The sequence below is a fragment of the Marinobacter daepoensis DSM 16072 genome, from assembly GCF_000421165.1.
Classification (GTDB): domain Bacteria; phylum Pseudomonadota; class Gammaproteobacteria; order Pseudomonadales; family Oleiphilaceae; genus Marinobacter; species Marinobacter daepoensis.
Window position 1 is genome coordinate 114,563 of record NZ_ATWI01000008.1, and the last position, 55,767, is coordinate 170,329.

54 protein-coding genes and 1 tRNA gene (2 of these 55 only partly in view) are annotated in these 55,767 nt (G+C 57.7%); 23 read left to right on the plus strand and 32 right to left on the minus strand.

All coding sequences use genetic code 11. From position 1 onward, the window contains the following. Positions 1–219, plus strand: the 3' portion of a protein-coding gene (locus tag K325_RS0101040; protein ID WP_029652390.1) for a LamG-like jellyroll fold domain-containing protein. It extends 1,632 nt beyond the left edge of the window; the window shows 219 of its 1,851 coding nt (coding positions 1,633–1,851); the start codon falls outside the window, past its left edge; its stop codon occupies positions 217–219. 86 nt (positions 220–305) lie between these two features. Here K325_RS0101040 and K325_RS0101045 read toward each other — a convergent pair whose 3' ends face one another. From K325_RS0101045 to K325_RS0101065, 5 genes are all read right to left on the minus strand, one after another. Further along, positions 306–1,085 (minus strand): hypothetical protein, encoded by a 780-nt coding sequence (locus K325_RS0101045; protein WP_029652391.1) that lies wholly within the window; start codon positions 1,083–1,085, stop codon positions 306–308. Positions 1,086–1,095: 10 nt separating this feature from the next. After that, positions 1,096–5,655, minus strand: a complete 4,560-nt coding sequence (locus K325_RS0101050) for a phosphodiester glycosidase family protein (protein WP_211218124.1) — start codon at positions 5,653–5,655, stop codon at positions 1,096–1,098. A gap of 119 nt (positions 5,656–5,774) precedes the next feature. Then, positions 5,775–6,548: a metallophosphoesterase gene (locus tag K325_RS0101055; protein ID WP_029652393.1), complete on the minus strand. Its 774-nt coding sequence runs from the start codon at positions 6,546–6,548 to the stop codon at positions 5,775–5,777. Positions 6,549–6,673: 125 nt separating this feature from the next. Next, entirely contained in the window at positions 6,674–7,777 is a 1,104-nt protein-coding gene (locus K325_RS0101060; protein ID WP_029652394.1) for a hypothetical protein, read from the minus strand. Between the two features lie 194 nt (positions 7,778–7,971). Further along, positions 7,972–8,487, minus strand: coding sequence for a hypothetical protein (locus tag K325_RS0101065; protein ID WP_029652395.1), 516 nt, complete (start codon positions 8,485–8,487; stop codon positions 7,972–7,974). A gap of 351 nt (positions 8,488–8,838) precedes the next feature. Here K325_RS0101065 and K325_RS0101070 point away from each other — a divergent pair, with 351 nt between their 5' ends. The 4 genes from K325_RS0101070 to K325_RS17950 all read left to right on the plus strand — a co-directional run bounded on the left by K325_RS0101070 (position 8,839) and on the right by K325_RS17950 (position 13,435). Continuing rightward, the gene (locus tag K325_RS0101070) at positions 8,839–9,774 is read left to right on the plus strand and encodes a ketopantoate reductase family protein (protein WP_029652396.1); all 936 of its coding nucleotides are present in this window, start codon (positions 8,839–8,841) and stop codon (positions 9,772–9,774) included. 118 nt (positions 9,775–9,892) lie between these two features. After that, complete coding sequence (locus tag K325_RS0101075; protein ID WP_029652398.1) at positions 9,893–11,359, plus strand: aldehyde dehydrogenase family protein; 1,467 nt, start codon at positions 9,893–9,895, stop codon at positions 11,357–11,359. A 24-nt stretch (positions 11,360–11,383) separates the two neighbouring features. Beyond that, complete coding sequence (locus K325_RS0101080; RefSeq protein WP_029652399.1) at positions 11,384–12,475, plus strand: NAD(P)-dependent alcohol dehydrogenase; 1,092 nt, start codon at positions 11,384–11,386, stop codon at positions 12,473–12,475. 180 nt (positions 12,476–12,655) lie between these two features. Next, entirely contained in the window at positions 12,656–13,435 is a 780-nt protein-coding gene (locus tag K325_RS17950; protein ID WP_051146518.1) for a type 2 periplasmic-binding domain-containing protein, read from the plus strand. A 73-nt stretch (positions 13,436–13,508) separates the two neighbouring features. Here the strand turns inward: K325_RS17950 and K325_RS0101090 are convergent. The 4 genes from K325_RS0101090 to K325_RS0101105 form a co-directional block, all read right to left on the minus strand. After that, a tRNA-Phe gene (locus K325_RS0101090) sits at positions 13,509–13,584 on the minus strand. Between the two features lie 119 nt (positions 13,585–13,703). Then, positions 13,704–13,976: an oxidative damage protection protein gene (locus tag K325_RS0101095; protein WP_029652401.1), complete on the minus strand. Its 273-nt coding sequence runs from the start codon at positions 13,974–13,976 to the stop codon at positions 13,704–13,706. 64 nt (positions 13,977–14,040) lie between these two features. Further along, complete coding sequence (mutY, locus tag K325_RS0101100; RefSeq protein ID WP_029652402.1) at positions 14,041–15,105, minus strand: A/G-specific adenine glycosylase; 1,065 nt, start codon at positions 15,103–15,105, stop codon at positions 14,041–14,043. Beyond that, complete coding sequence (locus tag K325_RS0101105) at positions 15,105–17,327, minus strand: AsmA family protein (RefSeq protein ID WP_029652403.1); 2,223 nt, start codon at positions 17,325–17,327, stop codon at positions 15,105–15,107. Before K325_RS0101105 ends, mutY begins: the two co-directional genes overlap by 1 nt. A gap of 199 nt (positions 17,328–17,526) precedes the next feature. Between K325_RS0101105 and K325_RS0101110 the strand changes: the two genes are divergently transcribed. From K325_RS0101110 to hisF, 5 genes are all read left to right on the plus strand, one after another. Further along, on the plus strand, positions 17,527–17,988 hold the full coding sequence (locus tag K325_RS0101110) for an SRPBCC family protein (protein ID WP_029652404.1): 462 nt from the start codon (positions 17,527–17,529) through the stop codon (positions 17,986–17,988). Positions 17,989–18,092: 104 nt separating this feature from the next. After that, positions 18,093–18,686, plus strand: a complete 594-nt coding sequence (gene hisB, locus K325_RS0101115; RefSeq protein ID WP_029652405.1) for an imidazoleglycerol-phosphate dehydratase HisB — start codon at positions 18,093–18,095, stop codon at positions 18,684–18,686. Positions 18,687–18,713: 27 nt separating this feature from the next. Then, a complete protein-coding gene (gene hisH / locus K325_RS0101120) occupies positions 18,714–19,352 on the plus strand; it encodes an imidazole glycerol phosphate synthase subunit HisH (protein WP_029652406.1) in 639 nt (212 codons plus the stop codon). 77 nt (positions 19,353–19,429) lie between these two features. Further along, on the plus strand, positions 19,430–20,167 hold the full coding sequence (hisA, locus tag K325_RS0101125) for a 1-(5-phosphoribosyl)-5-[(5-phosphoribosylamino)methylideneamino]imidazole-4-carboxamide isomerase (RefSeq protein ID WP_029652407.1): 738 nt from the start codon (positions 19,430–19,432) through the stop codon (positions 20,165–20,167). 9 nt (positions 20,168–20,176) lie between these two features. Beyond that, positions 20,177–20,950 carry an imidazole glycerol phosphate synthase subunit HisF gene (gene hisF / locus K325_RS0101130; protein ID WP_029652408.1) on the plus strand — a complete coding sequence of 258 codons (774 nt, stop codon included), beginning with the start codon at positions 20,177–20,179 and terminating at the stop codon, positions 20,948–20,950. Here the strand turns inward: hisF and K325_RS0101135 are convergent. The 4 genes from K325_RS0101135 to gpmI all read right to left on the minus strand — a co-directional run bounded on the left by K325_RS0101135 (position 20,947) and on the right by gpmI (position 25,958). Continuing rightward, positions 20,947–21,765: a divergent polysaccharide deacetylase family protein gene (locus K325_RS0101135; protein WP_029652409.1), complete on the minus strand. Its 819-nt coding sequence runs from the start codon at positions 21,763–21,765 to the stop codon at positions 20,947–20,949. The two genes, hisF and K325_RS0101135, sit on opposite strands and share 4 nt — an antisense overlap. After that, positions 21,762–23,168: a S41 family peptidase gene (locus K325_RS0101140; RefSeq protein WP_029652410.1), complete on the minus strand. Its 1,407-nt coding sequence runs from the start codon at positions 23,166–23,168 to the stop codon at positions 21,762–21,764. The genes K325_RS0101135 and K325_RS0101140 overlap by 4 nt, the downstream gene beginning before the upstream one ends. 85 nt (positions 23,169–23,253) lie before the next feature. Beyond that, positions 23,254–24,354, minus strand: coding sequence for a murein hydrolase activator EnvC family protein (locus K325_RS0101145; RefSeq protein WP_084694167.1), 1,101 nt, complete (start codon positions 24,352–24,354; stop codon positions 23,254–23,256). A 56-nt stretch (positions 24,355–24,410) separates the two neighbouring features. Then, on the minus strand, positions 24,411–25,958 hold the full coding sequence (gene gpmI / locus K325_RS0101150) for a 2,3-bisphosphoglycerate-independent phosphoglycerate mutase (protein ID WP_029652412.1): 1,548 nt from the start codon (positions 25,956–25,958) through the stop codon (positions 24,411–24,413). Positions 25,959–26,161: 203 nt separating this feature from the next. On the opposite strand from gpmI, the gene K325_RS0101155 reads away from it, so the two are divergent. The 8 genes from K325_RS0101155 to K325_RS0101190 all read left to right on the plus strand — a co-directional run bounded on the left by K325_RS0101155 (position 26,162) and on the right by K325_RS0101190 (position 34,289). Next, positions 26,162–26,578, plus strand: a complete 417-nt coding sequence (locus K325_RS0101155) for a rhodanese-like domain-containing protein (RefSeq protein ID WP_029652413.1) — start codon at positions 26,162–26,164, stop codon at positions 26,576–26,578. A gap of 129 nt (positions 26,579–26,707) precedes the next feature. Continuing rightward, positions 26,708–27,205, plus strand: a complete 498-nt coding sequence (secB, locus tag K325_RS0101160; protein ID WP_029652414.1) for a protein-export chaperone SecB — start codon at positions 26,708–26,710, stop codon at positions 27,203–27,205. 137 nt (positions 27,206–27,342) lie between these two features. Then, entirely contained in the window at positions 27,343–29,325 is a 1,983-nt protein-coding gene (locus K325_RS0101165; RefSeq protein ID WP_029652415.1) for a TonB-dependent receptor plug domain-containing protein, read from the plus strand. A 39-nt stretch (positions 29,326–29,364) separates the two neighbouring features. Next, positions 29,365–30,525: an HmuY family protein gene (locus K325_RS0101170; protein ID WP_051146519.1), complete on the plus strand. Its 1,161-nt coding sequence runs from the start codon at positions 29,365–29,367 to the stop codon at positions 30,523–30,525. Positions 30,526–30,528: 3 nt separating this feature from the next. Next, positions 30,529–31,602, plus strand: coding sequence for a hemin-degrading factor (locus K325_RS0101175; protein ID WP_029652417.1), 1,074 nt, complete (start codon positions 30,529–30,531; stop codon positions 31,600–31,602). Continuing rightward, the gene (locus tag K325_RS0101180) at positions 31,599–32,447 is read left to right on the plus strand and encodes a heme/hemin ABC transporter substrate-binding protein (protein WP_029652418.1); all 849 of its coding nucleotides are present in this window, start codon (positions 31,599–31,601) and stop codon (positions 32,445–32,447) included. Before K325_RS0101175 ends, K325_RS0101180 begins: the two co-directional genes overlap by 4 nt. Beyond that, entirely contained in the window at positions 32,437–33,474 is a 1,038-nt protein-coding gene (locus K325_RS0101185) for a FecCD family ABC transporter permease (RefSeq protein WP_029652419.1), read from the plus strand. Before K325_RS0101180 ends, K325_RS0101185 begins: the two co-directional genes overlap by 11 nt. Further along, entirely contained in the window at positions 33,474–34,289 is an 816-nt protein-coding gene (locus K325_RS0101190) for a heme ABC transporter ATP-binding protein (protein WP_036192820.1), read from the plus strand. The genes K325_RS0101185 and K325_RS0101190 overlap by 1 nt, the downstream gene beginning before the upstream one ends. On the opposite strand, the gene trmL is transcribed toward K325_RS0101190, so the two are convergent. The 5 genes from trmL to K325_RS0101215 all read right to left on the minus strand — a co-directional run bounded on the left by trmL (position 34,247) and on the right by K325_RS0101215 (position 39,308). Continuing rightward, positions 34,247–34,711: a tRNA (uridine(34)/cytosine(34)/5-carboxymethylaminomethyluridine(34)-2'-O)-methyltransferase TrmL gene (gene trmL / locus K325_RS0101195; protein ID WP_029652421.1), complete on the minus strand. Its 465-nt coding sequence runs from the start codon at positions 34,709–34,711 to the stop codon at positions 34,247–34,249. The two genes, K325_RS0101190 and trmL, sit on opposite strands and share 43 nt — an antisense overlap. Next, positions 34,711–35,889 carry an acetyl-CoA C-acetyltransferase gene (locus K325_RS0101200; protein WP_029652422.1) on the minus strand — a complete coding sequence of 393 codons (1,179 nt, stop codon included), beginning with the start codon at positions 35,887–35,889 and terminating at the stop codon, positions 34,711–34,713. Before K325_RS0101200 ends, trmL begins: the two co-directional genes overlap by 1 nt. Positions 35,890–36,012: 123 nt before the next feature. Next, the gene (locus tag K325_RS0101205) at positions 36,013–36,753 is read right to left on the minus strand and encodes a pteridine reductase (protein WP_029652423.1); all 741 of its coding nucleotides are present in this window, start codon (positions 36,751–36,753) and stop codon (positions 36,013–36,015) included. 19 nt (positions 36,754–36,772) lie between these two features. Beyond that, on the minus strand, positions 36,773–37,903 hold the full coding sequence (locus K325_RS0101210) for a tRNA nucleotidyltransferase/poly(A) polymerase-related protein (RefSeq protein ID WP_029652424.1): 1,131 nt from the start codon (positions 37,901–37,903) through the stop codon (positions 36,773–36,775). A gap of 139 nt (positions 37,904–38,042) precedes the next feature. Further along, the gene (locus tag K325_RS0101215; RefSeq protein ID WP_029652425.1) at positions 38,043–39,308 is read right to left on the minus strand and encodes a conjugal transfer protein TraF; all 1,266 of its coding nucleotides are present in this window, start codon (positions 39,306–39,308) and stop codon (positions 38,043–38,045) included. 251 nt (positions 39,309–39,559) lie between these two features. Here K325_RS0101215 and K325_RS0101220 point away from each other — a divergent pair, with 251 nt between their 5' ends. Both K325_RS0101220 and K325_RS0101225 read left to right on the plus strand, forming a co-directional pair. Further along, complete coding sequence (locus K325_RS0101220) at positions 39,560–40,096, plus strand: LPP20 family lipoprotein (protein ID WP_029652426.1); 537 nt, start codon at positions 39,560–39,562, stop codon at positions 40,094–40,096. A 30-nt stretch (positions 40,097–40,126) separates the two neighbouring features. After that, on the plus strand, positions 40,127–41,335 hold the full coding sequence (locus tag K325_RS0101225; protein WP_029652427.1) for a flagellar assembly protein T N-terminal domain-containing protein: 1,209 nt from the start codon (positions 40,127–40,129) through the stop codon (positions 41,333–41,335). Here K325_RS0101225 and K325_RS0101230 read toward each other — a convergent pair whose 3' ends face one another. From K325_RS0101230 to trhP, 8 genes are all read right to left on the minus strand, one after another. Beyond that, the gene (locus tag K325_RS0101230; protein ID WP_029652428.1) at positions 41,336–41,797 is read right to left on the minus strand and encodes a SufE family protein; all 462 of its coding nucleotides are present in this window, start codon (positions 41,795–41,797) and stop codon (positions 41,336–41,338) included. After that, entirely contained in the window at positions 41,794–42,336 is a 543-nt protein-coding gene (gene sufT, locus K325_RS0101235; RefSeq protein ID WP_022990808.1) for a putative Fe-S cluster assembly protein SufT, read from the minus strand. The genes K325_RS0101230 and sufT overlap by 4 nt, the downstream gene beginning before the upstream one ends. Positions 42,337–42,361: 25 nt before the next feature. Beyond that, positions 42,362–42,718: a HesB/IscA family protein gene (locus tag K325_RS0101240; protein ID WP_029652429.1), complete on the minus strand. Its 357-nt coding sequence runs from the start codon at positions 42,716–42,718 to the stop codon at positions 42,362–42,364. A 12-nt stretch (positions 42,719–42,730) separates the two neighbouring features. Beyond that, complete coding sequence (locus K325_RS0101245) at positions 42,731–43,984, minus strand: aminotransferase class V-fold PLP-dependent enzyme (RefSeq protein WP_029652430.1); 1,254 nt, start codon at positions 43,982–43,984, stop codon at positions 42,731–42,733. Positions 43,985–43,989: 5 nt separating this feature from the next. After that, positions 43,990–45,276: a Fe-S cluster assembly protein SufD gene (gene sufD / locus K325_RS0101250; RefSeq protein WP_029652431.1), complete on the minus strand. Its 1,287-nt coding sequence runs from the start codon at positions 45,274–45,276 to the stop codon at positions 43,990–43,992. 15 nt (positions 45,277–45,291) lie between these two features. After that, positions 45,292–46,053 (minus strand): Fe-S cluster assembly ATPase SufC, encoded by a 762-nt coding sequence (sufC, locus tag K325_RS0101255; protein WP_029652432.1) that lies wholly within the window; start codon positions 46,051–46,053, stop codon positions 45,292–45,294. 95 nt (positions 46,054–46,148) lie between these two features. Further along, positions 46,149–47,597: a Fe-S cluster assembly protein SufB gene (gene sufB, locus K325_RS0101260; protein ID WP_029652433.1), complete on the minus strand. Its 1,449-nt coding sequence runs from the start codon at positions 47,595–47,597 to the stop codon at positions 46,149–46,151. Positions 47,598–48,013: 416 nt separating this feature from the next. Beyond that, on the minus strand, positions 48,014–49,336 hold the full coding sequence (gene trhP, locus K325_RS0101265; protein ID WP_029652434.1) for a prephenate-dependent tRNA uridine(34) hydroxylase TrhP: 1,323 nt from the start codon (positions 49,334–49,336) through the stop codon (positions 48,014–48,016). Positions 49,337–49,524: 188 nt separating this feature from the next. Here trhP and K325_RS0101270 point away from each other — a divergent pair, with 188 nt between their 5' ends. Beyond that, positions 49,525–49,881, plus strand: a complete 357-nt coding sequence (locus K325_RS0101270; RefSeq protein ID WP_029652435.1) for a helix-turn-helix transcriptional regulator — start codon at positions 49,525–49,527, stop codon at positions 49,879–49,881. Here K325_RS0101270 and fabB read toward each other — a convergent pair whose 3' ends face one another. Together fabB and fabA are read right to left on the minus strand one after the other, a co-directional pair. Beyond that, on the minus strand, positions 49,882–51,093 hold the full coding sequence (gene fabB / locus K325_RS0101275; protein ID WP_029652436.1) for a beta-ketoacyl-ACP synthase I: 1,212 nt from the start codon (positions 51,091–51,093) through the stop codon (positions 49,882–49,884). It lies immediately after the preceding gene. Between the two features lie 11 nt (positions 51,094–51,104). After that, positions 51,105–51,614, minus strand: coding sequence for a bifunctional 3-hydroxydecanoyl-ACP dehydratase/trans-2-decenoyl-ACP isomerase (fabA, locus tag K325_RS0101280; protein ID WP_029652437.1), 510 nt, complete (start codon positions 51,612–51,614; stop codon positions 51,105–51,107). Between the two features lie 201 nt (positions 51,615–51,815). Between fabA and K325_RS0101285 the strand changes: the two genes are divergently transcribed. Further along, entirely contained in the window at positions 51,816–52,331 is a 516-nt protein-coding gene (locus K325_RS0101285) for an SRPBCC family protein (protein WP_029652438.1), read from the plus strand. A 66-nt stretch (positions 52,332–52,397) separates the two neighbouring features. On the opposite strand, the gene K325_RS0101290 is transcribed toward K325_RS0101285, so the two are convergent. Further along, positions 52,398–53,582 (minus strand): NnrS family protein, encoded by a 1,185-nt coding sequence (locus K325_RS0101290; RefSeq protein ID WP_029652439.1) that lies wholly within the window; start codon positions 53,580–53,582, stop codon positions 52,398–52,400. A 123-nt stretch (positions 53,583–53,705) separates the two neighbouring features. Between K325_RS0101290 and K325_RS0101295 the strand changes: the two genes are divergently transcribed. Further along, entirely contained in the window at positions 53,706–54,077 is a 372-nt protein-coding gene (locus tag K325_RS0101295) for a SirB2 family protein (RefSeq protein ID WP_029652440.1), read from the plus strand. A 1-nt stretch (position 54,078) separates the two neighbouring features. Here the strand turns inward: K325_RS0101295 and K325_RS0101300 are convergent, their stop codons facing one another. The 3 genes from K325_RS0101300 to K325_RS0101310 all read right to left on the minus strand — a co-directional run. After that, entirely contained in the window at positions 54,079–54,900 is an 822-nt protein-coding gene (locus tag K325_RS0101300) for an ion transporter (RefSeq protein WP_029652441.1), read from the minus strand. Positions 54,901–54,977: 77 nt separating this feature from the next. Continuing rightward, positions 54,978–55,436 (minus strand): EVE domain-containing protein, encoded by a 459-nt coding sequence (locus K325_RS0101305; protein ID WP_029652442.1) that lies wholly within the window; start codon positions 55,434–55,436, stop codon positions 54,978–54,980. A gap of 90 nt (positions 55,437–55,526) precedes the next feature. Continuing rightward, positions 55,527–55,767, minus strand: partial view of an MFS transporter gene (locus K325_RS0101310; protein WP_051146520.1) — the final stretch only. 1,112 nt of this gene lie beyond the right edge of the window; the window shows 241 of its 1,353 coding nt (coding positions 1,113–1,353); its start codon lies off the right edge, out of view — the gene reads right to left on this strand; it ends in the stop codon at positions 55,527–55,529.

Consider the following 55,767-nt stretch of genomic DNA (forward strand, 5'->3'; position numbering starts at 1 on the left):
AATGATGGCGAGAAAGTGCAGATGTATGTGGATGGTTCCCTGGTGATGAGAACTGGCGTGGGCGAGCAGCAGGGTTTGCTGGTTGAGCCGGGACAGCCCTGGGCGATTGGGGCCAACAGCTGGGAAGGCATGCCGGGCAATCTGTTTGCCGGGGATATTGCGGAAATCCGGATCAACAACCGGGTGCTGGATCGCACCGAGTGGTTGCTGAATCAATAAACAAAGTGGCTCCGGGGCAGGGATGCTCCGGAGCCGGTAACGGAAGCCGTTGGCCGACCGGATGGTCTGCCAACGGTTTACCAGGGTCAGGGTTGATTGCAGAACAGGTTGGCTTCTTCCTGACGGCTCAGTCTGACCATGTCCACCTCGCCCTTGAGCGGTGTCTGAGCGACGCTGCCCCATCCTGCGCCGACCATGATGCCGGTGGTTCCCCGCGACAACATAGGCTGGCCCATTGCCCGGTCAAAACCGGCAACCGCCTCACAACCCAGTTGTACCTGAAGCTGGTCTCCGTCGCTGGAGATCCACAGTTCCTGCCAGTCGGTCTCGGGCAGGCCGATCACCAGCCGACGGTCCTGATTGGGGAGGTGAAGTACCGCAGTGTCGCCGTTCATCTGTAAATCCAACGCCTGCCCGCGCTGGCTGCCCAGCGAGACAGCGCTGCCGAGCTCTTCAGACTGGCTCCGGGCTCGCACATGCAGCGTGAAGCGTTCGCCAATCACTGTATTGGCGAGGACCGAGTCCGGCCCGGTCGACAGTTGATAAGCGCCGTTGAAGTTCAGAACCTGACCGATTTCCCCGGCTTCGGTACCGATCGGTGCGGTGTCTGGTTCGCCATAGTCGGGTGACTGGGCGTACAGCAGGTTTCCGTAGGCAGAGTAATCGTTGACGCAGAAGCCGTCGCAGGCTTCTTCCTGGTCCATCACCCAGAAACCCAGCACATACCCGTCAACGGGCATGTATTCGACCGGATGTTCCACGGGCACTTCGGTGATGACGTCGACGTAGCGGGTTTTATCGCTGCCACAACCCATCATCAGGCTGGTCAGGCCCAGCAGAGCCAGGGACGTTTTCAGTGAATTCATGGTGATCTCCTTAGCGGCTGGCCCGCGTAGTCAGGTAGGCATCATCAACCACGGTGCCGTCCAGTGTTCGGGTCAGCACGTGCATGCGGTCTCCGATGATCTCCAGCGTGGTGTACGTGTTGACGTTGTCATCGAACAGCACATCGGCCACCAGAGCGATACCGCCGCCGTTGTTGTCGTAGTACTTGGCGGAGTCCGATCCTGCGATCAGGTAGGTTGCTCCCTGCGGGTGTGGCTGGCCTCCGGAAAGCGGCACGCTGCGCGAGTACATGTGATCGTGGCCTGAGAGCACCAGATCAACACCCAGTTCGTCCACCACCGGTGGCAGGTATTCCATGACACGACCGTTGCCCGAGGCAGCGTTCCCGTTGTAGGGCGGCCGGTGGACCATCACAATTTTCCAGGTCTGGTCGGAGGCCTGCATGTCCTGGCGCAGCCAGTTCATCATCTTCGGCCAATCGCTTTCGTCGGTCAGTTCGCTGGTGATCACTGCAATGTGTGTGTTGCCATAATCAAAGCTGTAGATGGCGCCTTCAAATGGTTCTGCCACACCGCTGTCCGTGTCGGCAAACCGGAACATGGAGGCGAATTTCTGGGCACCCTCGTTGTAGACTTCGTGGTTGCCTTCGGTTGGGACAAACAGACGGGACGCCATCATGTCGTCGCCTTCGAGCGCTTCCAGGAACAAACGCAGGTAGCGGTAGTCACTCAGGTCTTCGGTGAAATCTCCCACATGCAGGATCAGGTCTCCGTCGGGTAGCTGCGCCTGCATCTTGCGATACAGTTCGGTTACCAGCCCGCTGCCATTGAACAGGTTGTCGTTGGAGACGGTCTGGGTGTCTCCGAACAGGTGGATATTCACCCGGTCGTCGCCATCGTCTGTGGTGAAGTTATATCCGGGGCTGTCGTTGCCATAGCCGTCGCCAACCACATAGTGGTATTGAGTCCCTGGCTTCAGGTTGTCCAGCGTTGCGTGATGTACGCGCACCACGCCGGCTTCGCTGCCATAGAAGAACGGCATGATTTCCGAGTCACCGTAGCGGGTCTGGTCGAGAGATCCTTCACCAAAGCGAACCTCGGAGGTGTTCACGTCGGTTGAGGTGTACCAGGTCAGATTGAGCTGTGACGCATCTTTGCCGGGCGTCATGTAGACATGGCGCGGGGCCGGGGTAAGGCGTTCGGCCAGCGCCTGAACCTCGGTCATCAGGGATGAGCCCTGGGTGTCGTAGGTGCGGAACAGCAGGTTCTGAGAGTCGCTGCCATACGGCATACTGACCTGCAGGCGGCCTTCTGAATCGGTCTGTCCCAGCACGGTCACATCGCTGACCTGATCGGTACCACTGCTGTATTTGAAGGTTTCCACCGTCACGTTCGGTGCGGCTTTGCCTTGCTGGTCCACCACCAGAAGGTCCAGCTGCTGACCGCTGATTCCCCAGTGAGTCATCAGACGATACCGGCTGCCCACCTCCTTGCGGATAACCGGGTGATGGTAGGTTTCGCCATCCAGGTGCCCGTTAACCACCACCGAAACAAAGGTGTTCTGGATGTAGTCCCGCACCTTGAGTTCAAGGTAGGCAACCACGCCAGTGTCCTGGCTGAAGCCGGAGAAGCGGCCGCTCCACTGCCCATTGGTGGTGACCACATTTGTGGCAGTAAGGTCGGCATCCAGAACCGAAAGCGAAGCTTTCGTGGCGTCGTAATCCAGATTCAGGTCGAGCTGGGAGAAGGACTGCCCGTCGACTGCCCGGATCGGCAGGGTGAACGTACCGCCGGGGTAGAACTGCACGTTGTCACTGTCGATGTACACCCGTGGTGCGCCGGTCTTCACCTCAAACAGGTAGTCACCCGCGGTCACGTTGCCGTTGTTGTCCTGCACGCGGTAATCCACACGATGCCAGCCATCCGCCAGATTGGCGGTCTGGTAGGACAGCCGGTCCACGCCGTTGTTGGTGAGGGAGTAAGACACGTCTTGTCCGTCCAGCGCCAGATATGCGCTGTCAAAGGCCACACCCGAGGCGTCGTTCACTTGCAGTGCAATGGTTGGCGAGGCGTTGGTTATGGTGGCGTCTGCCCCTGGCGTTGCGGTGACACCCGGGCCGCTCAGGTCGGTGTTGTCGCTATAGATCGCCGTGAAGTTATCCAGAATAACGTGCGAATCGATACGCTCAGCGGTTTTCAGAACAAGGAACCGGAACGGCTGGAAAAAGCGCAGGGGCTCTTTGTAGCCGGAGCCGATCTCCGCTTTCATAAAGTGCCAGCCCCGTTCGGGCAGGGAATCGCCACTGTTGTTGTAGTTCAGAACCACGGTTTTTCCGTCGGCATCTTTCAGGGTGCCGCGTACCCACCAGACTTTTCCGGCCAGCTCGTCGGGAATGTAGACGTTTACGCCGAGGTAGCGGGGATAGCCCGGCAGTTCGGTGACCTGGCCCGGGTCGGTAAAGTAGGCGCCAAAGGTGCCCGGTTGAGCGGGATCGGCCTGCCAGCTCAGCTTCATGGAAACATCGCCGTCAAACACCTGGTCAGAGATCGGGTCCAGAGCGACGGATTTGTGTCGGGCACCGCCGGGGGCAAAGGCGCTGTTGTCGCCTTCAAAGTCGGTGACCAGTTCCGGTGCCACACCGATTTTGACGTCGGTGCTGGCGCTGAGCCCGGCGGCGGTTGCGGTCACCCGGCAGCTGCGGCCCTGCACTGGGGCGGCTGACAACAGACCGGTGGCGGGATCAATCGCACAGTCGTCGGTGTTGTCGAGTGTGTAGGTGATAACGTTGCTGGAGTAGTAGATGGATTCGCCCTGGCTCAGAAGCTGAGGGCGAAGCTGCAGGCTGCCAGCGCTGTCGATGGTGTACTGATCGCTGCTGAAACGGATCTCGTCGATGTCATCGGTCACACGTACGCGGGCAACGCCTTTCTGATCACCCACCTCGACCACGACATAGCCCTCGGCGCTGCCCGAACTGGCTTTGAAGGCGCCGGTTCGGGCATCGATCAGGCCAAGGCTGGCATCGCTGACACCGAATTCCGGAACATCACCACCCTGTTCCCAGGACTCAGAATCGTAGCCGACGCCCCGGAAGCGGCGGTAGACCGAGCCTGACATCAGGGTCAGTTCCCGGGGATACACCGCCACCGAGTCTGAGGTGCTTTGCGCTACCTCGCTGTTCAGGACCAGCCCCCATTTGGTGGCCGTTTCCCGCTCACCGCCATCGGATGGCACGTTAACCAAGTGGGTGTAGCGCTCTCCTGGGAGGCGCGCCGCAAGGGTGGATGAACCGCCCCCGTCCAGGTTGATGGCTTTGACCGCTCCGTAGCCGATCATGATCTGGCCGAGCTTGGTCTGGGTGATGCCATCGTAGAGCGAGCCCACCGGTTTATCCACCACCAGGAAAAAGGCGCTGCCATCTGCGCGGATACCAAAGGCTGTCCGGCTGCTGATGGCTACCTCGTCCTGGTTGCTACCGAGTTGTCCGTCCTTGACCAGTAAGCCGCGTCCAAAACCGGCCCCCAGAGCACTTTCAACATTGTCCCAGGCCGGATCGTCGGTCTCGTAACGAATATCGATGTGGCTGCCCACAGTCAGATTGCCATCATCCACGACCAGAGCATGGCCGGCTGGCACAACGTAGTCCGTGCGGTTATCCACCCGTGAAACCACGACACCGGACAGTGGGGGTAACTGCACGCTGTTTTGGCCTTCGCCGCGCTCGACCACGCTGATGCCGTTGGCCTCTGAGTCGATTAGTACGGCTTTCCGGCCCGTCAGATCAATCGTGCCGCGATAGCTTTCCGCGCCGTAAAACTCCAGAGGCGAGGTGCCTCGGCTGAAGGCGCGGTTGGTCTGGGAGGCCTGGTCAAAGTAGTGAATGTTGCCCAGAGGATTCAGAAGCTGACCATTCTGGTACACGTTCAGGGTAAACGCAGGTACCTGTTCCAGAATATCAACAGAACCGTCTTTGTAGACGACGATTGCTTCTTCGCTGCGATCGGAGAAACCGGTGTAGGTGACGCCGTCCTTTTTGATCAGGCCCATGTTCCAGCCCTGGGACATACTGTACGGGTCGGCATTCACGGCCAGGATAACCGGTTGCCCCTGATCAATGGCGTGGTTGGCTGACCCGGTGGTTGTTTCAAACGAGAACTGCCCTTTGGAACGCGTCAGCGGGACCATGGAGAGGCCAGCTCCCGGGGTGAACTCTGCGCTGAAGATCCCTTCGTTGCGGACATGGTTCAGGCGCCCGCTGGTCAGGACCAGATCTGGGGTGATCTCGAAGCGCTGGTAACCGGAAATGTCTGTGGCCATGGTTTCACGGGCGGTCAGCCCCTGAACCTGAGGTGCGGGCTCCGGAAGAAACTGGTCTTCGGCATCCGAAGGCGGCGCGATGATGTTGGCCGTAAATTGCTCTGTGCCGGAAAGGTCATCGACGTAGGGCGTGTCTTTATCAACCGGCACGTTCACTTCCCGGTCGACGTACCGGGTATCAGAATCGTCAATACAACCTGCCAGCAATGCGGTAATTAACGACGGCAAGACCGCCGCGCGCCATCGTATGGCGCGTGGAACAGAAAGTCTCATGGTGTTCTCCCGAACAACTAGGAAGGGAGCGGGGGCAGAATCGCCCCGCTCGGGAGCGATCACGATATCGAGGGGCGGTGTCAGTTTGGTGAAGGAACGGTGACAGGTGTTCCGGGCGCTCAGCAAGCTCCCTGGACTTCAATGACAAGGTCTGGCCTGAAGCTGGGCGATTCGAACTCGTTGGGATAGCCGCCCGGATTTGCGACGATGCGGGTGCCGCTGTATTCAATGTCCACTGCTTCATGGACATGTCCGTGAGCCCACAGGGCAGCTTTGCCCATCAGGCGCGACAGGTCCGAAGCAAAGGCGGGAGAGAGCGCATCGCCGGTATACCGGGGAGGGATGCAGTCGGGCAACGGGGCGTGGTGACTAACGATTACTTTAGGGCCGCTGAAGGGGGCGGCCAGCCCTGCTTCCAGCCAGTGTACGGCTTCGTGATGCAGCTGCTGGCTGGCTTCCGGAGTAAACAGGGTATCTTCTGGTTGTTCAATGATCCTGAAGTCTGGCATGAAAGCGAGGGCTTTTTCATGAGTGGCAGCTGGATCGTGCCCAGCAGATGCTGAATACAGCGCAAAATCGGTCCAGAGGGTGGTGCCAAGAAAACGGATACCGCCGATATCCACATGGGTATTGTCCAGCAGGTGGATGCCAAGCTGCCGAGCTTCCGCCTGAAGCGCTTTTCGTAACTGGGGCATGGAGTGGCCGTAGTACTCATGATTGCCCGGCACATAAATAACCGGCACATCGCGGAATTGTGCGGCCGCCCAGGCTAACCCCTGGCTGCCAGAGTGGATGTCTCCGGCCAGGATGACCACATCGGCCGGCACATCCGGCAGCCCGCGCCCTTCATAGAAATGCTCAAGGTGGAGGTCGGAAAGGATTCTCAGTCGCACAAGTCAGCCCTCAACGTTTTAAATGTTTATTGGAGCCTAGCAGGATAGAGGGCCTCTTTGCAGATAGATAAAAAGCTGCCCGAAGGCAGCTCTTGCATTGCAGTACGTGTGCCGTGAGGCTGATCTTAGCGACGGTCTTTCAGCTTGTAGTTGGCGGGTACCTCAAAGCGGCTTGCCCGCTCAGGCTGAACCTGTGCGCTGGTGACATCGTAGATGTAGGTGAAAACCGGCTTATCTTTGCCGTATCCCATGTAGTCTTTGGCTTTGTCTTCAGCCGCGGTTTGCAGCATGTTCCCGGCCAGTTTGCCAAGGGAACCGACCGGATCGCTCACGTCAAACCCGCCAGAGCCAGACGCGGCCTGTTTCTGTTGCTGACAGGCCTGGTTGTCGGCGAACCATTCCAGCTTAATGGATACCGGGTAACCTTCGAGCTGGCTCAGCCCTTTGAGAACTTCGGAATCAGAGTCCAGTTCCTGTTTTTCAATGTCACCTGAAATCATGGCGACGACTTTATACACGCTGTCTGTGAAGAACTTCGACAGGGGGTTGTTGGCGTCGGCCACGGCCTTCAGGTAGTTGTCCTGAAACTGGCCGTTGATGCCCCATACGTCCTGCATGGCGGGATCGGCCTGGGTCATCCAGAAATCCATCGTCATGACATGTTTGTCTTCATGACCCTGTTCATCCTGTGACACCATTTTCCACTGGGCTACAAACTGGTCGGCCGTAAAACCATTGACGACGCGGTCTTTATCTTTCGGTGTCACCGAAAAGCTGAATTCGGAGGTGGTCATCTGGCAGGCATCGCCGCCCGAGGGATCGTACACTTCCTCTTCTTCACTGGTTTCGCCGTTTTCCAGCTGTTCCCAGATGCTGAGGTCGGTGCAGCCCTTGAGGGGGCATTCGACATAGTTCTTCCGGGTGTGATCGACCTGCCACTGGAGGTTTTTGTCCAGGCGAGCGATATCCGCTTCGTGGGTTTCTCCAAAGATCTGCCGGGAAATCCAGGAATCAAACTCGACGGTATTTTCGATGGTGCGACGGTCGGCCAGGGTATAGGTAACCTGCTCTCCCTGGGAATCCGGAAGGATGTAACCACCAATGATGTACTTGGCTTTGACAACACTTGTGTCTGCCAGCGGCGTATTATCAACCACTTTTGGGGTGGAACACCCCGCCAGCCCCAGAGCCACAACGGCGGCAGACAGCAAGGACAATGAATACTTCACACACAACTCCCTTTATGGATCTTCATTTAAAGCGATGATACTGACGGAAAGCCTGGTCAGCTAAATGGCGAACAGGAACCCTCCCTGAGCTCAGGCGCTGTTACGCGTGCGTAGAATACCGGAGAGAGGTGCTTGAATGGTATGAAATTTGTGTGTCTGCCCGGAGGAAGGGAGCTGCTTATTTGGCGCTAATTTCACGCATCGCCGGGTTTGTCCGCCGGGGCGAGTTCACCGCGTGTCCCGATGGTGAAGATGACTTTCAGTGGTTTGCTCGGGCAGCACAGGGGGTCTTCTCCGGTATAGCTAAACCCGGTCAGGACAAGGCCCTTATCGCCTTCCTGAACGTCTGTGAAAAGGCGTTCACCTTTGCCTCCAACCTGCGTAAAAGAGAGCAGACGGTAAGTCTTGACTGGTGCTATACCTGCAATGCTGTCGTTGACTGCGTACAGGGCGAGGTACTGATTGTTGGTTGCTCCGCCTCCCCAGCCCCCGAGGCTCATGAGCACGGCAACACCGTTGCTGTACCCGGGGCCGCTCAGCGATGAGAGGGGGAGGTAAGAGGCACTGTCGGGATAGAAAACCGCCCGCCCATCACTGAGTAAGCTTCCCAGCATGCCGGCCTCCTCGGCAAGCTCGTCTGGCAGGGGAGCTGGGGTTGCCAGAGCAAAACTGCTCCAGAGCAGGAGCGGAAGGATTATAAGGGGATTCATGAACGCATGGACTCCTGCCAATAGTGATACAGATCGCGGATGTTACCTGCGTGTGAGGACGAGCACATCTTTGCGAGTTTAGCGGTCCTTAGGCAAAGAAACGAGAGGGCGCGCTTCTCACGCGCTCCTATACATAACTCCGAGATATGATCGATGCAGGCGAAGAAATCTGGCGGCTTAATGAAGCCCTGATCACCCTCAGCCGATCTTGGCGTGAGTCGCTCAGGCAAACCTTTCATCTGTCATCGGACGCCCTGTGCCGTTATGCTTCGGTAACTCGTCACAGTGGCTGCGGAGATCGAGTGCCGCTGTGTAACTGTGTCCAGACGAAGTGAGGTTCTATTGGCTACTTTGAATATCCTGATCCTGGGGGCCGGGGGCATTGGAGGTTACTACGCTGCCCGGTTGTCTGAAGCTGGCCACAACGTGGTCCTGACCGCCCGTGGCGAGCATCTGAACGCGCTCAAGGCGGACGGCCTGACCGTCGACTACGAAGGCGAGGTGCGACACCACGCACTTCCAGCCTGTTCTCACGAGGCGTTGTGCCGGGACTACGCACCGGACGATTTTGACCTCGTTGCCGTGACCTTGAAATCTACCGCAACTGAGGCTGTGATGGCGGAACTGGCCAACTGGTTGTGCTCTGGCTCAGTACCGGTTCTGTCGTTGCAGAACGGTGTCGATAATGAACCATTGATTGCTTCGGTTGTGGGTGAGCAGCGAGTGCTGGGCGGGCTTGCGGTTCGCATCGGCGGCCATGTGACAGGCCCCGGGCAAGTCTATGCTGAAGGTGTTGCGCAGATCGTGATGGGCGCCTGGCCGAAGCAGCAGGCTGGCGATCCTCGCGAGTCTCTGCTCAAACAGCTGGATACCGCCTTCAACGAGGCGGGTATTCCCACCACGATGAGCTCTGACATTCGCTACGAACTCTGGCGTAAGCTGGTGATCAACAATGGAGTCAATCCGCTATCAGCACTGACGCGCCTGGATACCCGGAGCCTGACCCATCATCCCGAGTTCGGGCCGTTCGTGTATGCCATGATGGCAGAAACGGTTGAAGCCGCTAGGGCCGACCACGTGAACCTCACCCAGCAGGATCTGGATGAGATGTTTTCCCTCATTCGCAACTTCAACGCCATCAAAACCTCGATGTTGGTGGACCGTGAGAAAGGCCGCCCTCTGGAGCTCGACAGCATCTCGGGTGCCGTGCTTCGCCGTTGCAAAGCACTGGGTGTGGAGGCGCCGGTCACCGCTTTGGTGTCGGCTTTGCTCCGGCACGGTGTGTAGGCACGCGTTGCGGTAACCACGCATAAGGTAGGTTTTACTTTAAAAAGGTAGGAGCCTAACATTGTTGTCAGGCGAAGGTTTGCCGGCCTGCAACATCGTCCGAAAGGAGGAAGCCAAGATGAGCAACCGTTACACCGACTTTCACCTACAGCCTCTTGGTGGGGCGTGGCGCGAAGGGGCGGGAGAGCGTCGCCTGACGGTCACCAACCCATTCACTCAGGAACCGTTGGTTTCGCTGGCACTGGCGACGGAGCAGGATCTTGAGGCCGCGTATTGCGCAGCAGAGCGGGCCCAGAGTGACTGGGCGGAAACTCCGTCATCGGAGCGCTCCGCTTTGTTGCTGCGGGCTGTGTCAGTTTTCGATGCCCGCAAAGAAGAAATTATCGACTGGCTGATTCGGGAGTCGGGCAGCACTCGCCTGAAGGCGAACGTGGAGTGGGGGTCGGCCCGCGCCATAACGCTTGAAGCCGCGAGCATGCCCGGGCGTGCCCACGGCATGACGATGGCATCCGACATCCCCGGCAAAGAGAACCTGATTTATCGCAAACCGCTGGGTGTGGTTGGTGTGATCAGCCCCTGGAACTTTCCCCTTCACCTCTCCCAACGATCCATTGCACCGGCGCTGGCGCTGGGGAATGCGGTGGTGGTCAAGCCTGCCAGCGATACGCCGGTGACTGGTGGTCTGCTACTTGCCAGAATCTTTGAGGAAGCGGGCCTTCCTGCAGGTGTCCTGAGCGTGGTGGTTGGGGCCGGCCGGGATATCGGCGATGCTTTTGTGGAGCATCGGGTGCCCCGGATGATTTCCTTTACCGGGTCCACACAGGTAGGACGTGGTATTGGAAGGATCGCCAGTGGTGGAAGGTTCATCAAAAAGGTCGCTTTGGAACTTGGTGGTAACAGCCCCTTTGTGGTGCTGGACGATGCCGATATTGAGCAAGCGGTAGACGCGGCGGTGATGGGCAAGTTTCTGCATCAGGGACAGATCTGTATGGCCATTAACCGGATCATCGTGGATGACCGGCGGTATGACGACTTTGTGCAAAAGTTTGTCGCCAGGGTTAAAGCACTGCCGGTGGGCGACCCCGATGACATGACCACAGTGATCGGCCCAATCATCAATGCGAGTCAGCGAGAAAGCCTTCAGGCTCGAATCGCGAGAGCGCGGGAGCAGGGCGCGACGGTGTTGCTGGATGGTGACATCCGTGGCCAGCTTGTGCCTCCGCATATTTTTGGAGATGTAGGCCCGGATATGGACATCAGCCGCGAAGAGTTGTTCGGGCCGCTTGTCGGGATTCAGCGGGCCTGCGATGAAGACCATGCGCTGAAGCTGGCTAACGACAGTGAGTATGGCCTTTCCAGCAGCGTATTCACCTCAGACCTGGCCCGTGGCGCCCGCTTTGCCCGTCAGCTTCAGGCAGGGATGACGCACATCAACGACATGCCAGTGAATGATGAAGCCCACGTGCCGTTCGGAGGTGAGAAAAACTCCGGGTTGGGCCGCTTCAATGGTGATTGGGCCATAGAGGAATTCACCACCGTTCAATGGATCAGCGTGCAGCATTCGCCGCGCGACTATCCCTTCTGACTGACCACGTACGAAGGAGTTTTCATGAAGATACAAGCCGCCGTAACACGCAAACAGGGTGATGATTTTCAATGGCAGGACGTGGAGCTGGCGGAGCCAGGGCTGGGTGAGGTTCGTGTCAGAATCGTCGCCACTGGCGTGTGCCATACCGATGCGGTTGCCCGTGATCTGGGAATCGCACCGTTTCCGATTGTGCTTGGGCACGAAGGTGCCGGCGTTGTGGAGGCTCTGGGGGCCGGGGTATCCGGGCTGGCCGAGGGCGATCATGTGGTACTGTCTTTTGCCCATTGTGGCCAGTGTGGTCATTGTCTGACTGGCCACCCAACGGTTTGTGACACTTTTAACGATCTCAACTTTGGTGGTGCCATGGACGATGGCAGTCATCGCTTGCGTCGTGACGACAAGGCATTGGCTACGTTCTTTGGCCAGTCGTCGTTCGCTTCCCATGCGGTGGTGAATGCCCGTAACGCCGTTAAAGTAGACCCGGAGGTGGATCTGGCGCTGCTGGGGCCATTGGGTTGCGGCATTCAAACCGGGGCAGGGACGGTATTGAATCGCCTCAGGCCCGGTTTCGGAAGCAGCCTGGTGGTCTACGGCTGTGGTGCTGTGGGGCTGTCAGCGATCATGGCGGCGAAGATTGCCGGATGTCATCAGGTGATTGCGGTTGATGTTCATGACAGCCGGCTGGCGCTCGCCGCTGAGCTTGGGGCGACTCACACCATCAATGGTCAGAAAGAAGAGACCGTTGCACGAGTTCGCGACATCACAGGCACCGGCAGTGAATACGCGGTGGAAACCACCGGGGTGCCAGCGGTGGTTCGTCAGTCGCTCCAGGCGCTGCGCCCATTGGGAGTGTCTGCCATTGTGGGGGTCACCCCGGAAGTGACACTGGATGTTCATCAGGATCTGATGGCCGAGGGCAAGTCCATGGTTGGTGTTATTGAAGGCGACTCAGTGCCCCGCGTATTTATCCCGCAGTTGGTGTCGTACTACAAGGACGGACGCTTTCCTTTCGACAAACTGGTGAAGTTCTATCCGGCAGATCAGATCAACCAGGCATTTGAAGACTCTAAACAGGGAATCACGGTTAAACCGGTCCTCCGTATCAGCAACTAATTTTCAGGGCACCATGTGTGCCCTGAGCGTTCTCATGAGCCCATCGAAAATCGCTTGTCACAAAATTGTCATGATTTTCTGTGGTTTTTTAAGTACATAAACCCGAACTATTCTGTTATTACACGTGCCAAAGCTGTGAATCAGTATTGTTTTTGATCATCCTAAAGAGTGCTTTGGCTAATGAAGTCTTCGTTGTATGGCCTGCTTGTTGGCGCGCTTCTGTTTGTCTCCGTGAAAAGCTCAGCTCATGTCATAACGGTTCTGGCACCGGAATTACCCGCCAACTCGGAGCGGGACGGAACCGGGAGAGATCTGGAAATCTTTGCCGCGGTAATGGCGCGGTGTGGACGTGAGGTGCGTTTTGAGTTCTCGCCGTTCCTGCGGCACCTGAGAAACTATACCCATGAGCATATGGGGGATGCGGTGATGACGGTCGATCTCTCCCGGAATGCACCGGGGTTTGCGACCATTCCCTATGTGTATTATCAGAACGGTGTGGTCATTCTCGATTCTGCTGATGTGAAACCCTACAGCCTGAGCAGCCTTGAAGGACTGCGTGTGGTCTATTTTTCTGGCGCACCCCGCTTGCTGGGCTTTGATGCGCAGGACCGTGGATTTGCCGGTTCTTTTGAATTTCTGGATGACCGGGTGCATGCCCGGGTATTGTTCTATGGACGAGTAGATGCGGTGCTCACTGATGGCCTGATTTTCTCGGAAATCACCAGAAACCTGAACACCAATGATGCCTTTGGACAGGATCTGGACCCGACTCAGAAAGTGATGTTTATCCCCATGTTCCCGCCATCCCCCTATCGGGCCTTCTTCCGGTCTGAGGCATTGAGAGACGAATTCAACCGCTGCCTTCGGATTCTGGAAGGTGATGGTGAGGTGAAAGCGATCAACGTTAAGTACGTTGATGAGCACCGGGATATGCTTGGGTATGGGTATCTTGGGTATTGAGGCGGGGGGAACCCCTTCGCTGACGCCAGAAACAACAAAGCCAGCTCGAAAGCTGGCTAAGTCGTGAAATTAGTGGTGCCCGGACGCGGAATCGAACCACGGACACGGGGATTTTCAATCCCCTGCTCTACCAACTGAGCTATCCGGGCGTGTTGAGCTATGTGCTTCAACGGGGCGCTATTAAACCGGTTTAGGGTTTGGGAGTCAAGGCCGGTTAGCAAAAATTTTTGGAAGATTTTTTCGGTTGTTCAGGCTTTGATCAAACGGCTCACTTTTCCGGCGGTACGTAGCCCTCGGCTTGGTCGAAGGGTTCGTTGTTGAAGAAGCGGTCCATCTGAGCCTGAAGGTATTTCCGGTTGTTCAGGTCCATCAGGTTCAGGTGCTTTTCATTGATCAGCATGGTTTGCTGGTTCTGCCATTCTTCCCAGGCTTGTTTGGAAACATGCTCGTAAATGTCCTGGCCTTTGGGGCCTGGCATGGGGGGCATGGCAAGGCCCTCCATGTCTTTCTGGTATTTGCGGCAGAATACGGTGCGGCTCATGTTGGCTCCTGTGCTGAAATCGTTCCGCCGGCATGATAACAGACCGTTCGGCTCCTTGGCTTGGTCACAGCAGGGTTGCCTGCTCAGGCTCTGTCAGCAGGGTGCGAATCGGGGCAGGTAATCCCAGAGTGAGGGCTTCGTCCCGGTGCAGCCATCGCTGATGATCTGAGTCGGAGGCTTGGGTGTTGTTGATCACCGGCAGGCGGGCGGGCTGTATGTGCAGATGATAATGGCTGAAAGTATGGCGGAAGCCGCTGATCAGCTCCGGGCTGTGGCAGTTCAGCCCCAGTTCTTTTGTACAGGCTTCCTGCAGCTCATCGGCGCCGTAGCCAGGGTCCAGTTCTGGCAGGCTCCAGAGCCCTCCCCAGATGCCGCTGGGTGGTCTGCGTTCCAGCAGGACGCGACCTTCCTCGTCTTCCAGTATCAGCATCCAGGTGGTTTTTTCCGGTTTTTCCTTTTTGGGCTTGGAACCGGGGTAGAGTGAGGTTTCATTTCGAGCGTAGGCCTGGCACCCGTCACGGACCGGGCAGTGTTCGCAGTCTGGCCTGCTGCGGGTGCAGACTATCGCCCCCAGGTCCATAATGGCCTGAGTGTAGTCTTTCACCCGGGCGTCAGGTGTGTGACTTTCTGCATGTTCCCAAAGCTGGTTCAGCACGGCAGTTTGTCCGGGCCACCCGGGTACGGCATGGTAACGGGCGAGTACACGCTTGACGTTGCCATCCAGGATGGTTGCCCGTTTGCCAAAGGCCTGAGCCACGATAGCCGCTGCCGTGGAGCGGCCAATTCCGGTCAGGGATTCAAGTTGTTGTTGCTCGGCCGGAAACTCGCCGCCATAGGCGTCGACCACTTGCCGGGCCGCTTTGTGAAGGTTGCGGGCCCGGGCATAGTAGCCAAGGCCGGACCAATGGCCGAGTACATCATCCTCGGGGGCCGAGGCCAGGGCATGGACATCGGGAAAACGAGCCATGAATGCTTCAAAATAGGGAATCACCGTGGTGACCTGGGTTTGCTGGAGCATGATCTCCGAAACCCAGACCCGGTAAGCATTCCGGTTGTGGTGCCACGGCAGGTTGTGCCTGCCGTGCTGGTCGTACCAGTGAAGCAGCTTGTCGGCAAAACGGTTCTGCATCAGTTAAACAGCCCCTTCAGGGCGTCTTTCACTTTTCCGCCGGTTTCTTCTCCCAGTTTTTCCTTCAGCTTTTCCTGTACTTTTTCCTCTGCTTTCTCTTTCGCGCGGTCTACTTCTTCTTTGGCTTTTGCTTTCGCGGCATTGGCAGCGATGTCCTTCAGGGTGTCCCTGAAGCGGGAGCCGTCGAATGAGCATAGTCCGGCCGGGTCTTCGGAGAAGTTGCCTCGGCATTCGACGGGAATGACCACGTTTTCCACGTATTCCGTTACCCGGCAGGCTTCATCCCGGTGGATTTCACCAACAATACGCAGGCCCACTTCGTAGTCCAGCTCGGTCTGTTCAAGATCGACGTTGCCGTTGCCTTCCAGCCGCATGCCGGCAAGGGCGGCAACCAGATCGGTGTTGTTCAGGGTGTTGCCGTCAATTTTGAGAGTGCCATGCATGTCGTTGAAGGGGGTGGTGGTGCCCCAGTCGGTGGTGGTCAAGGATTCCTGATTAGCCAGAGCAATGCCCTGGCAGGCCATCCGGGTCAGATTCATCTGGCGGAATTCGCCTTCTGCCAGGTTGAAGCGAATTTCGCCTTTGGCGTTGCTACGCAGAGCGGAGACGCGGTTGCCGTTTGTATCAACCGCAACGTTGAGGTTGGCTCCGCCGGAGAGCATATCCACTTCCGCCAGATCGGTGAGTAGTGGCAGGGTCTGTACATTGGCGACCTCGGAGCGGATTTTCCATTTTGGGTTATCGGTACGTGCGTCGATGCTGGCGTTGGCGCCGAAGCTGCCGCTGTAGAGTTTGCCGCTGAACTCATCTATCTGCAGAAGACCATCCCGGGCCGTTGTGCTGGCCTTGATGTCGTTGATGGTGAGGTTGCTGACGATCAGTTCGCCCAGTCCGAAATCGATATCCAGAAGCAGGGCGCGCAGCGCGTCTAAGGGCAAAAGGTCGGCTTCCGGTTGTTGTGCCGTGTTCCGGGAAGCGGTGTCAGGCTTGGGCTCAGCAGCGGCTTCCCCTTCGGCCTCGGGGGGCAGGTAACGATCGGCATTCAGTTTGTCGCCTTCAAGGTTGAAGACCAGCCCGCCGTTGCCCAGATTATAGCTGCCGCCGCCGGTAAAGAGAGTATCGTCAAGCGTAATGGACAGGTCCGATAGAGCGGCCACACCGGGCTTTCCTCCCAGGTTGGTGGACAGGGCGATGGCGGTCAGTACCGCGGGGTCGCTTGTCTCGATGGCGGCCTGCCCGAGGTTGCTGAGTAGATCTTTCAGTGAAAACTCGGCAATTTCGAGCCGGCCATCCAGCGCAGGCTTGTCGCCAAAGCCTTTAACGTTGAGGTTGGTGCTGAGCTTCAGGTTCGCGAGGCTGGCAGTGAAATCGCTGAGTGACGCGGTTTCGTCTTCCAGGTTGGCAATCAGGGAGCCCGCCAGCTCAGCGGTTACCGACTTGCCGCCAAAGGGCTCGCCAGACAGGTCAAAGACAGCGCTCAGACCGGATACGGCGAAATCATTGAGCGCCTGGTTGGCCTTCAGGCGGGCACTGATGCTGCCATCCACGGCAAACTGGGGCTGGCTGGTTTCTACCCGGAAGCGGATGTCCAGAGGAAACTCTGATCCCAGTGTGATGTTGCTGGCGGTCACTGTGAAGTCTTCCAGTGTTACCGACTGGCCCGTGCTCAGGTCGTTGTAGTGAACGTTGGCGTTGCTGATTTCCACGTTCTCAACGTTGAAATTCAGCGCTTCTCCTCCGGCGGATGGAGCATCTGAGCTGGTGGGCGCCTGTTCGGGTTGCTCTGATGAAGTTGCGGAACGGTCGGAAGTGCTTGCCTGGGGAGCGGGGCTTTGTTCACGCATGATCCTTGCCCAGTTGCCTTCGCCTTCTTCATTGACTTCCAGATGGGCGTCCAGGCCATCCAGCAAAAACGTATTTACCTGCGGTGACATGGCGAGTAGCGACCAGAAGTCGATCTGGGCGATCAGCTGCTCCAGCGCGACAAACCGCTTTCCGTCCAATGTGGCTTCAACTTTGTTCAGTTCAAGCCCCAGAGGGATAAATGACCAGCCGATATCACCCTCAAGAATCAGATCCAGGTTGGTCTGTTTCTCAACGGCCGCTTCAATCTGAGGTTTGTAGTCGTTGGGGTTTATCACCGCAACCGCAATGGCGACAGCGGCCACCGCCAGTAACAGCAGCGTAATAACGGCGTAAATCGCGTAGCGGATAACTTTCATCACTTGGGTTCCTTGTTCCTGTTCGGAGGGCTGGTGGCCAGTGTTTTCAAGCCGGAATAAAGTAAAGGATAACGCAGGGTTAGCAAATTAACAGTGCAGGAATATGACAATGCGTTAGTCTTGGTACAAAATACCCTCCCAATTTACGTGAAGGGGCGGAGCGCCCTGAAGCACTAATAAACATAAGAAGGAGTCGGCAGTGGCCATTACCGTATCGATTGAGCTGAGCCGGGATCTGGAAATTCCGGCAAGCTATGATGAAGTTTTTAATCTGTTGGCAGATGTTCCCGAATCTGCCAGCCACTTCCCGAAAGTCGATAAGCTGGTGGACCTGGGCAACAACGCTTATCGTTGGGAAATGGAAAAAGTGGGCGTCGACAAACATGCCATTCAGTCTGTGTATGCCTGCACCTATCATGCTGACAAAGACGCCGGGAAAATCACCTGGACACCTATAAAAGGCGAAGGTAACGGCGTGGTCAGTGGCTCTTGGGTGTTGGCCGCCAGTGGCGATAACGCCACTGCCGTCAAGTTCCAGACCAGTGCAGAGTTGACGGTTCCCCTGCCGAGTCTTCTCAAGCTCGCCATCAGCCCTGTGATCAAGCACGAATTTAACAGTCTGGTGGATACCTACATGAACAACCTGAAGAAGGTTTTCTGAGCCAGCAGCGCGATTCTTCCGGTTGCGGGACTCCGGCTGACTTAACAGGTATACTCCGCAAAACAACGTTTTCGGTAGCAAGCCAGTTTTTCAACGGAGTCTCCATGGCCGAACGCAAGGCTCGGGTAGAACGCAATACCCTTGAAACCCAGATTACCGTCGAGATCAACCTCGATGGTACCGGTACAGCAAATTTTGATACCGGTGTTCCCTTCCTCGACCACATGATGGACCAGATTGCCCGACATGGTCTGGTGGATCTGGATATCACCTGTAAGGGTGACCTGCACATCGATGACCATCATACGGTCGAAGATATTGGTATCACGCTTGGCCAGGCTTTCAGGCAGGCCGTTGGCGACAAGAAAGGCATTCGCCGCTATGGTCACGCCTACGTGCCGCTGGATGAAGCCCTGTCACGTGTGGTTATCGATCTTTCCGGACGCCCCGGTCTTAGCATGGACGTGCCTTACACTCGTGCCAGTGTTGGCGGGTTCGATGTGGATCTGTTTGAAGAGTTTTTCCATGGCTTCGTCAACCATTCCATGGTGACTCTGCATATCGACAACCTGAAAGGCAAGAACACTCATCACCAGATTGAGACCGTGTTCAAGGCGTTTGGTCGTGCGCTGCGCGTGGCGATTGAAATGGATGAGCGCATGGCAGGCATAACCCCGTCTACCAAAGGCGCTCTGTAACCAGTACCGATAGGACACAGACACACCATGAAGACCGTCGCCATCATCGACTATGGCATGGGTAACCTGCATTCTGCCCGCAAAGCCGTAGAACACGTGGCCCCGGACTGCACCGTGCTGGTTACAGACGATGCTGCCAAAATCCGCGAAGCCGACCGGGTTATTCTGCCTGGGGTTGGTGCCATCCGTGACTGTATGGCCGAAATGCACCGCCTGGGCGTGGTTGAACTCGTTAAAGAGGTCTCCCGGGATCGCCCCTTTCTCGGCATTTGCGTTGGCATGCAGGCCTTGATGGCACGCAGTGAAGAAAACGGCGGTGTTGAAGGCATCGGCCTGTTCCCGTCAGAAGTTCGCTACTTCGGTGACAACCTCACCGAGCATGGCGAGCGCCTGAAAGTGCCTCATATGGGGTGGAATCAGGTTTGGCATGCAGCAGACCATCCACTCTGGCACAACATTCCGGATGGCGACCGTTTTTACTTCGTGCACAGTTACTACGCGGAAGCCGAGGGCAACGCGGATATGGCTGGCCGGACCCATTATGGTGTCGACCTGGCGGCAGCCGTGGCGAGAGATAACATCTTTGCCGTGCAGTTCCACCCGGAAAAGAGTGCCCGGGCGGGCCTGCAGTTGCTGGAAAACTTTACGAACTGGACTGGAAAGTAAGCCGGCAAGCACACCGTAGTGCTCTGGAGCAAGAAGCGCTCAACTTCTTGCCCGGCTTACTGAATAGGAAGAACAAAATGCTGATTATTCCCGCAATCGACCTCAAAGACGGCAAGTGCGTAAGACTTCGCCAGGGCCGCATGGAAGACTCTACCGTATTCGGTGACGACCCCGTCGACATGGCCACCAAGTGGGTGAATGCTGGCGCTCGCCGCCTGCACCTGGTTGACCTCAATGGCGCCTTCGCCGGCGAACCGGTAAACGGTGAAATCGTGAAGGCGATTGCAGTGAAATACCCGAATTTGCCCATCCAGATCGGTGGTGGTATCCGCTCTGCGGAAACCATTGAGGCCTACCTGAAGGCCGGTGTTCAGTGGGTCATCATCGGCACCAAGGCTGTGAAAGAGCCTGAATTCGTCACCGAAATGTGCAAGGAATTCCCGGGCCATATCATCGTTGGCCTGGACGCCAAAGACGGCCGCGTTGCCACCGACGGTTGGGCCGAGGTGTCGGAAGTCATGGCGGTGGATCTGGCCAAACGTTTCGCCAATGATGGCGTGTCCTCCATTGTCTACACCGACATTGCCCGCGACGGCATGATGCAAGGGGTAAACGTGGAAGCCACGGCCAGGCTGGCGGAGGAGGGCGGTATTCCGGTTGTTGCCTCTGGCGGTGTGACCAACATGGACGATCTCAAGCGTCTGGCCACCGTTGCGGACAAGGGCGTGATCGGGGCGATCACCGGCCGTGCCATCTACGAGGGCACGCTCGATATGACCGAGGCACAAGCCTACTGCGACGGCCTGAACAACTGAGGACGAGTCATGGCATTGGCAAAACGCATCATTCCCTGTCTGGACGTTGATAAAGGTCGCGTTGTTAAGGGCGTTAATTTTGTGGATATCCGCGACGCCGGTGACCCGGTTGAGGTGGCTCGTCGCTACAATGAGCAGGGTGCCGATGAAATTACCTTTCTCGACATTACGGCCAGCAGTGAAAGCCGGGATACCACCTACGAAACCGTTGAACGGATGGCCGCGGAAGTGTTTATTCCATTGACGGTGGGTGGCGGTGTGCGCACGGTGGATGATATCCGCAAGCTGTTGAATGCCGGTGCCGATAAAGTCTCAATTAATACCGCGGCGGTATTCAATCCGGAGTTTGTGAAAGAGGCTGCGGAACGCTTCGGGCGTCAGTGCATTGTGGTGGCCATTGATGCCAAGCGTGTCAGCGAAGATGGAGATGCGCCCCGTTGGGAAATCTTCACGCATGGAGGCCGAAAGCCTACCGGCCTGGATGCCATTGAGTGGGCAAAGAAGATGGTCGAGCTGGGTGCGGGTGAACTGTTGTTGACAAGCATGGACCGGGACGGGACCAAGGTCGGGTTTGACCTGGGGCTGACTCGTGCCGTCAGTGATGCGGTCGCCGTACCTGTGATTGCATCCGGCGGGGTAGGTGAGCTTCAGCATCTGGCCGATGGTGTCACTCAGGGTGGGGCAGACGCGGTACTGGCAGCCTCCATCTTCCATTTTGGTCAGCACACCATTCCCGAAGCCAAGGCGTTCATGAAGGCTCAGGGCATCGAAGTCCGCGATTAGTCTCCGCGAGCATAGGCAGGCCGTATGGCCTGCTTTTCCCCTTCTGCAAACATCTCACGATTTTCATTGCGCATCGCCCACAGGCCGCTGACCGTAGCAATGGCGATGCCCTGTTCGTCCAGCATTGGCAAGTGTTTTTCCAGGTAATCCACCGTTACCTTGTGAGGATGGCCGATACCGATTGCGGTGCCTTTTTCCCTGGCCGTCTGAATCAGCAGCTTGAACTGCCGGTCGACAAACTCTTCTGTTTGCTCGTGGTCCAGGAAGACGTCACGTGTCAGGTTTGGGATGTTGTAGGCCTCGGCGACGTTGCTGGCAATGGAGTTGGCTATGGTCCGGCTGTCGACGAAATACACTGGATAGCGATCCAGTTCTTTCATCACCCAGTCCATGGGTTCCAGTTGCTGTGTCAGCAGGCTACCCATGTGGTTGTTAACGCCGCTGACAAACGGAACGGATTGCAGCGCCCGTCGTAACGTCGTTGCGATGGAGAGTTCGTCCATGTCGGGCGTCAGTCCGCCCGGCCCCAGGCCAAAGTTTCGGGTGTTGGCCATTGGCGCATGCAACATGATCTCTTTGGATTGCGTGTGGGCCAGTTTGGCCAGAGGTACCGTATGACGCCGGTAGGGCAGGAATGCCAGGGTCAGAGGCTGATCCAGCCGTGCCAGTCGCTCCCCTTCATGCCGGTTATGGCCCATGTCATCTATGATAATCGCAATGGTTGGCTGCTGGGGCTCCCCGGGGCCAGCCGCGGCACCGGCAAACGGGGTGAGAGCCAGTGTAACCAGAAGCGAGAGCGTCGTGCGCAAGGTCACTGGCTGCTATCCTGGGGCGCGTCGTTGTCGTTCCGGTTGAGGATGTGCAGGCCTTTGAGCAGGTTCAGGGCCGATCTTAGCTGGTAGTCCCGGTCAGCGGCGGAGGCCTGAGCTTTGGCCGCTTCCTCTCTAGCCTCCCGTGCTTCTTTTTCATTCTCACCTTCGAGGTGGCCGCTCAGATCGGCTTCGGTAAAGAATGGACGGCTGTCGAGCTCTGTGAGTTCTGCCGGGCGTACTTCAATATCCGGTTTGATGCCGGTGGCCTGGATGGAGCGGCCATCCGGTGTGAAGTAGCGGGCGGTGGTCATCTTGATGGCATGGGTTTCGTCCAGTGGAATCACCGTTTGAACACTGCCCTTGCCAAATGACTGGGTCCCCATCACGACAGCCCGCTGATGATCCTGAAGAGCGCCCGCAAGAATCTCGGAAGCGGAGGCGGAACCTCCGTTGATCAGGACCACAATCGGGGTGCCCGCCATAACGTCGCCGGGTTTGGCGCTGAAGCGCAGACGTGAGCTTTGGATTCGGCCTTCGGTGTAGACAATCAGGCCTTCATCCAAAAGGGCATCGGCGGTTTCGACGGCCGCTTGCAGGACGCCGCCCGGGTTGTTGCGCAGGTCGATGATCAGGCCATCAAGGTCACGGCCGTGTTTTTCTTCCAGGTTGCTGAGGGCTTTCCTGAACTGGCGCCCGGTCTCGGCCTGGAACTGGGTGATGCGGACGTACCCGTAGCCATTGTCGATCATGCGGGATTTGACGCTGGTGACCTTGATAACGTCCCGGGTGACATCGAGCTCAATCGGGGCGCTTTCGCCTTCCCGCATGATGGTCAGGGTCAGGATGGTGCCGGGCTTGCCGCGCATCAGGTTGACGGCTTCTTCCAGTGACATACCCTTGACCGGTTTTTCATCCAGCTTGATGATCAGGTCGCCGGCCTGAACACCAGCCTTCTGGGCCGGGGTGTCGTCAATCGGAGAGATTACCTTCACAAAGCCGTTTTCCATACCGACTTCGATGCCCAGCCCGCCAAACTCACCGGAGGTACTTTCTTCCAGTTCCTCGTAGTCTTTGGGGGCCAGATACGTGGAGTGGGGATCAAGGTCTGACAACATGCCCTTGATGGCGCTTTCGAGCAGTTGGGTATCGGAAACCTCTTCTACATAGGCATCTTTGATGCGACTGAAGACTTCAGTGAACTTGCGAAGATCATCCAGAGGCAGCTGCTTTTCCGGGTCTGGCAGCTTCAGCTCAACCCGTTCGCCATTCTGGATCGCATTGATGATCTGTTGCGTCTGGGCTTCCTGATCCTGTGCCAGGGCCAGTCCGGGGACGGTGAAACAACAGGTGGCAAGAATCATGGAGCGCAATGGCGAGGTCTTGAGTGTGCTTCTGGCCCGTTTCATTCACATATCCTGTTTGGTTTCCAATAGTTGGACTGGTTCCTGTCTGGGACAGTATGGCGCCCGCAACGGCGTTTGTCAGCCCTGTTTATGGCTTGCCCAGCCAGCTGCGGGGGTTGACGGGTTTGCCGTTGCGGCGAACCTCGAAATACACCGCAGGGTCGTCAGTGCCGCCGGTGCGCCCGGCCAGGGCGATGGTTTCTCCGGGGCGTACCCAATCGCCTGGTTCGGTGAACAGGCTGCTGCTGTGGCCGTAGAGGGTCAGGTAACCGTCGCCGTGATCAATGATAGTGATCAGGCCAAAGCCCCGGAACCAGTTGGCAAAGACGACCCGGCCATAATGCACCGCCTTGATCTCAGCGTCTTCCTCTGTATTCATGAGAATGCCATTGCGGCGGAGCTTCCCATCGGCGTATGTGGCGCCGTAGTTGTTGACGACCCGGCCTTTTGCTGGCCAGGGGAGCTTGTCGCGCCGGGATTTGAACGGGCTGGATTCGTTAGGTGCCGGGATGTTGGCAATGGCCTGCTGCACTTCTTCCAGGAGTTGTTCAAGCCGTTTTCGGTCGGCTTCAAGCGTCTGACGTTCGTTACGTCGGTTCCGGATATCGGCGTTCAGCGCGGCGAGGGTTTTGGTTCGATCACTCCGGCTTTGAGCCAGTTGCTGCTGGCGTTGCTCAAGGTCGGCTTCCGTCTTCGCTAACTCCGTCTGGGTTGCCTGGACAGCCGCTCGCGCTTCTTTCAGCTCCTGCAGGCTGCGCTGGAAGGCTTCCAGCCGAGACACGGTGTCTTTGCTCAGGTATTCGTAATAGGTCAGGGTGCGTGCGATTTCGCCCGGCTCAACTTCGTTAAGCAGCACTTTCAGAGCCGGTGCGTCACCTTCCATCCAGGCGGTCCGGATCTGCTTTTTCAGGTTTTCGCGCTGACGCTCCAGCGTGTTGGCCAGCTCGCGTTCCTGAGTGCGTAACGCTGAGAGGCGTTCCTGCTGCTTGCTGGCTTGTTGTTGAAGGCTTCGGCGTTCGCGGGTCAGGGTGCTGATTTTCCGCTCGGTAGCCGCCAGTTGCTGCTCAAGGGCAGACCGGTCTTTTTCGGCGCCAGCCAGCCAGCGGTCGATGTCCGAGATGCGCTCTTTCAGCGCCTCGATCTGTTCGGGGGTCACGTCCTGCCGGGCCGACAGCGGCGAGGCCCCCAGGATGAGGGCCAGCATCAGCGTTGTCAGTTGCCTGAGCACAATAGTCTTCGTTGCGATCAGTCGAGCCCGACCAGGCTGTGCCCGGTCATTTCTGCCGGTTTCTCTGCGCCCATCAGGGCCAGCAGAGTTGGCGCGATATCACACAGGCTGCCATCATCCCGCAGGTGAACGTTGCGGTGGCCGGTGTACACCAGCGGCACCGGGCCGATGGTGTGAGAAGTGTGAACCTGGCCCGAGTTGGGGTCAGTCATTTGTTCACAGTTGCCGTGGTCGGCTGTGATCAGGGCTTCGCCACCAACCTCATCCAGAGCCTGAACAACGCGTTGTACACACTGGTCCAGGCACTCGGCGGCTTTGATGGCGGCGTCCAGTTTGCCGGTATGGCCAACCATGTCGCCGTTGGCGTAGTTGCACACGATCAGGTCGTACTTGCCGCTCTTGATGGCTTCAACCAGCTTGTCGGTCACTTCCGGAGCGCTCATCTCCGGCTGCAGATCGTAGGTGGCCACCTTCGGAGACGGCACCAGAATCCGGTCTTCGCCTTCAAACGGGGCTTCCAGGCCACCATTGAAAAAGAAGGTGACGTGAGCGTATTTTTCGGTTTCGGCAATACGCAGCTGGGTTTTCCCCAGGTTGGCCATGTATTCGCCAAGGCCGTTGGCCAGTTGCTCGGGCGGATACGCGCAGGTGGTCTTGATATCGGCGGCGTACTCCGTGAGCATGACAAAGTCGGCCAGGGCAGGGTGTTTGCGGCGGTCAAAGCCGTCGAACTCAGGCTCCACGAAGGTGCGTGTCATCTCCCGGGCCCGGTCGGCACGGAAGTTCATGAACAGCACGGTATCGCCATCGTTGATCGTGCCTTCTGGCTGGCCGTCTTTGCGGATATGAGTCGGTTTCACGAACTCGTCATTTTCGCCGCGCTCGTAGGCCTGCTCCAGGGCTGCCACGGGGTCGTCGCAGATGAACTCTGCATCTCCCAGTGTCATTGCATTGTAGGCGGCTTCAACACGATCCCACCGGTTGTCCCGGTCCATGGCAAAGTAGCGGCCAACAATGGTGGCTACCCGGCCAACGCCGAGGCTTTTCATTTTTGCGGCGGCCTTCTCCAGAGAAGGACGAGCGCTGCGAGGCGGCATGTCCCGGCCATCCAGAAACGCGTGGATGAACACATTCCTGGCGCCACGGGCAGCGGCCAGTTCGGCAGCGGCCAGGATGTGATCTTCGTGGCTGTGTACGCCACCGGGGGAGAGCAGGCCCATTAAGTGGACGGCTTTGTCATTGGCAACGGCTTTGTCAATGGCCTGGCACAGAGCCTCGTTTTTCTGGAACTGACCGTCTTCAAGGTCTTTATCGATGCGTGTGAGGCTCTGATACACCACGCGCCCGGCGCCGAGGTTCATATGGCCTACTTCGGAGTTGCCCATCTGCCCCTGGGGCAGGCCGACGAACATGCCTGACGTGTTGATCAGGGTTTTCGGCTGGTTTTTCCAGAGCTGGTCCCAGAAGGGAGTGTCGGCGTTGGAGATGGCATTGTCTTCCGCCGGGTCACGGTGGCCCCAGCCATCAAGGATAATCAGTGCGGTGGGCTTGCGCGTCTCGGTCATCGTGTCGTCCGCCAGGTTGCAAAAAGGAACTGAATTTGAGTGGGGCAGATTGTAACCGTTTTCATTTACTCAGGCCACGCGGCGTTTGCTGAAGCCTGGCCATAACGACGATACACCGGGGCTATCATGGTGGCGGGGGATTGCCTTCTTTGAGTCGGTACGGGTGTGTATAATCCGGCGAAACCAATTGTCAGGGTAGTTTCATGGATCGCTTGTTTGAATTTGTTGTTAACCACTACATCCTTGTATCGCTGTTTGTGGCGTTCCTGCTGGCCATCCTTGTTCTGGAATCCCGTCGTGGCGGAGCCAAGATTTCGGCCCAGGGTGCCGTCACTCTGATCAATAAGGATGAAGCCGTGGTGCTGGATATCCGCGACCGTAAGGAATTTAACGAAGGTCGCATTACCGGTTCGGTGAACATTCCGCTTAACAGCCTCAAGGGCCGGGTGAATGAGCTGAGCAAGCACAAGGATAAGCAGATCATTGTTGTCGATAAAATGGGGCAGCACGCCGCGATGGCCGTCAAGCAACTGAATGCCGAAGGTTATGATAACGTTGTGCGCCTGAACGGTGGCGTTACGGATTGGAAGGCGAGCAATCTGCCATTGGTCAAAAAGTAACGGGGCTTGATCTGAGTAGAGATCTGACGCACTGTTTCACATTACCATCCGGAACCGCACTGTAAACTGTTCCGACAGATGACCCAACAGCGGGCCTGGCCCCTTAATACGGAAACGAAAGGACTGATCATGGCTGAGAATCAGCAAGCCGCAGGTAACGAGAACCAGAACCAACCACAGTTTGCCCTTCAGCGCATTTATGTGAAGGACCTGTCTTTTGAATCTCCCAACTCTCCGCTGGTTTTCCAGGAGCAGTGGAAGCCGCAGGTGAATCTGGACCTGAATACCGCTCACAACAAGATCAGCGACAATCAGTACGAAGTGGTTCTGTCGCTGACGGTAACAGCAAAGGTTGGTGAGAAAGTCGCCTACATTGTTGAGATCCAGCAGGGTGGCGTGTTCCTGATTTCTGGCATCGAAGGGCCACAACTTGGCCAGATGCTGGGCGCCTATTGCCCGACGATTTTGTTCCCATACGCCCGTGAAGCGATTGACGGCATTGTGAACAAAGGCAGCTTCCCGGCCCTGATGCTGGCCCCGGTTAACTTTGATGCCATCTACGCCCAGGCTCTCAAGCGCAAGCAGGAAGAAGCAGCGGGTGAAGCGAAGGAAGAGCAGACCCACTAAGCGTCTGGCGCCCCCTCGGAAAGAAAAACCGGCTTCGGCCGGTTTTTTTGTGCCTGTTTGATTTTTATCAACTGCCTGTTGACGTTACATTTAAACTAAACAATAATCGTTTGCATTAACGTTTTTGGTGTTGGTTTATGATGGATCAGAAGCAGGCACGTTTCGGGTGGCCTTTGGCCGTTGTGTTTTTGGGGGTTGCCGGAGCCGCAGAAGCCGGAGTGGGCTATCTGGATGAGCTGGTTGTTACCGGGACCCGCACGGAGCGCCAGTTGCTCGACACCCCGGTGCGTACGGAAGTCGTCACCGCAGGTGAGCTGAAGGCTACCCATGCTCGAAGCCTGAAGGAAGCATTGGAGCATGTGCCTGGGGTGCAGTTGCGGGAGATTCATGGCAAGCCGGGTTACGAAGTATGGCTTCAGGGGATTGAGGCAGATCGGGTACTGGTGCTGATTGACGGCATGCCAATGACGGCGACCACTGGCTCCGCGATCGACGTCAGTCAGTTGGCGGTGTTGGATGTTGAGCGCATTGAAGTGGTCAAGGGGGCGGTTTCAGCGCAATACGGAAGTTCGGGTATTGGTGGCGTCATCAACGTGATTACCCGGGTCCCGGAGCCCGGGCTTTCCGGTGAGTTGACGGCGGATGCTGGTAGTTATGGCAACCAGAACCCTTCGGGTGACCGTACTGATGCCGCCCGGTACGGGGCCCGTGCCACGGTACAGGGTGGCAATGAGCGGCTGGCTTTGAGGCTGTCCGCATCGCACCAGCACTCCGATGGGGTAGATCCGCAGCCGGAAAGCTGGGCTCAACCGGGAGACGAGTATGATCGTACCGACCTCACGCTGCGGGCCGATTGGCAGGTTGCTGACAAACACCGGCTGAGCGGCACCGTCGCTCACTTCCAGGAAGATTCTGAGTCCCGTTATCGACTGCCGCCCCCGGTGAATGCCAATCAAGGCAAGGAGGAATCGGTAAAGCGCATCCGTTTCTCTCTGGCTGGCACCCATCGTGGAGCCGGCGTTGTTCAGGGAGGCTGGTCTGCCGTTCATGAAACCCTGAATGACGACACATTGAAGTATTCCGCTGGCCGGAGTTTTGATGATCGGCAATCTGAATCGACCCTGGCCCGGTTTTCCGGGCATCTGGGAGCATCGATTGGCGGGGGGCATTTTCTTCAGGGTGGTGTTGATGTCTCGCGGGCAACGCTTAAACAGAGCAAAGACCAGGCTTCGGAGCTGGGAGGGAAGAAGGCCCGCAGAGGGCAAGAGCTCTGGCTTCAGGATACCTGGATGCCCGCGTCGAGACTGGAGCTGGTGCCCGGTGTCAGGTTTCAGAATGACTCCGATTTTGGAACCCACACCGCACCCAAGATTCATGCCCGCTATGACCTGGCCCGGACGGATACCTTGACGGCGTTTCTTCGGGGTGGCGTTGGGGCAGGCTACCGGGTACCCAACCTGAAAGAGCGGCACTATTTGTTTGACCACAGCTCGCTTGGCTACATCGTTAAAGGTTCGGAAGACCTGAAGCCGGAGGAGTCGGTAAGTTATCAGTTCGGTGGGGGCGTGTCCTGGAACCGGCACGCCTGGCTTGAGGCGAATGCGTTCTATAACGACATTGATCAGTTGATCCAGACCTCGGGTACGGGTGTGGTCAGCGATGGTGTGGCGGAATACCAGTACGAAAATATCGCTGAAGCCCGAACCTGGGGTGTTGAAAGCACTGCCGGCTGGGAGCCCTCTGAGCGGTGGCGGTTTACCGCTGGTTATACCTATACACGTACAAAGGATGAGCAGACCGGTGATGCGCTCAATCATCGGCCCAGGCATCAGGCCAACCTGGGGGTTGATGGCCCGCTCATACTGCCCGGTTTGTCCTGGAGTGCCCGGATGCGCTACCAGAGTGATGAGTTCGTGAATGCCGGGCGTGGCACTGAATCGCCGGGTTACACCACCACGGACCTGAAACTCAACTACCAGCTTTCCAGCGACCTGCGACTGTTTGCCGGCGTCGACAATCTCACCGATGTACAGCGTGACTTTTCAAAGGCCAGTGAAGATTTCAGGCCGGTGGGCGGGCGCTTCCTGTACGCCGGGCTGACCGTATCGATTGGCAAATAGCCTCAACCTGAACATTCCATGAACCGTAAGGAGACACCGATGAACCTGTTTGATACCCGGCCCCCGGCTCTTGTGCTGACGGCCATGTTGCTGACGGCCTGTGGCGGTGGCAGTGACAAAGACATCGAGACAGCCGGGGGAGATGCCGGCAACAACGGAGACAATACGGCAGGGGCAGGCGACCAGAGTGGTCTTCAGTCCAAGCGCCTGCCTGCGGCCAATGAAACGGTTTACCTGAACCTGAAAACGGGTGCTCTGGTGGGCGAGAACGACGAATGGCACATTGCTGCCAACCGGTTGAGATTCACGCTGAACGGCGGCGCCTCCGGCAGTGGCATGGTCGGGGGAGTGCTGGCGGTGGCGCAGGATGATTTCTACGACGCGGACGGTGAACCCAGGGTTAGCGTGTTCACCAATGCCACCGTTAATTCGGAAGAAGAGCATTTGAGGGAAGTTTTCTCTGCGCCTGAGAGCTGGCAGCAGGATGCCTTTGCCAGCGCCTTTGGGGCTTCCAGTACCTGGTCGGAGTATGACCGCGCAACCGGTGTGATATCTGAGAAGGCCGATGTGGGTTATCTGGTCCGTTCTGCCGAAGGAGACAGCTACGCCCGAATGCGGGTGGTGGATTTTCATTTCCCTACCCGGGCGGGCTCTGGGATAGAGAGCTTCCGGTTCGAGTTTGAGGTGCAGGCGGCCGGAGCCAGCCAGTTCAGCAACACGCCCGTGGTTTTTGAAGCGCCTGCGGATTACGACGGCATGGATGCCTGTTTTGATTTCGATTCGGCAATGGTTGTCGATTGTGCGGCCAGCGATGCCTGGGATCTTTTGGTGGGGTTCTCGGGACGGGACTGGTATCTCCGGTCCAACAGCGGTGAATCCGGAGCAGGCCGGGGCGGTGCATCAGCCCCGATGACCTGGAGTGAGCTGGATCAGAACGCAGCTGACCCCGGGGTGCCCCGGTTGTATGAGTCTGACGCCACAGGAGGCGTGTTCTCTGAAAACACCTGGTATGCCTACAACCTGAGTGAACAGCACAGAATCTGGCCCAACTTCCGGACTTTCCTGGTGAAATCTGACGTGGGGGTGGCCGACTCGGCAACCTGGGCACTGCAGATTACCGGTTATTACGATGACAACGGCAACAGCGGCCAGCCTTCGGTTCGATGGGTGCCCGTCGAGCTTGAACAACCTCAGGAGTAAACCATGCAGCAGACAGTAGAGGCCGCAAAGGCGGGTGACCAGAACCTGGTGGGGCGCTGGCAGGCGCTTCAGGAGACACAACCACACCTGAGAATCCGGGCAGCGGCGGAGCAGTTGGGTGTGAGTGAAATGGAATTGGTCAGGCTGCGTGGGGGAGAGGCTCTGGTGCCACTGGAAGGCCGGTTTCCTGAGATTCTGAAAGCGCTTGAGCAGGTGGGGCCGGTGATGGTTTTGGCCCGCAACAATGAAGTGGTTCATGAGGTCACCGGCGCTTTTCGGGATTTCACCAGCGGAAAATCTGGTCTGATGGGGCTCGCCGTCGGGGACATTGATATCCGGGTGTTTTTCAAGCACTGGGCCTGGGGTTATCGGGTGCGGGAGCAAGTGCGCTCTGGTTTGAGAGAGAGCCTTCAGTTCTTTGACGGTTACGGAGCGGCGATTCATAAGATCTATCGTGTGGCGGAGACCGATGACGTCGCCTGGGATCAATTGGTAGAGAGGTTCGCGGCCAGCCAGTTGGCGCCATTTAAACCTTGCGGTAAACGGCCAGACCCGGTGAGAGTGGCCGCCGGGTCTGTGGATATCAAGGAACTCCGTGACGGTTGGCAGGAACTCAAAGACGTCCATCACTTTAACGCGTTGCTGAAACGGGCCGGAACAGACAGGCTGACGGCACTCGAGTTGCTCAGAGGGGAGTGGGCCACAGAGTTGCAGCGCACCGACGGTGGTGTTCTGGATACCCTGCTAGCGCTGTTGAGGGACAACCAGTGCCCCGGGATGTTCTTTGTCGGGAACCCAGGCATTGTGCAGATTTACACTGGTCAGGTTTCTAACCTGCGCCGTACCGGACCATGGATGAACGTGTTGGATCCGGGCTTCAACCTGCATGCCAACACGGAGCTGGTCAAGCGTTGGTGGCTCGTACGCCGACCGTCGTCTGATGGCATCATCACATCCGTAGAAGCGTTCAACGCACGCGGCGAGTTGGTGCTGACAGTCTTTGGTGAGCGTAAGCCGGGATTGCCGGAATCCGAATTCTGGCGGGAGCAAGTGGCCACTTTGGAGGCGTTGTCATGATGTTCCGGCTAGGGCCATTCGTATTGGCGGTGTTGCTGCCGGCTCTGGTTCAGGCTGATCCTCTGCGAGTAATCACGGCGGATGGTGCGATTACAGAGATTGTTTATCAGTTAGGAATGGAAGCGCGGCTGGTGGCCGTCGATACCACCAGCGGCTACCCGCCGGCTACCCAATCGCTGCCCAAAATCGGCTACCTGCGAGCGCTGCCCTTCGAGGGGGTGCTGGCAATGAAGCCGGATTTGCTGATTACCTCGGAGCAGGCGGCGCCGAAGAAGAATCTGGACCGTCTTACTCGGGCTGGCGTCATGGTAGAGACCTTGCCGTCGGCCTGGTCTCCGGAAGCGGCATTGGCGCGGATCCGGTCCGTAGGTGATCTTTTGGGAGAGCCGGGGCGTGCAGCATTACTGGTGACGGCGCTTGAAACCGAGATTCGGCGTGTTCAGCGTTCAGCGTCGGCCAGAGAACGTCGCCCGAAAGTGCTGTTTATGCTGGCGGCGGGGGATCACTCGGTGATGCTGGCTGGTGAGGGCACGGCGGCGTCGGCGTTATTGGAGGCCGTGAATGCCGATAATGCAGTGTCGGGTGTGATGGGCTACAAGCCCGCGAACCGGGAGGCCATTCTTGCCTCGCAACCTGACGCCATTGTGATTGCGGAGTCCACACCCGGGCAGTTTGATATTGACTCCTGGCCGGAACTCGCTCGCCTTCAGGCCTGGCAGGCGGGGCATCGATTGGTGGCCGACAGCATGTTGCTGCTGGGTTTCGGCCCAAGGTTGCCCCAGGCCATGGCTGCGGTTAATCGGGTGATGCCTTCAGACGCCCGCGTGGCAGATCATGATTCGTGATGCAACGGGGCGCTTCGGGTACACCCCTTCATTAGTGGTGGTGGTTTCCGCGGCTGCGGTGGTGGCTCTTGTCTCCGTTTCGAGCGGCGCCTATCCCTTGTCAGTAGCTGACATTCTCCGGGTGCTGGCCGGCCGGGACGCCAGCGACCCGGTTGCCTCAATGGTTTTGCTTGATGTCCGCCTGCCAAGGTTTCTGTTGGGGTTTCTGGTGGGGGCCGTGCTTTCCGTTTCCGGGGCTCTGTTGCAGGGGCTGTTCCGGAACCCGCTGGCTGACCCGGGGTTGATTGGTGTTTCTGCGGGCGCCTCCCTTGCGGCTATTGCTGTGATTGTACTTGGTGGTACCTGGCTTGGAGGCTGGCTGGCGCTGTTTGGCGAATGGGCGCTCCCGGTGGCGGCGTTCCTAGGCGGCAGTGCGACCGTGCTGCTTGCCTGGCGCATTGCCCATCGCGCGGGACAATCGGCGGTGGCGACCCTGCTGCTGGCAGGCATCGCCATCAATGCAGTCGCGGGCGCCGCAACCGGGCTACTGACGTTCTATGCCACCGATGATGAGCTGCGATCGCTGACGTTCTGGACCATGGGCAGTCTGGGACATGCCGGGTGGGATGAGTTATTGATTGGTGCGCCGTTTATGGTGTTGGCCATACTGGTTGCTCCCTGGCTGGCTCGACCACTGGATGCTTTCTTACTCGGTGAATCGGTCGTCGGGCACCTTGGTTATCGACCCGACAGGGTCAAAAAAGCGGCGATTCTGGTGGTTGGCCTGGGCGTTGGTGCTGCGGTGGCGGTCAGTGGCCTCATCGGGTTCGTGGGGCTGGTGGTGCCGCATCTCGTTCGCCAGTTGCTGGGAGCCAGTCATCGGGTGGTGTTGCCGTTCAGCGCCTTGGTTGGTGGCACTTTGCTGGTGGCGGCCGATTCGCTGGCCCGGGTTGTGGTTGCGCCTGCTGAGTTGCCAATTGGCCTGATGATGGCGCTGATCGGAGGCCCGTTCTTTTTGGGGCTGTTGATGCGCAGAAAGGTGATGTGATGGTGTTGTCGGTCAGGAATCTCAGTGTGTCGCTGGGTGGTACAACGGTTGTCAGTGACATCAGCCTGTCGGTTGCGGCGGGAGAGGTGCTGATGCTGCTGGGTCCCAATGGTGCCGGCAAGTCTACTCTGCTGAAGGCGGTATCCGGTGAGATTTCGTCAACGGGCCGGATTGTCGTTGGAGGGTGTGAGCTTAATAACTGGGAACCCTCGCAACTGGCCCGACGGCGCGCAGTGATGCCCCAGAGGGTAGAGGTGAACTTTCCACTGACGGTGGAAGAGGTGATTGCGCTGGGAAGGCCGGCCGTGTTTCGGGGCTGTGTTGATCCGGTGGTTCAGAAACTGATGGAGGCGCTGGACATTGCCCAACTCCGTCACCGGCTGGTTCCAGAGTTGTCAGGAGGGGAGCAGCAGCGGTTGCAGTTGGCCCGGGTACTTGGGCAGATTATCGACACGCCAGGGCAGCGAGTGTTGTTGCTGGATGAATGTACGTCGGCCCTTGATCCGGCTCACCAGCAACTGGTGCTGGAGTTTGTTCAGCGGTTGGCGCGAGAGCAGGGCGTAGGGGTGCTTGCTATTGTGCATGATCTGAATCTGGCGGCTCAGTTTGCAGATCGCCTGATCATCATGCGTGAAGGGCGCTGCTTCCATGAAGGTTGTGCCTGCGAGGTGCTGACGCCATCAGTACTCAAAGCCGTGTACGGGTACCGGGCGAGAGTGATTCCACTCCCCGAGGGCTACCCTGTGATTGTGCCTTTGGGGAGTGGTCCGGTTCAGAGAGCGCCGTCGAAACCGAGCTGCCGCCAGGCTTCGTAGACGACAAGAGCCGCGGTATTGGACAGATTCAGGCTACGACTCTCCGGGCGCATCGGGACCCGTAGTTGGCGTTCTTCCGGCAGTCCGTTTCTGACGTCAGCTGGCAGGCCGCGGGTTTCTGGCCCGAACATGAGGTAGTCGCCGTCTCTGAAAGATGCTTCATGATAATGACGGGAACCTTTGGTCGTGAGCCCGAACAGCCGTTCGGGCTGTTCGGAGGCCAGGAAATGCGTGTAATCCGAATGGATTTTTACGGTGGCGTATTCACTGTAGTCCAGCCCGGCCCGTCGCATCTGTTTGTCTTCCAGAGAGAACCCCAGAGGCTCAATCAGATGCAACTGGCAGCCAGTGTTGGCACAAAGCCGGATGATGTTGCCGGTGTTCGGCGGTATCTCCGGCTCGTACAGAACGACGTGCAGCATCAGCGCTCAACGGCCAGGGCAACTCCCATGCCGCCGCCAATGCACAGAGTGGCCAGGCCTTTTTGGGCATCACGGCGGGCCATTTCATGCAACAGGCTGACCAGAATGCGGCAGCCGGAAGCGCCGATCGGGTGCCCCAGGGCGATGGCGCCACCGTTTACATTTACTTTGCTGGTGTCCCAGCCCATATCACGGTTAACGGAAATGGCCTGAGCGGCAAAGGCCTCATTGGCCTCAACCAGGTCCAGATCCTGCGCTGTCCAGCCCGCCCGTTCCAGGCAGCGCTGGCTGGCAGGGATCGGGCCAGTGCCCATGATGGTCGGGTCTACTCCGGCGCTGGCCTGGGCCTTGATGGTGGCCAGTGGTGTCAGACCCAGTTCTTTGGCTTTCTCTGCACTGCAAACCATGACAATGGCGGCGCCATCGTTCAGAGACGACGCGTTGCCTGCGGTGACCGATCCATCTTTCCTGAACGCCGGACGAAGCTTGCCAAGGCTTTCACCTGTTACGCCGTCCCGGGGGCACTCATCTTTGGCGACGATCAGTGGATCGCCTTTACGTTGGGGGATTGCAACCGGAACAATCTGGCCGTCGAAATGGCCGGCTTGCTGAGCCGCAACGGCCTTTTGCTGGGACGCCGCGGCGAAGGCATCCTGCTCGTCCCGGCTGATGCCGTACTTGTCTACGATGTTCTCTGCGGTGATACCCATGTGGTAATCGTTGAACGCGTCCCACAGGCCGTCGTTGACCATGGTGTCGATCATGCTCCAGTTGCCCATACGCTGGCCGTTACGGCTGTTCGGGAGCACGTGAGGAGCCTGGCTCATGCTTTCCTGGCCGCCGGCCAGGATGATATCGGCATCGCCGCACTGGATGGCCTGGGCCGCCATGTGAACGGCTTTGAGGCCCGAGCCACAGACCTTGTTGATCACCAGAGCCGGTACCGTTTCGGGCAGGCCGGCGTTGATCGCAGCCTGGCGGGCCGGATTCTGGCCACAGCCGGCAGTCAGGACCTGACCGAGGATGACTTCGTTGATCTGGTCGCCGGCAACGCCAGTTTCTTCCATTATGGATTTGATGACTGCGGTACCAAGCTCGTCGGCCCGCAGGCTCGACAGGCCCCCGCCGAAACTGCCGATGGCGGTACGTTTTGCGGCAACAATAACAACATCACGCATGGAGACTCTCCGTTATCCTGGGCGCAGTTTCTGGTTGCGCCTGTTTATAAGAATGGCATGCATTGTAGCGGCAAAGCCGTGGCTGGCCAAAGTGACAAAGGTCGGAGTGGTTCTGGGCGCGGGCTACATGTGCAGGCTGCGGCCACCGTCTACTGTCAGAATCTGACCCGTTACGAACGGCGCGTCGCACATCAGATACGCAATGGCGCCGGCAATGTCGTTGGGGTTGCCGGTTCTGGCCAGTGGGGTTTTGTCCAGAATTGCCTGTTGGTACTCCTCATCTGCGCCCGAATCACCGTCTGGCCAGAGAATGGCCCCCGGCGATACTCCATTTACCCTGATGTCGGGTGCGAGATCCTTGGCCCAGGCGCGGGTCAGTGCTGCCAGGCCCGCTTTGCTGGCGCAGTAGAGTGGATGATCTTTCAGCGGTTTCTCGCTGTAGATGTCGATGAGGTTGATCACGCTTCCGGACGAGATTCTGAGCGATGGCAGGCACTGTTGCAGCAGGAAGAACGGTGCTTTGAGGTTGGTGCCCAGGACCTTTTCCCAGTCCTCTTCAGAGGTTTTTTCTGTCGGGTTTGGGTAAAACACGGAGGCATTGTTGACCAGCGCATCAAGACGGCCCCAGTGTGTACAGGCCTGGTGAGCCAGTGTCCGGATCTCCTCCACGCTGGAGAGATCGGCGGGATAGCAGGCGGCGGAGTCCGGCCGCTTCTGGTTGAGTCTGGCCGTCAGATTTTGTGCCTGAGTTTTCCGGCTCCGATAGTGAATAATCACATTCCAGCCCCGGGCGTGCAGTGTTTCGACCGTCTGTGCCCCCAGGCGGTGGGCGGCACCTGTAACCAGTACTACAGGGTTGGGCATCTTACTTTCCTTTTGCGAGTTAACTCATTACCTCGGTAATACGGCGCAGGCGCTCGTTCCGGATTGCCTCACCCAGGGCTTTACCCTGAATGCCTCGCTGCAGGAAAGGCTGAGGGGTGACGTTTTTCGCGTGACGCGCGGCCTTCTCAAGAAAGTGGCTGGTATCGCTTTCTTCATTCCGCTCACTGTTCCCATGATCAAGCGTGCAAGGGAGGGTGTCCAGCAGTGTTTCAAATCGCTCAGGACGGCGCCAGAGGTCTGCCTGGTCCAGCAGTGCCAGGGTTTCTTCCGGAGTGATGTCGCGGGCGGATGCGAGTGAGCGCAGCTTCGCTGTGAACAGACAGACCAGGTGGGCCATTTCACGGCATTCCACCGGGCTTTTCATGGCCTTGGCGCGGTTGACTGCTGCGGGGCCGGGCACTTCCGAAAGCAAGGCGGCAAAGCGCTGGGCTGTAGAGCCATGTTTCAGGTGAATGCACTCAAGCGCCTGCATTCCATTCTGGAAGTTGGTTTCGTCGTTAAGCTCCGGAATCAACACCTTGAGGGCGCCCAAGGCTTTCAGGACCTTGAAGAAAACGGCCGGGGCATGTTCGTGAAGCGCCCTTTGAACTTCCTGCCATACCCGCTCCGGGGTCAGGTCCCGGAGTTCACCTCTGGCCACCATGGCCTGCATCAGGTTCATGGTTTCCTCACTGATCCGGAAACCCAAAGGGGTAAGGCGTGCCGCAAAACGGGCAGTGCGGAGAATGCGTAGCGGATCTTCAGAGAAGGCGTCTGACACGTGCCGGAGTACTCTCTGATCGAGATCAGCCCGGCCGTTAAACGGATCCACCAGTTGGCCATCGTCTGCTTCGGCGATGGCGTTGATGGTGAGATCCCGGCGCTTGAGATCTTCTTCCAGAGTTACGTCCGGGGCACTGTAAACATCGAATCCGTGGTACCCGCGGCCCTGCTTGCGTTCGGTTCGGGCGAGGGCATATTCCTCACCCGTGGCGGGATGCAGGAAAACGGGAAAATCTGCGCCAACCTGTTTGAAGCCTTTTTGTTGCATGGTGTCCGGTGTGGCGCCGACGACCACCCAGTCCCGGTCTTTCACATTCAGGCCGAGCAGCTTGTCGCGGACTGCGCCGCCCACCAGATAGATTTGCATGATGTGGATGTTCCAGAATGGTGTGAATGGATCTTCCGGAATTATCCTGCCCGGGCGGGGAAGAGGCAAATGGAGGAGGGAGCAAGAAAAAGCCCGGCATGCAGACGAGGGCCGGGCTTTGAGTGTGGCTGGCTGACGGTCAGAACGACGTGCCGAGCTCCAGAGCGGCACCGACATCGGCGCTGCTGTAGAGAGCACCAAGATCTACCCGTACACCCACGATGTTCAGACCCAGGCCTGCCGTAAACTGGGTATCTTCTTCGATGCCGTCGTTGTCGTCATTACTTGCAAGATTATGGCGAACGCCAGCACGGAGCTGGGCATAACGCCAGGCATCAAATTCGGCGCCAAGGGCGACCCACTGAGTATCGTCCTCGTAGCCAAAGGCTTCATTCTTGGTCAGATCCACTTCGGCGGTAATAACGTGGTAGTCACTTTTGTGGGCAATACCCGCTGTAACCATCGGGTTCAGTTCGAGGGTGTACTCGTCTTCGCCCAGGTCCGGGCGTGACCGGGCAGAGTCCAGCTCCATCGGAATCAGGTTCTTGACCACAAGGCCGGCATTCCACTGCTTTTCGGCGCCGAAGGCGTAGGCAGCGCCGAGGTCCAGGTTGAAGCCGCTTTTGTCGGTTTCGTATTCGTCGCTGTCGAATTCGTCGTCCTCAAAGCCAGAGACGGTCTCGGTGTACTGGAAGGTGCGAAGCTGAACGTATTTCGGGGTAATGCCCACATGCAGACGGTTGCCGTTATTCAGGTCAAACGAGGTTGCAATGCTGATACCGGCTTCCGCCACGGCTGAGGCAAGTACCCGTCCTCGTGACTGGAGATCCTGGTCGAGATCGGCGTTGACCAGATCGCCAACTGGTGCGCTCTCCAGAGCCGCCAGAAGTGCATCGTCACGTTCGTCAAACTCGCCGCGCACGGTGGCGGTCAGGCTGGCGTCGGTCACGAACCCGATTGAAATTGACCGGGCAGGAACGGCGAATGCAAGCCCAAGACCGGCGTTAACTCTGACGGTGTCCTGATTGAAGTTGTTCAGCCGGTCGCGCAGGTCCCCCGCCAGTTGGCGGGCCTCGTCCGGGTTAGACGTGCGGTCAAGATCATTAAACTGCTCGATGACATCCTGAATGTCATCCACCTGGTCAATCACTTCTTCCTCATCCGCTGCCCGGGCATGAACGGATGGCAGCATCAGTCCGAAATCATCTGCCCAATCGTGTTGCTCGGCGGCCATCATGGCCGGATTGGAGCTGGGGGCAGCGGAAGGGTGGGCTGTTGCCACACCGGTTCCGCCCATGGAGAAGGAGCGCGCTGACATAAATGCCTGTGGGCTAGCCAGTGTGGACGTGGTTGCCACAGCCAGACCGATGGCCAGAGCGAGTTTGTTGAAGCGGTTTGCTTTCATGAGTGATCCTGTCGGGTTCCTGATACATGATTTAATCATCCAGTGACTGAAAGGTTAGTTCAGTTTTTTATGTGACACAGCGCACATGCGGTAACTGTTTGTTCGCGATGTGTAAATAAAGGCAGTTTTTTGCCGCTTCCGCTGGACAGAGATCGGTTGGCGTGGTTGAAAGTACTGGTAGAACATGGGGTTACTGGAAGTGGCGTGATTTTTTCATGAAGGCTGGGAAAGTGTTGTCCGGAGACAAGATAATGACGTTGCGCTGGATCCTCGTTCCTGTTCTCGCCCTTGCAGTGGCGGCCTGTTCTCCCGTGGGCAGTTACCGGAATGCTCAGCCCGAGGCCGAGAGCTTTGAACCCATTACTGTTCGCGTCAGCGGGTTCGGTACCTATGAGGATGCCCAGGCTGACCGGCTCAACCCCCGAAAGCGGCTGCTTGCGCGTCGCGCTTCCCAGTTGGATGCCTACCGGAATCTGGCAGAACGTGTGTACGGTACGGTGATTTATGGCAGTTCGACCGTGAACGACTTTGCCCTTCGCAATGACAGCTTCCGGACCTACGTAGACAGCTACATACGGGGGGCCCGGATGGTGGCGGTGAACGAGCACAGCGACGGTGTGGTGGAAACCGTGATGGAGTTGAAGCTGGAGCCGAGATTCCGGGCGTGTGTCTCAAAGGTGGCAGACGACCAGGTGCAGGATCTCTGTGCTATTCCGATGCCACAACGGAGCGACAGGGTTGGGGATGTTGAAGCTGGCCGCACGGACTCCCTGTATTACCTGGACTAAGACGCAATGACACCGGCAGGTGGTTGAACCATGATGAGATGGCTGTTTCCTTTCCTGATGCTGAGCTTGTGTGCCGGAATTGCTGATGGGGCGGTTCTGGAGGGGGTGGGGCACGCCAGCATCCGGGACCAGAATCTTGACCAGGCGAGAGCCGAGGCGCGGCAGGCTGCAATGCGGGACCTGGCCTTGCAGTATCAGGCCCGTGTGAGCACGCGGGATACGATGGAGAATGGTGAGCTGGTTGGCTCTCATACCGAGCTATCGGCCTTGGCTCAGGTTCGGAATGCCACCATTGTGGATGAGTATCAAAGTGGCAACCTGCTGCGGGTGATTGTTCGTGCAGAGATGTCCGATGCTGGGGGAGAGGCCGGAAGCTGCCAGTCCGCCGAGGCTTCCACATTACGCAAGCGGGTGGCGGTAACGGCGTTCCCTGTTATTCGGCCAGAGCAGGGTGGTGACGGGCTGGACGAGGCGGGGCTGCAGCTGTCGCAAGCGCTGGTGGCCCGTTTGCAGCAGCAAGAGCGGTTGCAGGTGCTGGGGGCAACGTCGTTGCAGCTGTTTTCCAATCTGCCCGATGCCCCAACCTCACGGAAGAACTCCGCCACAAATCAACTGACCAACGTGGTTCAACTGGCCCGGGAGCTGGGTGCCCAGTTTGTGGTGTCGGGTGTGATTCGTGACATCGGGCTGGCAGATCCCGGCGCTTGGGGCAGTTCCATTCTGGATCGGATGCAGCGGAGCATAGGCCTCACGGACACCTCTCGTCGCTTTGAGGCGGAGTTGATGGTGTTTGATGGGTTCAGTGGCTCGCCGGTATTCCGGCAGCGATTCGAAACCTCGGCCGATTGGCGTCCCGATGGCAGTGGGAGCGGTTCTTTTGCCGGTGCCGGGTTTGGAGATTCGGAATGGGGTTCGGCTGTTGAAGGCGTGATGGCGGATATGACTGCTGCGGTCACCAGAGCTCTGGCATGTCAGCCCTTTATGGCCCGGATTACACGGGTGGATGGCCAGCGCGTTACTCTGGCCTCTGGTGCGACGGCGGGACTGCGTCCGGGAGATGAGCTGCATCTATACCGGAGTCAGCGCTATTTTGATTCGCTGGACGGTACGCCGGAGCTCTCCGATACCGGTGTGACCCTGACACTGGATAACGTGCACCCGGATTTCAGTAATGGGCAAATGCCCGAAGAAGGTGGCCTGATCAACGTTCAGCGCGATGACCTGGCCATTATCTGGTAACTATCCGGCGGCTTCGGCTGCCGCAAGATCCCGGATCTTGCCGACCATGGCGCGCAGGCCGTTTCCTCGGGTCGGAGAGATGTGGCGGAACAGATCCAGTTGTTCGAACAGCTCGTCGATGTCGGTGGCTAGCAGGTCTCTCGGTGTCTTGCCGTTCAAGGCAACCAGAATGATGGCGGCCAGCCCACGAACGATCATGGCGTCCGAATCAATCAGCAGGAACAGTTTACCGCTGTCCTCATCGTAGTGAGGGATCAGCCAGACCTGGCTCTGACAGCCATGGACGTAGTTCTTTTCAATCCGCTCATCGTCGGGAAAGGCGGGCAGTTGCTTGCCCAGATCGATGATGTAGGCATAGCGTTCCTCCCAGTCGTCCAGAAACTCAAAAGCGTCCAGAACGTCTGCCAGAGTGGTGTCTTTGCCCAGGGGGTTGTTCAGAAATTGTTCCTTGCTGGCGGTCATAGCATTCCCAGTTCAAGTTTGGCTTCGTCGGTGAGCATATCGTTGTTCCAGGGGGGATCAAAGGTCAGCTCGACGGTTACCTTGTCCACATTGGGCACATGCTCTACCTTACGCTTTACATCGTCCGTAATGACCGGGCCCATGCCACAGCCTGCGGCGGTGAGGGTCATTTTGATGTAAACGTGATTGCCGTCTTCAGTGCCATTTTCAATCCTGCACTCGTAAATCAGCCCCAGGTTAACAACATCGACCGGGATTTCCGGGTCATAGCAATTACGCAGTGCTTCCCATACCTGGTTTTCGTTGATGGTGCCGTCTTCCGGAGTCTCAAAGCTACTTTCCAGCGGTTGCTTGCCAAGGGCATCGGCATCGTGGCCCTCAATGCGCGCGAGGTTGCCGTTAACCGCCACGGTGAAGCTGCCGCCGAGAGACTGTGTGATGGTCACGAAGGTATCTGACGGGATCATGATTTCCGTTCCGGCAGGCACCAGGCGGGCCTCCACTTCGCGTTTGGTCAGGACGACTTCGCGTTCTTGCATGGTTGATCGGTCCTATCTTTGTGCTTTACGCCACCGTGAAGCTTTCACCGCAGCCACATTCGGCCGTAGCGTTAGGATTGCGGAAGCGGAACAGGGAGTTTACACCTTCGGTGACAAAGTCGATTTCGATGCCATTCACCAGGGGCAGGTGTTCCTGCTTGACGTATACATCGACGCCATCAATGGTAAACACGCGGTCATCCTCGGCAGGCGCTTCGACCCACTGGGTTTCGTACTTGAAACCGGAGCAGCCGCTCTTCCTGATGGCCAGGCGAATGCCTTTGGCGTCTGGTTTCTTGTCCAGTTGTTTGCGAACGTGCTTGACCGCAGTGGGGGTCATGGTCACGCTCACATCGTTTGGGGTGAAGACTTCGGCTGTCATGTTTCCACCTCCTCAGGCAAACAGATGCTGGATTTTTTGCAGGCCGGCAAACAGTGTCTCGACCTCATCCAGAGTATTGTAGAACGCAAACGATGCCCGGGCTGTACCGGGTACTCCGTAGAAATCCATCAAGGGCATGGCGCAGTGGTGTCCTGTGCGAATGGCAATACCCTGCTGGTCCAGCAGCGTGCCGAGGTCGCTGGGATGAAGGCCGGAAATCTTGAACGACATCACAGGGACTTTATGACGCGAGGTGCCGATGACCTCCATGCCCGGAACGGTGTCGACCAATTCGTTGGCGCGTTTCAGGAGGGTGTTTTCGGCAGCCTCCATCGCCTTGCGATCCAGGGCGTTGAGATACTCAATGGCGGCGCCAAGCCCGACGGCCTCCGCGATGGCCGGGGTGCCGGCTTCAAACTTGTAGGGCAAGACGTTCCAGGTGGTACGTTCAAACGATACCCGTTCGATCATTTCACCGCCGCCCTGATAGGGGGGCATCTCTTCCAGCAACTCGGCCCGGCCGTAAAGCACACCGATGCCGGTGGGGCCAAACAGCTTATGAGATGAGAAGGCGTAGAAATCGCAGCCCAGAGCCTGCACGTCTGGCTGGAAGTGGGGCACGGCCTGAGCGCCATCAATCAGCGTCAGTACACCCTGTTTCTTTGCCTGTTCAATCAGGGAGGCGATCGGGTTAATGGTGCCCAGCACGTTGGAGACGTGGGTGATGGCGAGAATCCGGGTACGATCATTCAACAGGCTGTTGAACGAGTCCAGGTCCAGATCGCCGTCGGGTGTCACCTGAATGGGGATGACTTTGGCTCCCGTGCGCTCGGCGACCATCTGCCAGGGGACGATGTTGGCGTGGTGCTCCATATGGCTCACCAGTATCTCGTCTCCGGCGTTCAGGCGCGGTGCCAGGCCATTGGCGACCAGATTGATGGCTTCTGTGGTGCCCCGGGTCCATAGGATTTCACGGGTTTCCGGGGCGTTCAGAAACTTCCGGACGGTTTCCCGGGCGCCTTCGAACGCAGCCGTTGCACGGTCTCCCAGCGTGTGGGCACCGCGGTGTACGTTTGAGTGCATTTCCCGATAATAGCGGTCCATGGCATCCAGCACGGCCAGGGGCTTCTGTGCCGAGGCGCCGTTGTCCAGATACACCAGAGGCTTCCCGTTGATCTCTTGATTGAGGATTGGGAAGTCGCGGCGAATGGCGTGTACGTCAAAGGCCAGCGACGGGGTGTTGTTTGCCACGGACAGGTCAGTCATGCCTCTCAGGCCTCCCGAAAGGTTTGCTCAAAAAAATCACTCAACCGCGCCTGGGCGGTTTCACGGACAACGGCGACCGGAATCTGTTCAACCAGTTCGTTGATAAAGGCCATGGTCAGCAACACGTTGGCCTGCCGACGGTCAATGCCTCTGGATACCAGATAGAACACTGACGTTTCGTCCAACTGACCGATGGTCGCTCCGTGGGCGCATTTAACGTCGTCTGCGTAAATCTCCAGTTCGGGCTTGGTGTCAATCTCTGCACCGTTGGACAGCAGCAGGTTCTTGTTGTTCATATCCGCGTTGGATTTCTGGGCGTCCTGATGGATATGAATGCGGCCATTAAAAACGGCATGGGACTGGTCAGCAGCGATGTTGCGATAGGTTTCCTCGCTGTTGCAGTGGGCCGCCACGTGATCAATGGATGTGTGGTTGTCGTAATGCTGTTTACCCTGAGTAACCACAACGCCATTGAGCTTGGTCTCTGCCCCTTCTCCTTCCAGCCGCACCTGCAGGTCGTGTCGGCGCAACGGGCCGCCGAAGCCAACGCAGTGGCTTTCAAACCGGGAGCTGCGTTGTTGGCGGACGCCGGTCGCCCCGATGTGCTGGACGTTCTCGCCTTCCATGTTCAGTCGAACGCTGGTGACATTGGCACCCTCGGCCAGGCTGAACTCGGTCACGGTGCTGATGAGCGCAGAGGCCTGGCCAGTCGAGGTGTATTCTTCCACCAGCGTCAGCTGGCTGTTGGCCCCGGCCTCAACGAAAATTCGCGGGTAGGCCGAGCCGCTGGCATCCGCGCTGGTTTCGTGGATGATGAAAAGTGGCTGGTCAAGCACCGCACCCGCTTTCAGCCGGACAAGCAGGCCATCTTCAAAGCGGGCCCCGTTCAGGCGAGCAAACTGGGCCTGTGCATGGTCCAGAGTGTGGCCCAGTCTTGCGGCCAGGGCGTTGGCCTCATCAGCGTCGAGATCGTTGAAGCTGGTAATCTGAATGCCGTCGAGATCCGGATATTCGCTGGCCTCGGGAATCATCACGCCGTTGAGAAAGACTACTTTGTAACCGGGCACCGCCAGGCTGTTGCCGGTCTTGCCTTCTGCCGGCAGAGAAATGGCCATGTCATCGGCCAGCTTCAGGTACTTGCTGGAGTATTTCCAGTTCTCGGTTTTGCGTGTGGGCAGAGGCATGTCAACCAAAGCGCTCGCCCTTTCTTTTCGCAGCGCCAGCAGCGGTTCCGGCAGCGAATGCCCGGCCGGGTGCAGGAAGGCGCTGGAAAGCATGGGTACAGATTTCATTCCATGGCCTCCTGATCAGTTGCTGGCATCGTCGTCTTTAATGCCGAGCCAGCCGTAACCTTTTTCTTCCAGTTCCAGAGCCAGTTCGCGTCCGCCAGACTTAATGATCCTGCCGCCGGCGAGTACGTGCACGTAGTCTGGAACAATGTGGTTCAGCAGACGCTGGTAATGGGTCACCATCAGAATCGCCCGGTCGTCCGAGCGCAAGGCGTTCACTCCGTCAGAAACCACTTTCAGGGCATCGATGTCCAGGCCAGAGTCGGTTTCGTCCAGGATGGCCAGCTTGGGTTGCAGCATGAGAGCCTGCATGATTTCGTTACGCTTCTTCTCGCCGCCGGAGAAGCCCTCGTTCACACCCCGTTTCAGGAAGGCTGGGTCCAGGTCTACCTGTTTTGAAACTTCCTTCGCCAGCTTCATGAATTCGGCCGCGTTCATCTCCGCTTCGCCTTTATGCTTGCGCATGGCATTAACAGCGGTGCGCAGGAACTGCAGGTTGCTCACGCCGGGAATTTCCACCGGGTACTGGAACGCCAGGAATATGCCGTCGCGGGCGCGCTCTTCGGTTTCCAGTTCCAGCAGATTTTCACCGTTCAGAGTAACTTCACCTTCGGTGACTTCAAATGCATCGTTGCCTGCCAGAACCTGTGACAGGGTACTCTTACCGGAACCGTTCGGGCCCATGATGGCGTGAACTTCCCCGGCCTTGATCTCCAGGTTGATGCCCTTGAGGATTTCTTTGCCCTCAACGGATGCGTGCAGGTTTTTGATACTCAGCATTTGTAGATGTCTCTCTATATCCTGAATTTCGATCTATAAACTCGTACCCTTTTATGCCCCTGAAAACGTTCGGGACAGTGGGCGGGGCATAGCGTTTAACCAACAGACCCTTCAAGGCTGACTTCCAGAAGCTTGCCAGCCTCAACCGCAAACTCCATTGGCAGCTCCTTGAACACCTCTTTACAGAAGCCGTTCACGATCATGGACACGGCCTGCTCCGGGTCAATGCCGCGCTGGCGGCACAGGAACATCTGCTCGTCGCTGACCTTGGACGTGGTGGCCTCATGCTCGACAATGGCAGACTTGTTCTTGCTTTCAATGTACGGGAAGGTATGTGCACCGCAGCGGTCGCCAATCAGTAGCGAATCACACTGGGTAAAGTTACGCGCGCCTTCCGCACCAGGACCGAATTTCACCAGGCCGCGGTAGGCGTTGGAGCTCTTGCCAGCCGAAATCCCCTTGGAGATGATGGTGCTTCGGGTATTTTTGCCCAGGTGGATCATCTTGGTGCCGGTGTCGGCCTGCTGGAAGTTGTGAGTCAGGGCCACAGAATAGAACTCGCCGACGCTGTTTTCACCCCGGAGTACACAGCTTGGGTACTTCCAGGTAACGGCGGAGCCGGTCTCGACCTGAGTCCAGGAGATCTTTGAATTCTTGCCGATGCAGGCGCCGCGCTTGGTCACAAAGTTATAGATGCCGCCTTTGCCTTCTTCATCACCCGGGTACCAGTTCTGCACCGTGGAGTATTTGATCTGAGCGTCGTCCAGCGCCACCAGCTCAACCACCGCCGCGTGTAGTTGGTTCTCGTCACGCATGGGAGCCGTGCAGCCCTCCAGATAGCTCACGTAGCTGCCTTCCTCGGCGATGATCAGGGTACGCTCGAACTGGCCGGTATTGGCGGCATTAATGCGGAAATAAGTCGACAGTTCCATGGGGCAGCGCACGCCCTTGGGAATGTAAACAAAGGTGCCGTCGGAGAAGACGGCGGAGTTCAGGGCTGCGAAGAAGTTGTCGCCCTGGGGCACAACGGTGCCCAGATACTTCTTGACCAGTTCCGGGTAGTCATGCACCGCTTCGGAAATGGAGCAGAAGACAACGCCAGCCTTGGCCAGCGGCTCTTTGAAAGTGGTAGCAACTGACACGGAATCAAATACCGCGTCTACTGCAACACCGGCCAGCTTCTCGCGCTCGTGCAGGGGAATGCCCAGCTTTTCGTAAGTTTTCAGAAGCTCTGGATCGACTTCATCCAGGCTTTGCGGCATATCCTCTTTGCGCTTGGGCGCTGAGTAGTAGGAAATCGAGTTGTAGTCGACTTTCGGGTAGCCAACGTGAGCCCAGTCTGGCTCTTCCATTTCCAACCAGCGACGATAGGCTTTGAGGCGCCATTCCAGCATCCACTCCGGCTCTTTCTTGATGGCGGAAAGGCGGGCAATGACGTCTTCGTTCAGTCCGGGTTCGAACGTGTCGGATTCGATTTCTGTCACGAATCCGTGTTCGTACTCCCGTTTGATCAGCTCTTTCACCTCGTTATCGGTGGTCGCCATGATCGTCGCTCCGTAATTCTCTCATCCAGGGCGTTTGCCCTTTGTGTCACCGGCAGCCCCTGTCGGGCTGGCGGATGGGTGTCATATGTTTGCTGATGTTGCAGCGGTCGCTCTCTCCATGAGTACGCCCTGCAATCGTTTCTTGGATGACGGGGGGCGGATAGGCCGTTTCCCCGTTGCTTCTGGCGAGCGATTATACAATACCATAGTAAAATAGTCAGGTATTAAATCGGTTGTGTGAGGATTATACCTTAATCACGCTCTGGGGCACTAAGGGGCGGGTGTTGTCCTGATAGACTTTGGTTTGTTGGAGCGAGCGGGTGTCGTAGCTTGTCAGGCTTGGTGCGGCCACCCCTTCGACGATTTCGAGTCATCCTCTATATCTGGATCGAGCGGGGCTGGCCGTTTTCGTTAGCTTAGCCTTTTGTATTCTCAGGAAAAATCTTGGTCAGGTAAGTGAAATTCAGATTCTCCGGCAAGCTTTCCGGTCTGGGAATTTTAACGATGTGACCACTGCCTGGCGCACACTCCATGGCCTCGCCCTGGCGGTTTTCCATGGCATCAGCGCAGAATCGAAGATTGCCGGCAGGGGTGATGAGTTCGAGTTGGTCGCCAGGTGCGAATTTATTTTTGACGTCGATGGTGAGCCATCGGTCATCCGCATCGGAAATGGTACCTACCACCTGCTGTGTGCCGAGAAATGACGAACCCTGTTCGTAGGTCTGGTATTCCTGGGGCACGTGGCGGCGCAGGAAGCCCTCGGTGTAGCCCCGGTTCGAAAGTGCTTCGAGTTCGTCCATCATGTGCATGTCGAAAGGTTTGCCGGCTACGGCGTCGTCAATGGCTTTTCGGTACACCTGAGTAGTGCGGGCGACGTAATAGGTGCTCTTGGTGCGGCCTTCGATTTTCAGGGAGTGAACGCCCATATTGACCAGTTCGGCGACATGCTGCACGGCGCGCAAGTCCTTGGAGTTCATGATGTAAGTGCCGTGTTCGTCCTCGTAGGCGGGTATGAAGCCTCCGGGACGGTTGGGTTCTTCGAGCAGGATTTCTTTTGGTTCGAAGGTTTCCACGGTATTGGCCGAGGTCGCGATTAAATCGCCGGTCTGGTCCTGGCTGTGCTGGACTTCTTTGTAGTTCCAGCGACAGGCGTTGGTGCAGGCCCCCTGATTGGCGTCACGGTGGTTCATGTAACCGGACAGCAGACAGCGGCCGGAGTAAGCCATGCATAAGGCGCCATGCACGAACACTTCCAGTTCCATTTCAGGCACGTGTTCGCGGATTTCGCGAATTTCGTTCAGCGCCAGTTCCCGGGACAGGATGACCCGGCTTATGCCTTGGCGGCGCCAGAATTCAACGGTTGCCCAGTTGACGGCGTTGGACTGGACCGAAAGGTGGATGGGTTGCTCGGGCCATTTTTCCCGCACCAGCATGATCAGGCCAGGGTCGGACATGATCAGGGCATCGGGTTTGTGCTCAATCACAGGCTCCAGATCCCTGAGGTAGCTGCGCACCTTGTTGTTGTGAGGGGCGATGTTGGAAACCAGATAGAACTGTTTGCCTAGTTTGTGAGCCCGTTCTATGCCGGCGCCCAGGGCTGAAACGTCCTTGAAACTGTTATTTCTTACTCTCAGGGAATATCGTGGCTGGCCAGCGTAGACGGCATCGGCACCGTAGGCAAAGGCGGTTTCAAGGTGTTCGGGGGTGCCGGCGGGGGCGAGCAGTTCCGGGCTGGTCATGGGTTCTCCGGTTAATGGCTGAAAAACAATTGGATGCAGGTAGGGCATTTTGAAAAAGAGGTATTCTGCGGCAAAAAGAATGGAGTGCCATTGATCTTGCTCAAAGGTCGTATTGATTGATTTCGGCTAACATGTGTACGCTGATAGTGTTGGCAGTTAGGCCAGGATGATAGTCAGGAGGAGTCAGCATGGCGTCAGAGCCTTTAAGGCCTGAAAATTCAAAGCGTTCGCTGAGCATGCGGGTCAGCAAACTGATCCTGATTCAGCTGGAGCGAGGTAAGGTCGGGGTAGAGACCGTGGCCGGTCAACTGAATATGAGCCGGTACACGCTGCATAAAAAGTTGCGCCAGGAGGGGCTCACGTTTGCGGCATTGCTGGAGCAGGTGCGCAGGGAGCAGGCAATCGCGTATATGAAGGATAAGTCCAAGCCGCTGGTGGAAATTGCCGAGCAGCTTGGGTTTTCTGAACTCAGCGCATTCAGCCGGGCGTTCAAGCGCTGGATGGGAACGCCGCCGGCTGAATACCGTTCTCTCCGGTTGTCCTGATCAGACTTTTTTGAAGATCAGGGTGGCGTTAGTACCGCCAAAACCGAAGCTGTTGCTCATCACCAGATCCAGATTCTGGTTGTCCAGGCGTTCGCGCACGATGGGGTAGCCTTCGGCTCCTTCGTCCAGCGTCTGGATATTGGCTGAGGGCGCAATAAAGTTCTCCCGCTGCATAATCAGGCTGTAGATGGCCTCATGCACACCGGCTGCACCCAGGGCGTGTCCGCACAGGGGTTTGGTAGAGCTCAGTGGGGGAATTTGGTCGCCAAACGTTTCCTTGAGAGCTTTCAGCTCGGTTACATCACCGGCCGGCGTACTGGTGCCGTGGGTGTTGATGTAGTTGATCTCGCCGTCAATGTTGGCCATGGCCTGCTTCATGCAGCGAATGGCACCTTCACCGCTTGGGGCGACCATGTCGGCACCGTCGGAGGTGGCCCCGAAGCCGACCAGTTCTGCCAGAATAGTCGCGCCGCGGGCTTCCGCGTGCTCCAGCGCTTCCAGCACCAGTGCGCCGCCACCACCGGAAATGACGAACCCGTCCCGGTCGGCGTCGTAAGTGCGTGAGGCCTGTTCTGGGGTGTCGTTGTATTTCGTCGACAGGGCGCCCATGGCGTCAAACATCAGGCTGAGAGTCCAGTGAATGTCTTCTCCGCCGCCCGCAAGCATTACGTCCTGGCGGCCCAGGGCGATCTGGTCTGCGGCGTGGCCAATGCAGTGGGCACTGGTGGCGCAGGCAGATGTAATACCGTAGTTGATACCGGTAATTCCGAAGGCGGTGGTAATGGATGCGTTGATGGCGCTGCCCATGGTGCGGGGCACGCGGTATGGGCCAACCCGGCGAATGCCTTTGTCGCGGTGGGTATCGATGGCATCGAGCAGTTCCACGGTGGATGCGCCACCAGTGCCAAACACGGCGCCAGTGGTGTTGGCGCGTAACTGTTCGTCGGTCAGACCGGCCTGCTCAATCGCTTCCCGGGCGGCCAGATAGCTGTAGCCGGCTGCAGGGCACATGAAACGCAGGATTTTCCGGTCGATCAGCTCCGACAGGTTCAGGTCGATTTTCCCGGCGACATGGCTGCGCAGGCCGTTATCCCGGGCTTCCTCGCTGAATGCGATGCCAGAGCGGGATTCCCGCAGGGATTCGGCCACTTCTTTCTGGTTGGTTCCAAGGCTGGAGATAATCCCCATGCCAGTAACTACAACGCGACGCATTGTGCTAACTCCTAAAAGTCATCAGTAGAGGTGAACAGGCCAACCCGCAGATCTTTGGCGGTATAGATTTCCCGCCCGTCCACTTCCATACGGGCATCGGCAATGGCCATGGTCAGTTTCCGACGGATCATTCGCTTGATGTCGAGATAGTAGGTGATCTTCTTGTGTTCAGGCAGTACCTGTCCGAAGAATTTCACTTCCCCCGCACCAAGGGCGCGACCTTTGCCTTCGCCGCCACTCCAGGCCAGGAAAAAACCGACCAGCTGCCACATGGCATCCAGACCCAGGCAGCCCGGCATTACCGGATCGCTATCAAAATGCACTTTGAAGAACCAGAGGTCCGGGTTGATATCCAGCTCGGCAACCAGGCTGCCTTTGCCGTGTTCACCGTCGTCTGCGGCGATGTGGGTAATGCGGTCAACCATCAGCATTTCGTCGATGGGCAGGCGCATGGCACCGGGGAACAGTTCACCGTGGCCGCAGCGAATCAGGTCTTCTTTATCAAAGTGGTCAGGGTACATATTGCCTGTGTCTCTGTTGCAAAATGATTTCTTCTACTTTAGCGCCTGTTCCGTGAACGGCTATTGACCTTTAGTGGATGATTGAGCGAGTTAAGTTCCCCGGGCCCCCTTCGGTCAGGCTGGTTGATGGTGATCAAGGTGGGTTGGGGTATGGCCTGATACTTTCGTCGAATGCATGGCAGAGCAATGAAAGGAGGGGCGATGTCCGGGGATACGGGGGCCATTGAAGGTCAGGTCTGGCTGGTGGGGGATCGGGTGTTTGTTCAGTTGGAGCGCTGGCTGGAGCACTCCCCGGAAACGGTGTGGAGAATGCTGACCGATTCTGGGCATCTGGCGCAGTGGCTGGCCCCGGGGGCGCTGGAGGCGCGCGAAGGTGGGCGTGTTCAGCTGGACTTTGGAAACAGTGGTATGCCGATTGATTCCACTGTTGTTGCCTGCCGCCCCGGGGAGCTGCTGTCGTATTCCTGGAGTTCCGGCGACAGGCCGGAACGGCCGCTGTCCTGGGCGTTGATGCCGACGGAGACTTCGACCCGGTTACGACTGACACTGTCATTGCCGGAGAATGATCTGGTTCCTATTGCCTGCGCCGGATGGGATGCCCATCTGGAAATGCTGGTGGCAGCGCTTGAAGGCATCAGCATTCATTTTCCAGCCGAACGCTTTCGGGCTGCTCGCGTGTATTTTGAACAACTCAGGGAAGAAGCGCGCTCGGTCTGAACGGCTTTCCCTGATTTTCCTCCAGATTCCGGCCAGGGTGCACCCAAGCTGGATTACAGGTGTGAGTCAGCCTTCTCGGCCATCGGCTCGTGGGCTGGCCAGAATCCCGGTGTAACGCAGCAGGAACAGGCCGTAGGCCAGCATCCAGAGCAGGGTGCTGGTGCCGATTCCCGGGTGCCATGGAATGAGGTTGAATGCAGTGAACACCCGGACCAGGGCGGCCAGTTGTATTGCAACGAACGCCAGCACCATACCTTTTGGCAGAGTCAGTGGCCGCCCGGTATGCCCCAGAGAAACTCTGGCAATGACGCCGAGAATCAGGCCGCCAATGGCGCCAGTCCCCGCCGCGTGGCTCCAGGCGTTGCTGGGCCAGCCGACCAGCAGCGACCCGGCCAGCAGGAGCAGAGCCGCGGGCACCCAGAGGATCGACAGGTGCAGAATCCAGAGCAATGGATCTTTGCGCACTCGCCAGCCTTTCCAGTGATACAGGCGAATCAGCATCAGCATTGATGCGATCACCGCAATGAGGGCCGTCACGGTTGGCCACCCTGTGACCATGGATGTCATCAGCAGGATCATGGCGAACAGGGTTGCCATATCCAGTGCGGGAATCATTCTGACCGCGTTGGCGTCGCCACCGCGCTGGCGCAGCCAGCCAGCCGTAAAGGCCGGGGTGATACGGCCACCGATGATGCTGATTAATGCCATGGCCATGATCAGGGCGCCGTAGCTGAAGGCCATGTCCTGGCGGGTAACAAATCCGATCTGCATCAGCCAGAGCAGGCCGAGCACCACCAGAATCATAAGTTGTCTTTTCTGTTGTGCTTTCCAGATTCTCCACCCGGCGTCGATCATCACCAGAGGCAGAAACATCAGGTTCACGCCTTGTACCAGCCATTCCGGGAGGCTGCCACCGAATGCCAGTAACAGTCGGCCGGCCAGCCACACACACCATAGTCCCGCCAGCATTGCACCATGGGTTCGGTTGGTTTGGGTCCAGACACAAACGGCGGTCAACAGAAAGCCGGCAATCGCCGCCGACAGGAAGCCAAAGAGCATTTCATGCTGATGCCAGAGCAGTGGCGGCAGGGCAAGCGGTAACTGAAGGGTACCAGTGACTTCCAGCACCCAGACCGGAATCACCACGAGCGCCAGCAGGCTCATGGACAGAAAAAATATCCGGAACGGGTAGTTGAAAAGCTGACCGAGGCTGGCAGACGCCTGTTCAGGAGAAGTGGGTATGGCCTGCATAGATGTCTCCCATATACATGTATTTTGAGTATATGTTAAGCCTTCAGGCCCGCATTAACCATACCTGCTTGGGGGTAGTTTGCGTACAATGGCTGCAAACTGTTTATTCACAAAGGAACTTCCATGACGTCGTACATGATTCTGAAGCACCTGCACATGACCACCGCTTATCTGACCATCACGCTGTTTGCCCTCAGGCTGCTACTGGATGCGGTGGGGCGCCCGGGCTGGCGCCAGACGCCTTTGCGTTTTATTCCTCACATTAACGATACGGTTCTTCTGGTGGCGGCGATTGCGCTGGTGTTTGTCGCGGGTTATGCCTCGGCTATGCCAGGATGGCTGATTACCAAGATCGTCCTTTTGATTGGCTACATCTTGGCGGGCGTGTTCGCGCTGAAAACCACCGTAAGCAAGCCCGTTCGCATTGTGGCGGCGGTACTTGCTCTGGTGCAGGTGAGTGCCATTTTCCATCTGGCCATGGCCAAGCCGTTCTGACTCAGCGTTGATCGCTGATCTGCTTCGTCAGTTCCTGTAGCTGTTCCTGAACAGCTCGGAGCTGACGGGCAATTTCATCCCTCTCATCATGGGCTTTCTGGGCCTCTCGCGCATTCTGCTCCTCGCTCATCACCTCCAGAATCGCGCCGATCATCATGTTCAGGAACACAAAGGCCGTCAGGAAGATAAAGGTCAGGTAGTACAACCAGCTCATGGGATAGTCTTCCATGGTGGCGTACATTACGTCGGTCCAGTCCTCGAAGGTGGCCACCCGGAACAGGGTGAGCATAGCTATGGCAACATCGCCCCAGAGCACTTCATCTACACTGGCGAAGAACATGGAACCCATGGCCGCGTAGATGTAGAAGATGATGAACATCAGCAGGGCGATGTAGCCCATGCGTGGGATGGCTTTGAGCAGGGAGTTGATCAGGAAGCGGAGTTCCGGAACCACCGAGACCAGTCGAAGTACCCGGAAGACCCGCAGCAGCCGGCCGAGCAGCACGGCTTCGGAATTGTCGAGGGGAATCAGGCTGCCGATCACCACGATGGTGTCGAACAGGTTCCAGCCATCCATGAGGAATCGGCGCTTGGTGGAGCAGGCAGCGAACCGGAACAAGATTTCAACCAGGAAAAACAGGGTGATGGCATTGTCCATAACCGACAGGCTTTGTTCGACCAGCGGCGGAAGGTCGTAGGTCTTTGCGCCGATGGTCAGGGCGGACAGAATGATAATGGCGATAACAACAGTCTGAAATACTTTGCTCGACTCAATACGCTTGAGCTGGGCAAAACTGCTGGCAGGGTTCATGTCCATGGACATTACGACGGCTCCGGGGAAATTGAAACGCGGCAATTCTAAAGTGCCGGAGCCCTAGGTGGTAGTTCTGTGGCGTGGGTTTAATCTGCTTGTCCGAGGATGTGATGCCATTCCCTGTTGCTCACAGGCATTACCGACAGGCGGCTGCCTTTGCGTACCAGAGGAAGATCGCAGAGTTCGGGCATGGCTTTGAGTTGATCAAGGGGGATCAGCCTTGGCAGTTTGCGTTCAAATTGCATATCGACGGCTTGCCAGCGAGATTTCTCAGGTGTGCTTTTAGGGTCGTGGTAGGGCGATTCCGGGTCGAATTGGGTTGGGTCCGGGTAGGCGCTTTTCACCACGCGCACGACACCGGCGATGCCGATGTGTTTGCAGCTTGAGTGGTAGATGAAAACGTAATCTCCTTCCTGCATTTTGGCCAGGAAGTTGCGGGCCTGATAGTTGCGCACGCCATCCCAGGGAATCACGCCTTCCGGCGTTTTAGCGAAATCGTCGATACCACATTCCGAAGGTTCGGTTTTTACCAGCCAATACGCCACCACTGGTGCTCCCTTGAGTTTATGTTTTGCCAGTATACAAAAAGCCTGAAGGCGGGGGGTACGGTATGGCCATCGCCATTGGTTTCCATATTACCGGCTAGGGCGCTGTTTGGAGGCTCCGCCTGCCCCGGGGCGATTGTGAGGATAAAACAGGTGTGAAGCGGCAAGTTCCGGCAGATCTGTTTGTTCTGACTGGGCCGCCCACTCCACCCGCTCGGCCTTTCGGATGGCATAGTGCATCCAGGCCAGGGCCGCCAATACGATAATGAACATCAGCATAAAACAACTTTGCCAGATGCCGGTGATGTCATTCAGAACACCGAACGCCAGT

Excerpts from the sequence above, each read along its gene's own strand:
- K325_RS0101045 (WP_029652391.1), bottom strand. The coding sequence starts at position 1,085 with ATGAATTCACTGAAAACGTCCCTGGCTCTGCTGGGCCTGACCAGCCTG.
- K325_RS0101050 (WP_211218124.1), bottom strand. The coding sequence starts at position 5,655 with ATGAGACTTTCTGTTCCACGCGCCATACGATGGCGCGCGGCGGTCTTG.
- K325_RS0101065 (WP_029652395.1), bottom strand. The coding sequence starts at position 8,487 with ATGAATCCCCTTATAATCCTTCCGCTCCTGCTCTGGAGCAGTTTTGCT.
- K325_RS0101075 (WP_029652398.1), top strand. The coding sequence starts at position 9,893 with ATGAGCAACCGTTACACCGACTTTCACCTACAGCCTCTTGGTGGGGCG.
- K325_RS0101080 (WP_029652399.1), top strand. The coding sequence starts at position 11,384 with ATGAAGATACAAGCCGCCGTAACACGCAAACAGGGTGATGATTTTCAA.
- K325_RS17950 (WP_051146518.1), top strand. The coding sequence starts at position 12,656 with ATGAAGTCTTCGTTGTATGGCCTGCTTGTTGGCGCGCTTCTGTTTGTC.
- K325_RS0101095 (WP_029652401.1), bottom strand. The coding sequence starts at position 13,976 with ATGAGCCGCACCGTATTCTGCCGCAAATACCAGAAAGACATGGAGGGC.
- mutY (WP_029652402.1), bottom strand. The coding sequence starts at position 15,105 with ATGCAGAACCGTTTTGCCGACAAGCTGCTTCACTGGTACGACCAGCAC.
- K325_RS0101105 (WP_029652403.1), bottom strand. The coding sequence starts at position 17,327 with ATGAAAGTTATCCGCTACGCGATTTACGCCGTTATTACGCTGCTGTTA.
- hisB (WP_029652405.1), top strand. The coding sequence starts at position 18,093 with ATGGCCGAACGCAAGGCTCGGGTAGAACGCAATACCCTTGAAACCCAG.
- hisH (WP_029652406.1), top strand. The coding sequence starts at position 18,714 with ATGAAGACCGTCGCCATCATCGACTATGGCATGGGTAACCTGCATTCT.
- hisA (WP_029652407.1), top strand. The coding sequence starts at position 19,430 with ATGCTGATTATTCCCGCAATCGACCTCAAAGACGGCAAGTGCGTAAGA.
- hisF (WP_029652408.1), top strand. The coding sequence starts at position 20,177 with ATGGCATTGGCAAAACGCATCATTCCCTGTCTGGACGTTGATAAAGGT.
- K325_RS0101140 (WP_029652410.1), bottom strand. The coding sequence starts at position 23,168 with ATGAAACGGGCCAGAAGCACACTCAAGACCTCGCCATTGCGCTCCATG.
- gpmI (WP_029652412.1), bottom strand. The coding sequence starts at position 25,958 with ATGACCGAGACGCGCAAGCCCACCGCACTGATTATCCTTGATGGCTGG.
- K325_RS0101155 (WP_029652413.1), top strand. The coding sequence starts at position 26,162 with ATGGATCGCTTGTTTGAATTTGTTGTTAACCACTACATCCTTGTATCG.
- secB (WP_029652414.1), top strand. The coding sequence starts at position 26,708 with ATGGCTGAGAATCAGCAAGCCGCAGGTAACGAGAACCAGAACCAACCA.
- K325_RS0101165 (WP_029652415.1), top strand. The coding sequence starts at position 27,343 with ATGATGGATCAGAAGCAGGCACGTTTCGGGTGGCCTTTGGCCGTTGTG.
- K325_RS0101170 (WP_051146519.1), top strand. The coding sequence starts at position 29,365 with ATGAACCTGTTTGATACCCGGCCCCCGGCTCTTGTGCTGACGGCCATG.
- K325_RS0101175 (WP_029652417.1), top strand. The coding sequence starts at position 30,529 with ATGCAGCAGACAGTAGAGGCCGCAAAGGCGGGTGACCAGAACCTGGTG.
- K325_RS0101180 (WP_029652418.1), top strand. The coding sequence starts at position 31,599 with ATGATGTTCCGGCTAGGGCCATTCGTATTGGCGGTGTTGCTGCCGGCT.
- K325_RS0101185 (WP_029652419.1), top strand. The coding sequence starts at position 32,437 with ATGATTCGTGATGCAACGGGGCGCTTCGGGTACACCCCTTCATTAGTG.
- K325_RS0101190 (WP_036192820.1), top strand. The coding sequence starts at position 33,474 with ATGGTGTTGTCGGTCAGGAATCTCAGTGTGTCGCTGGGTGGTACAACG.
- trmL (WP_029652421.1), bottom strand. The coding sequence starts at position 34,711 with ATGCTGCACGTCGTTCTGTACGAGCCGGAGATACCGCCGAACACCGGC.
- K325_RS0101200 (WP_029652422.1), bottom strand. The coding sequence starts at position 35,889 with ATGCGTGATGTTGTTATTGTTGCCGCAAAACGTACCGCCATCGGCAGT.
- K325_RS0101205 (WP_029652423.1), bottom strand. The coding sequence starts at position 36,753 with ATGCCCAACCCTGTAGTACTGGTTACAGGTGCCGCCCACCGCCTGGGG.
- K325_RS0101210 (WP_029652424.1), bottom strand. The coding sequence starts at position 37,903 with ATGCAAATCTATCTGGTGGGCGGCGCAGTCCGCGACAAGCTGCTCGGC.
- K325_RS0101215 (WP_029652425.1), bottom strand. The coding sequence starts at position 39,308 with ATGAAAGCAAACCGCTTCAACAAACTCGCTCTGGCCATCGGTCTGGCT.
- K325_RS0101220 (WP_029652426.1), top strand. The coding sequence starts at position 39,560 with ATGACGTTGCGCTGGATCCTCGTTCCTGTTCTCGCCCTTGCAGTGGCG.
- K325_RS0101225 (WP_029652427.1), top strand. The coding sequence starts at position 40,127 with ATGATGAGATGGCTGTTTCCTTTCCTGATGCTGAGCTTGTGTGCCGGA.
- K325_RS0101230 (WP_029652428.1), bottom strand. The coding sequence starts at position 41,797 with ATGACCGCCAGCAAGGAACAATTTCTGAACAACCCCCTGGGCAAAGAC.
- sufT (WP_022990808.1), bottom strand. The coding sequence starts at position 42,336 with ATGCAAGAACGCGAAGTCGTCCTGACCAAACGCGAAGTGGAGGCCCGC.
- K325_RS0101240 (WP_029652429.1), bottom strand. The coding sequence starts at position 42,718 with ATGACAGCCGAAGTCTTCACCCCAAACGATGTGAGCGTGACCATGACC.
- K325_RS0101245 (WP_029652430.1), bottom strand. The coding sequence starts at position 43,984 with ATGACTGACCTGTCCGTGGCAAACAACACCCCGTCGCTGGCCTTTGAC.
- sufD (WP_029652431.1), bottom strand. The coding sequence starts at position 45,276 with ATGAAATCTGTACCCATGCTTTCCAGCGCCTTCCTGCACCCGGCCGGG.
- sufC (WP_029652432.1), bottom strand. The coding sequence starts at position 46,053 with ATGCTGAGTATCAAAAACCTGCACGCATCCGTTGAGGGCAAAGAAATC.
- sufB (WP_029652433.1), bottom strand. The coding sequence starts at position 47,597 with ATGGCGACCACCGATAACGAGGTGAAAGAGCTGATCAAACGGGAGTAC.
- trhP (WP_029652434.1), bottom strand. The coding sequence starts at position 49,336 with ATGACCAGCCCGGAACTGCTCGCCCCCGCCGGCACCCCCGAACACCTT.
- K325_RS0101270 (WP_029652435.1), top strand. The coding sequence starts at position 49,525 with ATGGCGTCAGAGCCTTTAAGGCCTGAAAATTCAAAGCGTTCGCTGAGC.
- fabB (WP_029652436.1), bottom strand. The coding sequence starts at position 51,093 with ATGCGTCGCGTTGTAGTTACTGGCATGGGGATTATCTCCAGCCTTGGA.
- fabA (WP_029652437.1), bottom strand. The coding sequence starts at position 51,614 with ATGTACCCTGACCACTTTGATAAAGAAGACCTGATTCGCTGCGGCCAC.
- K325_RS0101285 (WP_029652438.1), top strand. The coding sequence starts at position 51,816 with ATGTCCGGGGATACGGGGGCCATTGAAGGTCAGGTCTGGCTGGTGGGG.
- K325_RS0101290 (WP_029652439.1), bottom strand. The coding sequence starts at position 53,582 with ATGCAGGCCATACCCACTTCTCCTGAACAGGCGTCTGCCAGCCTCGGT.
- K325_RS0101295 (WP_029652440.1), top strand. The coding sequence starts at position 53,706 with ATGACGTCGTACATGATTCTGAAGCACCTGCACATGACCACCGCTTAT.
- K325_RS0101300 (WP_029652441.1), bottom strand. The coding sequence starts at position 54,900 with ATGTCCATGGACATGAACCCTGCCAGCAGTTTTGCCCAGCTCAAGCGT.